56 protein-coding genes and 1 tRNA gene (1 of these 57 cut by a window edge) are annotated in these 56,387 nt (G+C 49.3%); 38 read left to right on the top strand and 19 right to left on the bottom strand.

What is annotated here, in order from left to right; all coding sequences use genetic code 11:
• From DXA87_RS06535 to DXA87_RS06510, 6 genes are all read right to left on the bottom strand, one after another.
• On the bottom strand, positions 1–532 hold the 5' portion of the coding sequence (locus tag DXA87_RS06535) for a V-type ATP synthase subunit E (RefSeq protein WP_348982210.1). It extends 122 nt beyond the left edge of the window; the window shows 532 of its 654 coding nt (coding positions 1–532); it begins with the start codon at positions 530–532; its stop codon lies beyond the left edge, outside the window.
• A gap of 1 nt (position 533) precedes the next feature.
• Entirely contained in the window at positions 534–842 is a 309-nt protein-coding gene (locus DXA87_RS06530) for a V-type ATP synthase subunit F (RefSeq protein ID WP_117470998.1), read from the bottom strand.
• Between the two features lie 45 nt (positions 843–887).
• Complete coding sequence (locus DXA87_RS06525; RefSeq protein WP_015552854.1) at positions 888–1,319, bottom strand: ATP synthase subunit C; 432 nt, start codon at positions 1,317–1,319, stop codon at positions 888–890.
• 180 nt (positions 1,320–1,499) lie between these two features.
• Entirely contained in the window at positions 1,500–3,428 is a 1,929-nt protein-coding gene (locus DXA87_RS06520; RefSeq protein ID WP_117470997.1) for a V-type ATPase 116kDa subunit family protein, read from the bottom strand.
• Between the two features lie 17 nt (positions 3,429–3,445).
• The gene (locus tag DXA87_RS06515; RefSeq protein WP_117470996.1) at positions 3,446–4,501 is read right to left on the bottom strand and encodes a V-type ATPase subunit; all 1,056 of its coding nucleotides are present in this window, start codon (positions 4,499–4,501) and stop codon (positions 3,446–3,448) included.
• A 3-nt stretch (positions 4,502–4,504) separates the two neighbouring features.
• Positions 4,505–4,816 carry an ATPase gene (locus tag DXA87_RS06510; protein ID WP_117483838.1) on the bottom strand — a complete coding sequence of 104 codons (312 nt, stop codon included), beginning with the start codon at positions 4,814–4,816 and terminating at the stop codon, positions 4,505–4,507.
• A 274-nt stretch (positions 4,817–5,090) separates the two neighbouring features.
• Between DXA87_RS06510 and DXA87_RS06505 the strand changes: the two genes are divergently transcribed.
• Positions 5,091–6,005 carry a LysR family transcriptional regulator gene (locus DXA87_RS06505; protein ID WP_117470994.1) on the top strand — a complete coding sequence of 305 codons (915 nt, stop codon included), beginning with the start codon at positions 5,091–5,093 and terminating at the stop codon, positions 6,003–6,005.
• 116 nt (positions 6,006–6,121) lie between these two features.
• Here DXA87_RS06505 and DXA87_RS06500 read toward each other — a convergent pair whose 3' ends face one another.
• On the bottom strand, positions 6,122–6,931 hold the full coding sequence (locus DXA87_RS06500; protein WP_015552858.1) for an SH3 domain-containing protein: 810 nt from the start codon (positions 6,929–6,931) through the stop codon (positions 6,122–6,124).
• A gap of 333 nt (positions 6,932–7,264) precedes the next feature.
• On the opposite strand from DXA87_RS06500, the gene trmB reads away from it, so the two are divergent.
• From trmB to DXA87_RS06480, 5 genes are all read left to right on the top strand, one after another.
• On the top strand, positions 7,265–7,909 hold the full coding sequence (trmB, locus tag DXA87_RS06495) for a tRNA (guanosine(46)-N7)-methyltransferase TrmB (RefSeq protein WP_117470993.1): 645 nt from the start codon (positions 7,265–7,267) through the stop codon (positions 7,907–7,909).
• 47 nt (positions 7,910–7,956) lie between these two features.
• Positions 7,957–8,094 (top strand): hypothetical protein, encoded by a 138-nt coding sequence (locus tag DXA87_RS18125; protein WP_165859928.1) that lies wholly within the window; start codon positions 7,957–7,959, stop codon positions 8,092–8,094.
• Positions 8,095–8,191: 97 nt separating this feature from the next.
• Entirely contained in the window at positions 8,192–8,509 is a 318-nt protein-coding gene (gene trxA / locus DXA87_RS06490; RefSeq protein WP_117470992.1) for a thioredoxin, read from the top strand.
• Between the two features lie 193 nt (positions 8,510–8,702).
• A tRNA-Lys gene (locus tag DXA87_RS06485) sits at positions 8,703–8,775 on the top strand.
• Between the two features lie 259 nt (positions 8,776–9,034).
• Positions 9,035–10,003 carry a P1 family peptidase gene (locus DXA87_RS06480; RefSeq protein WP_117471182.1) on the top strand — a complete coding sequence of 323 codons (969 nt, stop codon included), beginning with the start codon at positions 9,035–9,037 and terminating at the stop codon, positions 10,001–10,003.
• Between the two features lie 66 nt (positions 10,004–10,069).
• Here DXA87_RS06480 and DXA87_RS06475 read toward each other — a convergent pair whose 3' ends face one another.
• Both DXA87_RS06475 and DXA87_RS06470 read right to left on the bottom strand, forming a co-directional pair.
• On the bottom strand, positions 10,070–11,245 hold the full coding sequence (locus DXA87_RS06475; RefSeq protein ID WP_117503606.1) for an amidohydrolase: 1,176 nt from the start codon (positions 11,243–11,245) through the stop codon (positions 10,070–10,072).
• Positions 11,246–11,305: 60 nt separating this feature from the next.
• A complete protein-coding gene (locus tag DXA87_RS06470; protein ID WP_158553035.1) occupies positions 11,306–12,520 on the bottom strand; it encodes a metallophosphoesterase in 1,215 nt (404 codons plus the stop codon).
• Positions 12,521–12,641: 121 nt separating this feature from the next.
• Between DXA87_RS06470 and DXA87_RS06465 the strand changes: the two genes are divergently transcribed.
• On the top strand, positions 12,642–12,896 hold the full coding sequence (locus DXA87_RS06465; RefSeq protein WP_117503604.1) for a hypothetical protein: 255 nt from the start codon (positions 12,642–12,644) through the stop codon (positions 12,894–12,896).
• Positions 12,897–13,066: 170 nt separating this feature from the next.
• Here the strand turns inward: DXA87_RS06465 and larE are convergent, their stop codons facing one another.
• Entirely contained in the window at positions 13,067–13,897 is an 831-nt protein-coding gene (gene larE, locus DXA87_RS06460) for an ATP-dependent sacrificial sulfur transferase LarE (RefSeq protein WP_117471185.1), read from the bottom strand.
• A 333-nt stretch (positions 13,898–14,230) separates the two neighbouring features.
• Between larE and DXA87_RS06455 the strand changes: the two genes are divergently transcribed.
• The 3 genes from DXA87_RS06455 to DXA87_RS06445 are packed head-to-tail and all read left to right on the top strand — an operon-like array spanning position 14,231 to position 17,931.
• A complete protein-coding gene (locus tag DXA87_RS06455) occupies positions 14,231–15,397 on the top strand; it encodes a M20 family metallopeptidase (RefSeq protein WP_117471186.1) in 1,167 nt (388 codons plus the stop codon).
• Positions 15,398–15,402: 5 nt separating this feature from the next.
• Positions 15,403–16,758 carry an MATE family efflux transporter gene (locus DXA87_RS06450; protein WP_117503617.1) on the top strand — a complete coding sequence of 452 codons (1,356 nt, stop codon included), beginning with the start codon at positions 15,403–15,405 and terminating at the stop codon, positions 16,756–16,758.
• A 48-nt stretch (positions 16,759–16,806) separates the two neighbouring features.
• Positions 16,807–17,931, top strand: a complete 1,125-nt coding sequence (locus DXA87_RS06445; protein WP_117471187.1) for a M20 family metallopeptidase — start codon at positions 16,807–16,809, stop codon at positions 17,929–17,931.
• 79 nt (positions 17,932–18,010) lie between these two features.
• Here DXA87_RS06445 and DXA87_RS06440 read toward each other — a convergent pair whose 3' ends face one another.
• Positions 18,011–20,305 (bottom strand): HAMP domain-containing sensor histidine kinase, encoded by a 2,295-nt coding sequence (locus tag DXA87_RS06440; protein ID WP_117503603.1) that lies wholly within the window; start codon positions 20,303–20,305, stop codon positions 18,011–18,013.
• Between the two features lie 11 nt (positions 20,306–20,316).
• Entirely contained in the window at positions 20,317–21,012 is a 696-nt protein-coding gene (locus DXA87_RS06435; RefSeq protein WP_015552872.1) for a response regulator transcription factor, read from the bottom strand.
• Between the two features lie 675 nt (positions 21,013–21,687).
• On the opposite strand from DXA87_RS06435, the gene DXA87_RS06430 reads away from it, so the two are divergent.
• The 6 genes from DXA87_RS06430 (at position 21,688) to DXA87_RS06405 (ending at position 28,039) form a co-directional block, all read left to right on the top strand.
• Positions 21,688–22,257 carry a glycerol-3-phosphate responsive antiterminator gene (locus tag DXA87_RS06430; protein WP_117503602.1) on the top strand — a complete coding sequence of 190 codons (570 nt, stop codon included), beginning with the start codon at positions 21,688–21,690 and terminating at the stop codon, positions 22,255–22,257.
• Between the two features lie 88 nt (positions 22,258–22,345).
• Positions 22,346–23,842: a glycerol kinase GlpK gene (gene glpK, locus DXA87_RS06425; protein ID WP_117503601.1), complete on the top strand. Its 1,497-nt coding sequence runs from the start codon at positions 22,346–22,348 to the stop codon at positions 23,840–23,842.
• Positions 23,843–24,030: 188 nt separating this feature from the next.
• A complete protein-coding gene (locus DXA87_RS06420; protein WP_117503600.1) occupies positions 24,031–24,744 on the top strand; it encodes an MIP/aquaporin family protein in 714 nt (237 codons plus the stop codon).
• Positions 24,745–24,953: 209 nt separating this feature from the next.
• The gene (locus tag DXA87_RS06415) at positions 24,954–26,390 is read left to right on the top strand and encodes an NAD(P)/FAD-dependent oxidoreductase (RefSeq protein WP_117503599.1); all 1,437 of its coding nucleotides are present in this window, start codon (positions 24,954–24,956) and stop codon (positions 26,388–26,390) included.
• A 17-nt stretch (positions 26,391–26,407) separates the two neighbouring features.
• On the top strand, positions 26,408–27,676 hold the full coding sequence (locus DXA87_RS06410; RefSeq protein ID WP_117503598.1) for an FAD-dependent oxidoreductase: 1,269 nt from the start codon (positions 26,408–26,410) through the stop codon (positions 27,674–27,676).
• A 3-nt stretch (positions 27,677–27,679) separates the two neighbouring features.
• Entirely contained in the window at positions 27,680–28,039 is a 360-nt protein-coding gene (locus DXA87_RS06405; protein WP_117503597.1) for a DUF1667 domain-containing protein, read from the top strand.
• Positions 28,040–28,284: 245 nt separating this feature from the next.
• Here DXA87_RS06405 and glgB read toward each other — a convergent pair whose 3' ends face one another.
• The 4 genes from glgB to DXA87_RS06385 all read right to left on the bottom strand — a co-directional run bounded on the left by glgB (position 28,285) and on the right by DXA87_RS06385 (position 32,314).
• On the bottom strand, positions 28,285–30,222 hold the full coding sequence (gene glgB / locus DXA87_RS06400; RefSeq protein WP_117503596.1) for a 1,4-alpha-glucan branching protein GlgB: 1,938 nt from the start codon (positions 30,220–30,222) through the stop codon (positions 28,285–28,287).
• A 3-nt stretch (positions 30,223–30,225) separates the two neighbouring features.
• Complete coding sequence (locus DXA87_RS06395) at positions 30,226–31,563, bottom strand: alpha-amylase family glycosyl hydrolase (RefSeq protein ID WP_117503595.1); 1,338 nt, start codon at positions 31,561–31,563, stop codon at positions 30,226–30,228.
• A 5-nt stretch (positions 31,564–31,568) separates the two neighbouring features.
• A complete protein-coding gene (locus DXA87_RS06390; RefSeq protein WP_117471201.1) occupies positions 31,569–31,799 on the bottom strand; it encodes a YaaL family protein in 231 nt (76 codons plus the stop codon).
• 179 nt (positions 31,800–31,978) lie between these two features.
• The gene (locus DXA87_RS06385) at positions 31,979–32,314 is read right to left on the bottom strand and encodes a metalloregulator ArsR/SmtB family transcription factor (RefSeq protein ID WP_015552883.1); all 336 of its coding nucleotides are present in this window, start codon (positions 32,312–32,314) and stop codon (positions 31,979–31,981) included.
• 563 nt (positions 32,315–32,877) lie between these two features.
• On the opposite strand from DXA87_RS06385, the gene DXA87_RS06380 reads away from it, so the two are divergent.
• The 15 genes from DXA87_RS06380 to DXA87_RS06310 all read left to right on the top strand — a co-directional run bounded on the left by DXA87_RS06380 (position 32,878) and on the right by DXA87_RS06310 (position 45,870).
• Positions 32,878–33,261: a hypothetical protein gene (locus DXA87_RS06380; protein WP_117503594.1), complete on the top strand. Its 384-nt coding sequence runs from the start codon at positions 32,878–32,880 to the stop codon at positions 33,259–33,261.
• A gap of 94 nt (positions 33,262–33,355) precedes the next feature.
• Entirely contained in the window at positions 33,356–34,372 is a 1,017-nt protein-coding gene (locus tag DXA87_RS06375) for a ParA family protein (protein ID WP_015552884.1), read from the top strand.
• A gap of 50 nt (positions 34,373–34,422) precedes the next feature.
• Entirely contained in the window at positions 34,423–35,598 is a 1,176-nt protein-coding gene (locus DXA87_RS06370) for a CpaF family protein (RefSeq protein WP_117471202.1), read from the top strand.
• Positions 35,579–36,325 (top strand): type II secretion system F family protein, encoded by a 747-nt coding sequence (locus DXA87_RS06365; protein WP_021904050.1) that lies wholly within the window; start codon positions 35,579–35,581, stop codon positions 36,323–36,325. The genes DXA87_RS06370 and DXA87_RS06365 overlap by 20 nt, the downstream gene beginning before the upstream one ends.
• A complete protein-coding gene (locus DXA87_RS06360; protein WP_117503593.1) occupies positions 36,322–37,548 on the top strand; it encodes an immunoglobulin-like domain-containing protein in 1,227 nt (408 codons plus the stop codon). The genes DXA87_RS06365 and DXA87_RS06360 overlap by 4 nt, the downstream gene beginning before the upstream one ends.
• A gap of 95 nt (positions 37,549–37,643) precedes the next feature.
• On the top strand, positions 37,644–37,811 hold the full coding sequence (locus DXA87_RS06355) for a Flp1 family type IVb pilin (protein WP_015552887.1): 168 nt from the start codon (positions 37,644–37,646) through the stop codon (positions 37,809–37,811).
• The gene (locus tag DXA87_RS06350) at positions 37,812–39,668 is read left to right on the top strand and encodes a DUF5702 domain-containing protein (protein ID WP_117503592.1); all 1,857 of its coding nucleotides are present in this window, start codon (positions 37,812–37,814) and stop codon (positions 39,666–39,668) included. It abuts the gene before it with no gap.
• A gap of 214 nt (positions 39,669–39,882) precedes the next feature.
• Complete coding sequence (locus tag DXA87_RS06345; RefSeq protein ID WP_158553034.1) at positions 39,883–40,728, top strand: pilus assembly protein; 846 nt, start codon at positions 39,883–39,885, stop codon at positions 40,726–40,728.
• Positions 40,725–41,156: an A24 family peptidase gene (locus DXA87_RS06340; protein WP_015552890.1), complete on the top strand. Its 432-nt coding sequence runs from the start codon at positions 40,725–40,727 to the stop codon at positions 41,154–41,156. Before DXA87_RS06345 ends, DXA87_RS06340 begins: the two co-directional genes overlap by 4 nt.
• The gene (locus DXA87_RS06335) at positions 41,153–41,566 is read left to right on the top strand and encodes a hypothetical protein (RefSeq protein WP_117503590.1); all 414 of its coding nucleotides are present in this window, start codon (positions 41,153–41,155) and stop codon (positions 41,564–41,566) included. The genes DXA87_RS06340 and DXA87_RS06335 overlap by 4 nt, the downstream gene beginning before the upstream one ends.
• Complete coding sequence (locus DXA87_RS06330; protein ID WP_117471045.1) at positions 41,566–43,029, top strand: DUF6382 domain-containing protein; 1,464 nt, start codon at positions 41,566–41,568, stop codon at positions 43,027–43,029. The genes DXA87_RS06335 and DXA87_RS06330 overlap by 1 nt, the downstream gene beginning before the upstream one ends.
• 112 nt (positions 43,030–43,141) lie before the next feature.
• Complete coding sequence (locus DXA87_RS06325; RefSeq protein ID WP_117471044.1) at positions 43,142–44,242, top strand: hypothetical protein; 1,101 nt, start codon at positions 43,142–43,144, stop codon at positions 44,240–44,242.
• Positions 44,243–44,264: 22 nt separating this feature from the next.
• The gene (locus tag DXA87_RS06320) at positions 44,265–44,885 is read left to right on the top strand and encodes a rhomboid family intramembrane serine protease (RefSeq protein ID WP_117503589.1); all 621 of its coding nucleotides are present in this window, start codon (positions 44,265–44,267) and stop codon (positions 44,883–44,885) included.
• Positions 44,882–45,298, top strand: a complete 417-nt coding sequence (locus DXA87_RS06315; RefSeq protein ID WP_015552896.1) for an HIT family protein — start codon at positions 44,882–44,884, stop codon at positions 45,296–45,298. Before DXA87_RS06320 ends, DXA87_RS06315 begins: the two co-directional genes overlap by 4 nt.
• 26 nt (positions 45,299–45,324) lie before the next feature.
• Entirely contained in the window at positions 45,325–45,870 is a 546-nt protein-coding gene (locus DXA87_RS06310) for an RNA polymerase sigma factor (RefSeq protein ID WP_117472544.1), read from the top strand.
• Here DXA87_RS06310 and DXA87_RS06305 read toward each other — a convergent pair.
• Positions 45,861–46,931 carry an undecaprenyldiphospho-muramoylpentapeptide beta-N-acetylglucosaminyltransferase gene (locus DXA87_RS06305; RefSeq protein ID WP_117503588.1) on the bottom strand — a complete coding sequence of 357 codons (1,071 nt, stop codon included), beginning with the start codon at positions 46,929–46,931 and terminating at the stop codon, positions 45,861–45,863. The genes DXA87_RS06310 and DXA87_RS06305 overlap by 10 nt on opposite strands.
• A 114-nt stretch (positions 46,932–47,045) precedes the next feature.
• Between DXA87_RS06305 and DXA87_RS06300 the strand changes: the two genes are divergently transcribed.
• Together DXA87_RS06300 and DXA87_RS06295 are read left to right on the top strand one after the other, a co-directional pair.
• Positions 47,046–47,927 carry a hypothetical protein gene (locus DXA87_RS06300; protein ID WP_117503587.1) on the top strand — a complete coding sequence of 294 codons (882 nt, stop codon included), beginning with the start codon at positions 47,046–47,048 and terminating at the stop codon, positions 47,925–47,927.
• A gap of 67 nt (positions 47,928–47,994) precedes the next feature.
• Positions 47,995–48,525, top strand: coding sequence for a DUF6147 family protein (locus DXA87_RS06295; protein WP_117503586.1), 531 nt, complete (start codon positions 47,995–47,997; stop codon positions 48,523–48,525).
• 206 nt (positions 48,526–48,731) lie between these two features.
• On the opposite strand, the gene DXA87_RS06290 is transcribed toward DXA87_RS06295, so the two are convergent.
• Positions 48,732–48,980: a TIGR03905 family TSCPD domain-containing protein gene (locus DXA87_RS06290; protein ID WP_015552901.1), complete on the bottom strand. Its 249-nt coding sequence runs from the start codon at positions 48,978–48,980 to the stop codon at positions 48,732–48,734.
• A gap of 457 nt (positions 48,981–49,437) precedes the next feature.
• Here DXA87_RS06290 and DXA87_RS06285 point away from each other — a divergent pair, with 457 nt between their 5' ends.
• The 3 genes from DXA87_RS06285 to DXA87_RS06275 all read left to right on the top strand — a co-directional run bounded on the left by DXA87_RS06285 (position 49,438) and on the right by DXA87_RS06275 (position 53,057).
• Entirely contained in the window at positions 49,438–50,130 is a 693-nt protein-coding gene (locus DXA87_RS06285) for a 5'-methylthioadenosine/adenosylhomocysteine nucleosidase (RefSeq protein ID WP_117503585.1), read from the top strand.
• Between the two features lie 212 nt (positions 50,131–50,342).
• Positions 50,343–51,473, top strand: coding sequence for a hypothetical protein (locus DXA87_RS06280; protein WP_117503584.1), 1,131 nt, complete (start codon positions 50,343–50,345; stop codon positions 51,471–51,473).
• Between the two features lie 234 nt (positions 51,474–51,707).
• Positions 51,708–53,057 carry a glucose-6-phosphate isomerase gene (locus DXA87_RS06275; RefSeq protein WP_117503583.1) on the top strand — a complete coding sequence of 450 codons (1,350 nt, stop codon included), beginning with the start codon at positions 51,708–51,710 and terminating at the stop codon, positions 53,055–53,057.
• Between the two features lie 472 nt (positions 53,058–53,529).
• On the opposite strand, the gene DXA87_RS06270 is transcribed toward DXA87_RS06275, so the two are convergent.
• Positions 53,530–53,796 carry a hypothetical protein gene (locus tag DXA87_RS06270; protein WP_015552905.1) on the bottom strand — a complete coding sequence of 89 codons (267 nt, stop codon included), beginning with the start codon at positions 53,794–53,796 and terminating at the stop codon, positions 53,530–53,532.
• A 185-nt stretch (positions 53,797–53,981) separates the two neighbouring features.
• On the opposite strand from DXA87_RS06270, the gene DXA87_RS06265 reads away from it, so the two are divergent.
• Together DXA87_RS06265 and DXA87_RS18120 are read left to right on the top strand one after the other, a co-directional pair.
• Positions 53,982–55,082 (top strand): hypothetical protein, encoded by a 1,101-nt coding sequence (locus DXA87_RS06265; RefSeq protein WP_117503582.1) that lies wholly within the window; start codon positions 53,982–53,984, stop codon positions 55,080–55,082.
• 266 nt (positions 55,083–55,348) lie between these two features.
• The gene (locus DXA87_RS18120; RefSeq protein WP_199537907.1) at positions 55,349–56,338 is read left to right on the top strand and encodes a M15 family metallopeptidase; all 990 of its coding nucleotides are present in this window, start codon (positions 55,349–55,351) and stop codon (positions 56,336–56,338) included.
• Positions 56,339–56,387: the final 49 nt, after the last annotated feature.

Below are 56,387 nucleotides of genomic sequence, written 5' to 3'. Positions count from 1 at the left end.
CGCGGATGTCGCAGTCGGTCCTTAAGGATAAAAGATTCTGCTTTTCCCTGTCGGACGGGTCGATATAGATATGGATCTCACTGGATCCTGCAAATGCTTTTTCTTTTTTGATCTGCGCCTCTAAGAGTGTGTCATATTTCGGGGTCTCCATGAACCGCGCCAGTTTGTCGCGAAGCTCAGAGAAGACTTTTCCGCGGAGTTCCTCATCTTTTCTGCTGTAGGAACGGCGGATCTCGATCTGGCCTAAGGACAGGTTTTTGTTGGTCTCCCGTGCGATCCGCTCTTTTTCGGCAGCGATCTGCAATGCTGCCTGCTTTCTGGCGTTTTCTTTATGCTCATTCAGGATCTTTTCCTCATAAGCGGTATAATCAGAGACTGCCTGCTCGTATTTCTTTAATGCGTCGCCTGTGCAGATGTCTTCAAAATGCTGTAATTTTTCTTCGGTTGTCAAAGCAGCCACCTCCTTGATTCCAATATCGATCTGCAGCGGTTCCGGATCGCTGTCGCCTGCGGACGGAACCGCTGTGTGCATACTATAACTTTAGTCCGATCGCGTCATTTACATATGCCGTGATGAAATCGGGCCGCCGTCCTGTTCCGTGGCGGTCCGGGATTTCGATGAGAAGCGGCTTTTTATGTTCTGTGCGTACCGTCTTAACCAGCTCCGGATACTTCTTTCCGAGAGCTTCGGTGAGCAGGATGATCCCGATATTTTTGTCTTTTAACACTTCGTTCAACGCCTTTTCCAGCGTTCCTTTTTCATTTGCGATCACACCGTCCACGCCCGCCAGCCGCATGCCGGTCAGCGTGTCGGTATTATCGCTGATCAAATACATTCTCATAGCCGGTCTCCATTCCTGGTAATAGTTCAGCCATGTTGTCAGGCATTAAAGTTTACCGATGATCATGAAGGAGATGATAAGTCCGTACAGGCAGACACCTTCGGCAAGACCTACGAAGATAAGAGATTTACCAAGAATGGAGGAATCCTCACTGATAGCGCCAAGTGCTGCGGATGCTGCCGCGGAAACGGCAACGCCGCCGCCGATACAGGAAAGTCCGGTGGAAAGAGCAGCTGCGATGTAGCCCATACCGGTGGAGATGCCGCCAGCTGCAGCTGTGGACTCGGCTGCGAATGCAGTGCCGCCAAAGAGTACGCAGACGGCGAAGAGCATGGTTCCGAAGAACATTACGGTGTTGGCTGCGAGGGCTGTTTTATAGCGTCCTTTTGTCTTTTCACCTGCGGCGAAAGCTCCGAAGGGGACAGCAATGCTGAAAATAAGTGCAACGGTTAAAAGAAGTTTTACTGCGATTGTCATGACGATGACCTCCTAAAATCTGTATTTTACCATTTATTGTAACGATTCAGTGCCTTCATAGTTACACGCAAAAATCCATTCCAGATCAGCTTCGCTGATGGGATTTTTGCCTTCCAGCCTATGTTTTATTACGGTCAGCGCAGCAAGTGCGCAGACCTACTGAACAGTTACCATTTATTCTTATTTCTCGTAGAACGGTTTAAATTCCCGGCCGCTTCCTTTATAGAACCGGCTGAACAGCTCGTAGTACTCGAGACGGAGTACCTGGATCCCGACGATCAGGCCCTCCATGCCGCACACGAACAGGTTTCCGAGAACAATGACCGGTATGGACGGTGCTCCGGTTTCTGCGCCTGCGAGCATTAAAACAACCTGCATCATGGCTGCATGGCTGACGGCGAAGGCGCCCACACGGACGAAGGAAAGCGTGTTGGAGAAGTAGCTTAAGAGTACTTCAAACAGCTCGAAAAATCCCTGTGTGATGAACATTCCCACGCCACCGGAGATCTTCTCAGATTTCTTTTCCAGAACTGCTGTGAGCGGTTCCTTAAAGAACATCACGAGAAGCGGCAGGACGAACATGATGATCAGGACCGCTGCAGCCGGAAGTGTATGTCCGCTCATGAACATTACGATGGTGGCTGCAAGACTGAAATAAAAGACGAAGCCTGCGAGACCGTTTGTATCGAACCAGGTCTTTTCGGTGTCATGGTTCTTAAAGCTCGTAATCATGTTTAAGATCATCGTAAAGAGGATGACTCCCATGCCGAGAGCAATGGCAACGACGAACACGGTGTTCAGACGACCCACAAACGGAAGATCCGTCATGGCTTCGGTCGGCTTTAACCACAGCGCCGGAATCACATCTTCAAATCCGAAGACGCTTCCGAAGAGGCATCCGAAGATCGTTGAGAAGAATCCGCAGCAGGAGATAATGGCTGCCAGATCGATCTTTTTGAACTTATAGAGCAGGAAACCGCCGATCAGAAGGACAAGGCCCTGTCCGGCATCTCCGAACATGAAGCCGAAGAAGATGGAGTAGGTGATGGCGATCAGAAGCGTCGGATCAAACTCGTCGTAGGACGGAAGTCCGTACATCTTTACGAACATCTCAAACGGCCGCAGCAGCGGAATGTTTTTTAACTTGGTGGGCGGAATGCTGGTCACGTGCTCTTTGCTGTCCTCTAAGACGAAGAATGTGTCCGCGTCCTTTGCGAGGTCCCTGTGGAGAGCTTCCGCGTCCTCTTTTGTCATCCAGCCGCAGAGAATGTAGAACGGATGATCCTTATCATGAGTGCATGCCGCATACTTTCTCACATTGAAGTTTGCTTCATAGGATTTCAGCACCTGGCTGGCATCCCGGAGACTGGTCTGTCTCGTCAGCAGGTACCCGGAATCTTTTGCGTCCAGGGCCTGTTCCTTTGCTTTCAGATTTGCAAGCTCGTTTTCCAGACGTTCGACCTCGGTCTTCGGGGTTCCGGCGTACTCATCCGGGAGATAGATCCTCTCGAACTGCAGGGACGAGAAGACGGTGTCGATCCGGTCGGAGGTGATATCCGGTGTGAAGTAGAGCAAAGAAATATAGTGGTCTGATTCGTGGCATTTGAACAGGATCGTCTCATCCGAGCGGTCGGCGAATGCCTGAAGCTGCGGGAAGCTTTCTTTTCTGATACGTCCGAACCGGTACTTGATGTGCTTCAGCTTCAGAATTGCCGGAATATCGAAGTCCAGTTCCACATACAGGCGTACCTGCTCCAACAGGGAAGAGACTTCTTTTTCTTTTGCCTTTAAGGACTCCCGCTCCTCATCGGAGGCGGCGAGCTCCGTATCCATGTCATTTACAAGTGTGATGGCGTTCTCCACAGGCATTGTTCCGGTGGAAATCTCCTGCTGTTTTGCGCCGGGACAGGAAGCGAGAAGTTTCTGCGCTTTCTGAAGCGGTTCCCGGTATGGATTGGTTCCGGGATATGGTTCTAATTTTGATGCGGATCTTAATTCGGTCAGCGCGTTTTCCAGCTGGATCTCATAGTGGGAGAGATACTGGTTGACCATTCGGTCCAGATCGTTCTTTGGCCCGGAGATGCTGACGAATTTCATTTTTTCGATCACAGAGCATACCCCCTTTTCTAACTTTCTGCCAGGCAGGTGAGAATTTCTGAACTGCCAAGGCTGTAACGGATCCCCTCAACGGTGGTGATGATTTTTCTGATCTCTTCTTCCTTAAAATAGAAGTAGCTGTTTAACGCAGCCGCGGAATACGGATCATTCCGTCCGGATTTGCTGTACACAGCATCCAGAAGCGCCCGGAACAGGGAATGCAGTTCCGGATTCTCCTGCTGTTCGCCGGATGCCCGAAAGATCCGGTTTCCGTAGCGGGTCCCCTTTAGGATCCGGTCAAATTCCTCTATAGACGGCGCTTCGGCAAGCTCCCTTGCCTGGGACTTTTTTAAACGGTGCCATACGGGGATCAGAAGCTCCATAATGGCATCGGCAGATAATTTGTAGTGGCGTTTCGCTCTTGCGAGCCATTCAATATTTAAAAGATCGATCTTTTCACCGGCACAGTCGGCGATGGCCTCCCGGTCGTCTTTTGAAAGCTGGTCTTTTAAACTTTTCCAGAAACGGATGAAGTACAGGATGTCCAGAGCAGATTCGAACTCAGACAGGGAAGTGATGCCCTGATCCCTTAAGTCCTTTAACGGACCATAATAAGGGGTGTTCTGAATGCTGTCCAGATATTCGTCCAGATCTTTTGAATCAGTCAGGGCGGTGAAATCCAGGTGGGAGTGCTTTCGGAAGAAGGGCTCAAAGCTCTTAAAGTTCAAATCTGAGCGTTTTCCGGAAACCGCGTCCCTCAGACACCGTTTCATGACATCGATCTCGAAATGGAGAAAGTAGAGATCCAGAAATTTTCTCTGGGTTCCGTTTGCGAATCGGAACAGCCTTGAGAAATCACCATAGAGGGAGTGCCACAAAAGCTCTTCGATCTTACTTCTGTGGAGTTCCTCATTTTCGACACCGGAAAAAACATCCCTGTAGGCGGGAGAACTTTTCAGGTATTCGACCGCAGCCGGTACATTCTCCATTCCCGCGAGGACCGAGAACTCATCATCCGTGAGGAAATGCCCGCGCATCGCGGCAAGCTTGGCAGCGATCGCACTGTAAGTGATGAGACTTCCCATAGATCACACCTCGGTCATAGAACGGAAGAGGGAGTCCACATACCAGGAATGCTTTTCTTCGTAATGCTGTTCCAGGCGGGCGATCTGGTCACCGGCGGCGGTTTTCTGCCTGTCAAGCTCCGCGGCGGCTTCTGCCTCCATTTTCTGGCGCATGGACTGGATCTCCAGTTCGGTTTCATGATTCAGCTCCTTGTCAAACTGTTTCGTCTTTGCCTCATATTCTGCTGCAAGAGTTTTTTTCTTGTCAGCAGCGCCGTCTAAGATCGCGACAGTCTTTTCTTCAATCTGGGAGAGCTGATTGATGATATTGTTCATTGATTTGTCTCCTTTCTGAGAAGGATTTTCCCTCATCCGGGGGGATGGGGCCAGAAACCTCGGAGTTTTCTGCGGTAAAATTCAAGTCAGGTTTTCCTGGGTGTCTGACCCCGGTAACATTATAATATAGCTTGAAAATCAGGAATTTCAAATATATAATAATTATGCTGTTATAACATGAATGTTATAATAATCGGAAAATGCTATAAATGAACAAAAAATTAGCACAAAATTAACATGATCGTTAAGGCGCGAAAGAAAAAGGGGGAATGATATGGAAATCCAGCAGTTTCGGTATTTTTTGGCGGCAGCGCGGTATGAAAATCTGACAAAAGCGGCAGAAGATCTGCATATCGCCCAGCCGGCATTGTCCCAGTCCATCAAGCGTCTGGAGACGGAGCTCGGCGTAAGCCTTTTTGACCGGAAAAATCACCGGATCGAGCTCAACGAACAGGGGAAACTCCTGAAAAAACGCCTGATCCCGATTCTGGAATCCATCGATAATCTAAAGGATGAGCTCTGGGAGTCGGTTTATTCATCGGAGCGCACGATCTATTTAAATTTCCTGTCCGCGTCGAACCTCATTACGAACAGTATTATTTCCTATCGGGCCCTGAAACCGGATGTCCAGTTTCAGGTATCCCAGCTTGAGATGACGGAGAGCTGTGATATCCATATCGAATCAAGGATCGCTATATCTGTGACGCCTCCGCATCCGCAGGAACTTCCAGATGGCGTGGTAAGACGGGAATATCTGAGGGAGGAGATTTTTCTGGCAGTACCGCCGGATTCAAAGTTTGCGAAACATAAGACCGTCGATCTGCGGGAAGTGAAGGAAGAAAATTTCATCCGTCTCGGAAACGGCTGGCAGCTCCGCGGGATCTGCGATGATTTCTGCCGGAGAGCGGGGATCCGCCCTCAGGCGGTGTTTGAGAGCAACAGTCCGGAGTCGGTGCGCAACCTGATCGCGGCAGGGCTTGGAATCGGCTTCTGGCCGGAAAAAGCCTGGGGTGGAAAGCCGGGGCATGGTGTTGTCCTGATCCCGATCCGTTACCCGAACTGCAGGCGTGACCTGGTGGTCACGGTGTTTGAGCAGGCAGGAAATAAGCCGGTGGTGGATGAGTTTGTGAATTATTTCTGTAAGTATTTTGAGAAAGACCCGTCGGGGATGGGAGATGTGACGGTGTAAGAATGTAGTATAAATGAAAAAAGAACTCTGAAGTCAGCAATAGGGCGGGATCCATCGGAATCCCGCCCTAAATATTGGCTTTAGAGCTTTTTTGAATTTGATATTCCAATAAGTTATTACTCCGCTGTTAGAAATTCCTTCGCGACATAGGCTTCCTGTCCGTTGTACTTGATGACGGCCCAGGTATCGTCGTGGTCGCGGAGATATTCAACGGATGCGCCCGGGTCCAGTTTTCCGATGCGGTCCGCGTCGGTGGACGGTTCTTTGCGGACGTTCAAGGTCGTTGTTGTCTTGTAGGAGGAGCCGGAAGCTGTGCTCTCCGGTTCAGTCTCCGGGGCTGTGGTCTCTGCTGTTTCCGTTGTGATCACTGGTGCGGAGGTCTCCTCTGTAGCCGGTTTCTTCGGCGTGAGGACACGGATCAGGACGATCAGGATGATCACGAGGACGATCGGAACCACAAATTTTAAAAGATCAGCCGGCTGCATGCCGCTTCCGGACTGCCGGGAACCGGCGCTGCGGTTTCTGGACTGCTGGGGACGGCTACCGGCCGGGCGTCTTCCGCGGGGGGCTTTCCCGTTGTCTGCAAAGGAGTAGATCTCCTGGGACAGCACGTGGTAGGCCTGGTTTGCATTGTAGGCACCGTTATCGCCGTTTTTTGCGGCTTTTGTGCCGATGTCGTAGATCTGTAAGTAGTGCTCGGCGGTGGATTTTGAGATCCAGCCGTTGTTGTAGAGCTCGTGGATCATAGAGTCCATGGAGCCTTCCATGATCCCCGCCTGTTCACATTGGAGCTTAACCATGTATTCCACGGTCTGTTTTGCTTTGATCATGGACTGGTTGTATTGTTTTTGTCCCATGAGACGCTCGGTCTCCTGAACATTCTGACGGATCTTATCCCATCCGTTAGGAATGTCGTTTCTTGCCATATAAATCCCTCCGTTTTATGTATTTTAACGGCGCGTGAAGGTGAAAATCCGGTGCCGGTGAAGGTGCCGGATACTCACAGATGCCGTTTCCTTCTATGTAATGCTGTGCGCCTGATGAAACGATCACAGACACGAAAAGAGCGATTTTGTCAGCCATTATCTTTATTATACTGGAACAGTGGGAAAATTGCACGAAAAATTTTTGGACAATTTAAGAATTTTCTGTTTCCAAAAGATATATTGAAAGAAAAATTCTGCGCGTCACTGTTACCTTGCAAAATAAGGCTTTCAATGATAAAATGAGACACAAGCAATATCAGGAGGAAATACATTATGAGATTACGCCATATCAAAGGCGCGGAAGAAGAGATTGCTGAGAGCCCATATGTGGTCCAGGATCCGCAGTCACTGAAGGGAAGGTGGCATGAATTTTTTGGAAACGATAATCCGATCCGCATTGAGGTCGGAATGGGAAAAGGAAAATTCATCATGGAGCTTGCCCAGATGAACCCGGATATCAATTACGTGGGAATCGAGCGTTACTCCAGCGTTCTGCTTCGCGGACTTCAGAAGCGCGCGGAGCTGGAGCTTTCTAATATTTATTTTATGAGGATCGATGCCTTAGAGCTTACGGAGGTGTTCGCGGATAATGAGGTGGAGCGGATCTACTTAAATTTCTCGGATCCGTGGCCGAAGGACCGCCATGCGAAGCGCCGCCTGACATCAGACCGTTTCCTTGCCGTGTATGATAAGATTTTACAGCCGGACGGAATTATCGAGTTTAAGACCGACAATCAGGACCTGTTCCGCTATTCTTTAGAATCCATTCCGGAGGCAGGCTGGCAGGTGACATCCCATACATTTGATCTTCACCACAGCGATATGGCCGAGGGAAATGTTATGACAGAGTACGAGACGAAGTTCTCCGCGGAGGGCAAGCCGATCTGTAAGCTGACCGCCCGCCGTGATAAGTCATAAATATCTGCATATAATAGACGTGAAATGACGGAAAGGCCGTGTGCCGGATGAGTATGTGGGCATGCGTAAAGCGGTGGCTCTCACAGGCAACCTGCGACAAGATGGAACTGAATCGGAAAATTATCCGGATCAGGAAATGTTTTGACGAGGCAAATGATGTTGTCTGCGGCAGAAAGAAAAAATAAGCGCGGCAGAGAGGTTTTCTGTGACCGCCGGAGCGGTAAGCGAATGCGGTGGAAAAGCTTTGAATGCAGCAGGATATTAATGGAAGGAGAAAATAATATGGAAACAGTATTTACAAGCGCAAATTTTGATGCTGATGTTCTGGGCTCAGAGATCCCGGTAGTTGTGGATTTCTTTGCGACATGGTGCGGCCCGTGCCGTATGATGGCTCCGGTGATCGAAGAGCTCGCTGAGGAGTACGACGGAAAAGTAAAGATCGGCAAACTCGATGTAGACGAGAACAGTGATATTGCTGCCCGCTACGGAGTTATGTCTATCCCGACGATCATTCTTTTCAAGGATGGAGAAATTTTTTCCAAGAGCGTTGGACTTCAGGATAAAGAAGTTCTGGAAAATGCGATCAAAGAGATGTTGTAAGAAACAGGGACAAAAAAGCCGGCAAACCCGCATGTTTGCTGGCTTTTTTAATCGTTTCATTTGTACCTGTTTTTTGAAAAACAAAAAAATTAAAAAAAATTCAAAAAAGGTGTTGACTTTTTTCTTGGTTTATCCTATAATACAAAACGTGCCACGGATGAGGCAAACAAAACAAAGAAAAACAACAAACCAAGCACCTTTAGCTCAGCTGGTAGAGCAGTAGACTCTTAATCTATTTGTCCAGGGTTCGAATCCCTGAAGGTGCACGAAAAAAGCACTGTTTTAGCGGATGATAAGCCGCCGGGACGGTGTTTTTTGTTACACTGATATCGAATCATTCAATAATCATATCATTCGTTCAAATATTTGTTATTCATTATATATTCCCGATTTTATGATTTTAATTTAATTTTAAAATGTGATATACTATATAAATAGAAAAAGTGTATGAAAAATTTACCAACAGGATCCTCATTTAGGGGATCCTGTTTCGGAATCACAGGTAATTAAAGGGAGATTAAAAGGATGAAAGAAATCAAAATCACAGAGATCGAAAACATCAGGATCGGCAGCGCAGAGAATAAAGAAGCGGGGACCGGGTGTACGGTTATTATCTGCGAGCGGGGCGCAGCAGCCGGGCTGGATGTCCGCGGGGGCGGTCCGGCATCCAGGGAATCAGAGCTTTTAAAGCCTATGGCGGCAGCTGACGTGATCCAGGCAGTTTTACTCAGCGGCGGAAGTGCGTTCGGTCTGGACGCGGCTGGGGGCGTTATGGAGTATCTGGAAGAACGTGGGATCGGCTTTGATGTGGGAATCACGAAGGTACCGCTTGTATGCGAGTCCTGCCTGTTTGACCTGATGGTCGGGGATTTTAAGACGAGACCGGATAAGGCCATGGGATACGCGGCATGCGAGGGCGCGGAGAAGAATAATTATCAGGATGGAAACTTCGGCGCTGGAACAGGCGCGTCCGTCGGAAAGCTGGGGGACAAGTCTCTCTGCATGAAGGGCGGAATCGGAAGCTATGCGGTGCAGATTGGGGATCTGAAGGTCGGCGCAATCGTTGCGGTGAATGCGAGAGGCGATATCTATGACTGGAAGGACGGAAAGAAGGTCGCCGGTCTTTTAAATGCGGACAGGAAGACATTTGCGGACACAGAAGAAGCCGTTTATAAGAGCTATGAAGTGATCAAGAACAAGTTCACCGGCGCGACAGAGAATACGACCATCGGTGCGGTGATTACGAACGCGGCATTCCCGAAGAGCAGCCTCTGCAAGATCGCCGGGATGGCCCACGACGGCTATGCGCGGGCGATCCGTCCTGTTCATACCTCTTCCGACGGAGACAGCATCTACGCTCTGTCTGTGGGCGATGTGAAGGCAGATCAGGATATGGTCGGAACCCTCGGTGCCCAGGTTATGGCGGAGGCGATCCTGAGGGCTGTGAGGAGCGCGGAGTCGGCCTACGGACTTGTTGGAGCGAAGGATTTGTAAAAATAGTGAAAAAGAGCGGCTGCCCGGCAAAGCTTTGCCGATATGACAGCCGCTTTTTCTATACGGTTACATCTGTCCTGTCACGCGCAGGTACAGACCAAGCTCCATCTCAAGCGCCTCTGAAATTCCGCGCTCATCTAATTGGAAATGGCAGTTATGGTGCGGGGAAGAGGTAATCGGGCGTTCGGGATCAGCCATTCCGATCTGGAAGTAGGCACCCGGCTTCTCAAGAAGATAGTAGGCAAAATCCTCACCGCCAAGGGCATCCGGGCGTTCGTAGACGGTATATCCGAGGTCTCTTGTGACACTGCGGACCGTTTCGATCTCCTCCGGCACGTTGATGGCTGCCGGATAGCCCAGAGTCGTGGTCACATCGCAGGTGAGGCCGAATCCGGCGCAGATCCCCCTGCTGATGGAGTGGATGGAGTCAAAGACTTTGTCGATCAGGTCATTGTTTAAAGTGCGGACATTGCCGCCGAGAGTCACGGTATCCGTGATGATATTCGGATACTGGCCGCCATTTATATAGGAAACCGTAAGAACACCGCCTTCCAGCGGATTCTTTTTTTCAGCCAGGATCTGGTTTAAAGCAGATCCGACCATGCAGGCCACGGGGACCGGATTCAGGGCATTCTGCGGATAACCGCCATGACCGCCCTTTCCATGGATCTTCACTTCATAAATACCGATCGCTGCGGAATACGCCCGGGGAGTCACGGCGATGGTGCCGAGCGGAAACGCGGAAGCACAGTGGAAACCATAGATGAGATCGACATCCTTCATGGCACCTTCCTCGCAGAGCGCCTTAGCGCCTCCCGGGAGCTTTTCCTCGGCTGCCTGAAAGATCAGCTTCACAGTTCCACGGACAAGCTCCGGATGGGCTGTGAGGACCTTTGCGAAGGTTAAAAGGACTGCGGTATGGATATCGTGTCCACAGGCATGCATAACGCCGGGAACCTCGGACTTAAATGGGAGATCATTTTCTTCCTCCACCGGGAGCGCGTCGATGTCCGCGCGGAACGCGATGCATGGACCGGTTTTTTCGCCTTTTATGACAGCGACCGTGCTGGTTCCGGAGATCCCTTCCATCAGTGGGACGCCCAGGGCATTCAGGGTGCTGCGGATGTAATCGGCAGTGCCTGTCTCCTGAAAGGAGAGCTCCGGGTGTCGATGCAGGTAACGGCGTGTTTCAATCAGTTCTTTTTCATAGGGGCTTGTGATGGACTTGACAAATTCTTTCATATAAAACCTCCGTTTTTCTCGTTTATACTATTTATAGGAACAACTTATTGGAACAACAGCTTATTGGTCTGTGGCTGGATCAAACGACACATTTGCGATCACGACTTCATTGTTAGTCCCGACCCGCATCGCCGGTCCCCAGACACCGGCACCGGAGGTGACAATAGACGTCATAGCCCCCTTTTTCAGGACTCCGCAGGCGTTTTCCCAGAGAAAATGGACCACAAGGTTTGCCGGAAACATCTGACCGTCATGGGTGTGGCCGGAGAGGTCCAGATCGACACCGGCATCGGAGGCTTCTGACAATTCTCCCGGCTGGTGATCCATGACGATGATGGGAAGTGAGGGATCGAGAGGTTCGGTGATCTCAGCAAAGGTTTTCCGCGGGAGCTGTTCTTTTTTTGCCATATCCTTATCCCGGCGGCCGACAAGATAGAATGCATTATTGATGCAGACGGTCTCGTCCTCCAGCATCGTGATACCGGCGTGGTGCAGAAATTCCGTAAACCGCCCGTCCCGGACGATCGTTTCCTTCTGTGGAAATGTGAATCCGGCGAGGATCTTCTCGCTTACGTCATGGTTGCCCCAGCAGGCGTATGTGCCGTACCGGCTCTTGATATCGGATAGAATGTCAGCCACCTCATCCGGGTCCTTGATCGCGTTGTAATCATTGTCGAAGAGATCTCCGGCAATGCAGACGAGATCGACATTTTGGGAGTTAATGGTGTCTACGATCTTTCTTACATGGGACTTCGTGGAGTTGTATCCAAGGTGAAGATCCGCGATCAGGGCGATCTTAAGTCCCGGAAGAGAAGAACTCTTTTCGATGACGACCGGATCCTGCCGCACATAGACCCGTCTTGCATGCAGGACACCGTAAATGCTGACCATAAGGATCAGGCCAATGGCAAAGCCGCCAAAGATCACGAGATTTTTCGGCATGGTATGCAGCATGGCCGGGTACCGGTATTTCATAAAGAAGGAATGGCCGGTGACACGGCGGATCACGTCGAAGGTGATGATAAAAAGCAGGATATATTCCAGAGTGCCGAGCCAGTAGTTGCTGATCACCCGGAGAAAATGGTGAAGTGGTTCTTTTGTGATCAGAAATCCGGTCAGCGGGCTGACGGCAAAAAATAGATAGAGGACTGTGACAGGGATCCTGAAAAACAGTGAATGAAGCGCCGGGGAGCAGGAATCCGCCCAGGCGTAGAGCCATAAAAGAATGTATGCCTGAAATAACAGGTAGACCGGAGATAAAAATACAGCTAACATGAGATACTCCTGATGCTTCGTGGACAGGAATGGTGTATAATGATTCCTGTACGGTGGTTTATGGTGTAAGTATAGCGAACACTTTAACAATTTGCAATGGAAAAGAAGAAAAGAGGTTGTTATGATCGAGCTGACAGGAATGATCTCCATTCCATATTTAAAGAAGACAACATTTACCGGAAGTGAAAAGGGAACGAATTTTATGATCCGGAAGATCAGCGGAGAGGAAGGCGAGCCGGATAAGATCCAGGCGATCACCTGGCCGGGGCCGTTTATTTTTTCTGTGACGGAAGATGAAAAAAAGACGTATCAGGAATTTGAGTTCAGCGAGGACGGGATCAAAGCGGCAGTAGCCTGGCTGAATGAGGTGACATAGAGAGGAATCCTGTATACAAAAAGGCCCGGAAGTTTTCGGGGTGAAAATATTTTAAGAACGAGTATGACCGGTGAAGTTAAGCCGGTTATACTCGTTCCCTGTTTTATAGACTTTAGCCGATCTGCGTATACAGAGCATTAGATCTGATGTACAGATGTGGGAGACGTTCCCTACATCGACGGTGTTCTCGCCACAAGATCCAGTGTCACATCCGTAAATCTCTGCTTTAAGAGCGCGCAGATCTCCTTCCGCTGCTCCATAAGCTTCGGGATCATGTCCTCGGTGAGCTGGAGTTTTGCGCACCACGGCGCATCGGCCTTTGGGTCTGCGGCAGCGGGATCCGGGTACACGCGGACGCGGAAATCGCGGAATCCAAGGTCGGAGAGGGATTTCTCCGCCCATTCCACATCCCTTAATACAGAAGCTTCGATGGAAATTCCCGACGGAACTCTCGTCGCAAGACAGGCGTAGGCGGGCTTGTTCCATGTAAATAATCCGGCATTTCGGGAATATTCCCGGAGTGCCGTTTTTGTTATTCCGGAAAGGCGCAGCGGGGACAGTACCTTCATTTCTTTTAAAGCGCGCATGCCCGGGCGGTCACCGGCGTCATCGGAGGCGTTCGTTCCGTCCATGATCTCGGTAAAGCCGTCCTCCTTTGCGGCTTTCAGGATTCCGCCGAATACCTGATTCTTGCAGTAGTAGCAGCGGTCTTTCGGATTGCTCTTTACGACTTTATCCGTCAGCACATCAAAGGGCAGGACCGTCATGTCCGCGTGTAATGATTCAGCGAGAAGCTTCGCGTCATCTAACTCAAATTGCGGCTGGAACGGAGTGGAGACATAGTAAGCATGTACATTTGCTCCGCAGGCCTTTGCGGCATAGAGAAGATAAGAGGAATCCGTTCCGCCGGAAAAAGCAAGAGCGATGGTAGAATGCTCCGCAAAAAATTCCCGGAGTGCGGCCGGAACGCAGTCTATGGAAACGTTGATCGTGTTGTTCATAAGGAATTCTCCGTCCTTTCATATTCTCAAGTTGAACGTCCGTGAGACTTGCCGCGTGATTCTGGTCAGAGAAGCTGACATATTTCTATCAAAATCACTGCGCATCCTCGCGGAGCGTTTATCTTAGCAGTCTCGTACGGGTGGTCATATCTTCATAGCAAATTGGTAGGTTTAATTCACTCATTATAATTCGCAGAGACGTAGAAGTCAAGCTTGTAACCGGGAAGGCGTTACCGTCAGGCGGAATTCCCGATTTTTATAGATTTTCAGTATTTTCATTTCAGTATGTTTGTTATATCATAGATGAATAAAATGGCAAGGAGGATGCAGGCTATGGAAGACAGAGGACTAATCGTGAAGACATCCGCGTATATAGACCGTCACAGGGACGAGATGCTGTCGCTATGGGAAAAGATCGTTTCTATCGAAAGCGGAACCCCGGATAAAGAGGGCGTTGACCGGGTAGGTGCGGTCTTAAAGGATGAACTGGAAAGTGCCGGAGTGGAGACAGCTGTGATCCCGATGGAACGTTTCGGAAACCTCCTGGCAGGTGTATGGAATAAAGAGGCAGCAGGCCAGCCCATCGTCCTGATCGGACACATGGACACGGTATTTGCGAAAGGCACGTTAGAGAAAAATCCGTTCCGCATCGATGAGAACGGAAATGCCCACGGACCGGGAGTTCTGGATATGAAGGCGGGACTTGTGATCGTTGTCTACGTTTTAAAGGCGCTCCATGAGTACGGATATGGGAAACGCCCGATCCGCGTTGTCTTTGCGGGAGATGAGGAGAACGGACACCGTCAGACAAATGCGGAGTCAGAGATCCGGAAACTCTGCGCGGGATGCGCGGCGGCATTCAACTTTGAGACGGGATTTATCGATGACGGACTCGTTGTTGGAAGAAAAGGTTCCTGCCGTGTGACACTCACCGTTCACGGAGTCGCGGCCCACGCTGGAAATGATCCGCAGCGCGGAAGAAACGCGATTTTGGAGATGGCGCATAAGATCATCGAGATCCAGAAGCTTCATGACTTTGAACATGGACTTTTTGTGAATGTAGGTGTGATTCAGGGCGGAACGGTTGCAAACGCAGTGGCTGCGTCCTGTGAGGTTGGAATCGACATCCGCTACGACAGCTTTGAACGCCTTGAGGAAACACTTCAGGCGATCAAAAAGATTGCGGAGACGAGAACTGTCCCGGATACGACGGCAGATGTGACCTGGACGAAGCCGAGCACGGTAATGCCGGTATCGGAGAAAAATCTGGAACTTTTCCGCCATGTCCAGAAGACGGCAGACATGATCGGTTACGGAAAGCTGCAGACAAAGAAAGTTGGCGGCTGGTCCGATTCCTGCCTGGCTGCGGCGGAAGGCGTTCCGGTAGTTTGCGCCATGGGCGTCAAGGGCGCGAACAATCATTCAATGGAGGAGTATGCGGTAGCTGAGACACTGTTTTCCAGAGCGAAACTGGCGTTGGCTTCCATCATTACGTTTTGACAGACATGAAAGAGACAAGAAAAAAATATGACATGCTGACGGACAATCCGGGAAAATCCCTGCTTTTCTTCGTGCTTCCGATGATACTCGGAAATCTTTTTCAGCAGTTTTACAACATCACGGACTCAGTAGTGGTAGGAAAATTCGTCGGGGAACAGGCGTTAGCGGCGGTTGGCGCATCCTATGCGATCACGAACGTCTTTATTGCCATCGCCATCGGCGGCGGAATCGGAAGCTCCGTGGTGATCTCCCAGTTTCTGGGAGCGGGAAAACTCGCGAAGATGAAGACGGCAGTCTACACAACGATGTTCAATTTCCTTGGGATTGCGGCGTTTCTGGCAGCAGTGGGGCTCCTGTTCAACAATCGGATCCTGAATCTCGTCAACGTACCGGAGGATATTTTCTCGGATGCGGCGCTGTATCTGGCGATCTACTTTCTCGGACTGCCGTTTCTGTTCATGTATAACGTTCAGGCATCGATCTTCAACGCACTGGGAGATTCAAAGAAGCCGCTGTACCTTTTGATCTTTTCTTCCCTGTTAAACATCGTGCTGGACATGATCCTCGTGATCATTTTCAAGCAGGGCGTCCGTGGCGTTGCGTTGGCGACATTGATCGCACAGGGAATCTCGGCGGTGATCTCGTTCCTGCTTCTGATGCGGAAGCTAAAGGGGTATCCTGCCGAGGAACCGGTGCGTCTCTACAGCGGAGAAATGGCGGTCTCCATGGTGAAGATCGCCGTTCCGTCCACACTGCAGCAGTCCATCGTCCATATCGGAATCCTGCTGGTCCAGTCTGTGATCAACAGCTTCGGCTCCACGGCGATCGCCGGATACTCCGCGGGCATGCGGATCGAGTCCTTAAGCATCGTGCCGATGCTCGCCATGGGAAATGCCATGTCAACCTTCACAGCCCAGAATATGGGGGCCGGAAAGATCGACCGGGTGAAGGAAGGTTACCGGATGTGCTATGTGATCGTCCTGACGGCGGGTACGGTGCTCTGCGTGATGTACCAGCTGGCAGGAGGCGCATTCGTGTCCCTGTTCCTTGACAGCGGCAGCAGTGAGGCGTATTCGGTGGGACTCAGTTATGTGAAGTTCTTATCGTTTTTCTACTCATTTATCGGCCTCAAGGCATCCACGGACGGTCTGCTCCGCGGCGCAGGTGATGTGACGGCATTTACGGTGGCAAACCTCGTGAATCTCGCGATCCGTGTCAGCGTGACGAACCTGTTTGCACCGATTTATGGAATCCAGGTAGCATGGATGGCGGTTCCCCTTGGCTGGGCTGCGAATTATGTGATCTCGTTTGGATGGTATCTGACAGGAAAATGGAAGAAGGTCCGCGTGATAAAGAAGTAAGATATAGATAGGTATACAGTATCAATTACAGAAGAAAGGACAGAAATCATGGAACAGAAAATACTTGCTTACTTAAAAGAACATGAGACGGAGATCTTTGAGGACTTAAAATCTCTGGTCCTGACAGAGGCCAGCACTTCAGATATTGAGGCTCTGGCAAAGGTGCGGGAAAAGCTGGTCATGCTGATCAAGGAGCGCACAGGAGAGGACTGCTTTGTCTACGAGGCGGAGAACGGACACTGTCCGGTGCGGTTCCAGTATGGAAAGGGTACGGAGAAGATCCTGTTTATCGGTCATTATGACACCGTACATCTCATCGGTGCGCTGAAGTATTATACAGAAGGAAATGGGCTCCACGGGCCGGGTGTTTATGACATGAAAGGCGGACTTATTTCCGCGATCTGGACTGTAAAGGCATATAAGGATCTTGGGATCGATCCGGGAAAGAGGCTGGAATTCATCTTTAACGGTGACGAGGAGACCGGAAGTGCTGAGTCTACCGATATCATTTGTGAGCTTGCGAAGGACGCGAAGGCGGCGCTTGTCTGCGAGCCGTGTACAGCGAACGGAGATTTAAAGACAGGAAGAAAAGGCCTTGTCCGTTTTACCGTAAGGATTCACGGAAAGGCATCCCATGCGGGAAATGCCCATAAAGAGGGGATCAATGCCATCGAGGAGCTGGCACATGAGATCCTCGCGATCCAGAAACTGACAGATTACGAGGCTGGAACTACCGTCAATGTGGGCGTTTGCAGTGGCGGTACAAAACCGAACGTTGTCCCGGCCGAGGCAGAGATCGAGATCGACTGCCGCGTAAAGACAGCCGCCGAGGGAGACAGGGTCCGCAAGGCGATCAACGAGATCAGGACGACGGTTCCGGGAACCACAAGGGAAGTCATCGAACGTGACAGCAAGATGCCGATGGAGGAGACGGAGGCGAACATGGCGCTCTTCGAGAAGGCGAAGATCTGCGGCGAGAAGGTCGGGCTTAAGTTTTCCCATCAGTTTGTGGGCGGCGGCAGCGATGGAAACGAGGTATCTGCTATGGGTATCCCGACCCTTGACGGTCTCGGCGCAGCCGGTGACGGGGCCCACTCCGCAAACGAGTACATCCTGATCGACCAGTATATTCCGAGGATCGCGATGCTGGCTTCGTTTGTGCTGACGATCTGAGAGATTTCAATACATAAGATATAAACAGAGAGCGTATTGCCTAAAAAAGGTGGTACGCTCTCTGTTTATAAGAAGCTATTTAGTTTTTGATCGGAAACGTGATCTGCGCCTTAAACAGGTCGCCATCGATGATCAGCTCGAACTTTCCGCCCTGAAGAGTTGTCAGGTCTTTCGCGATGGAAAGCCCAAGTCCGCTTCCCTCGGTGGTTCGGGAGACGTCACCGCGGACGAAACGCTCGGTGAGCTCATCCGGGCTGATATTTAACGGGTTCGCGGACACATTCTTGATCGTGAACACAACGTCGGCGCCATGGTCTTCGATCGTGACGTAGACGCGGGTTCCCTCTAACGCGTACTTGAAAGCGTTATTATAGAGGTTTTCAAGGACACGCCATAGCCTTCGTCCGTCTGCCTCGATCATGATGACCTCGTTCGGAAGTGTGTTGACGATCTCCAGATGGCGGATCGCGTATTTTTCCTCAAATTCTCCAGTCGTCTGCTGGACAAGTTCCACGAAATCGATATTTGTGATCTCCAGCTTGATATTTCCGGAGCTTGCGCGGGAAGCTTCCACAAGATCCTCGGTCAGTGTCTTTAACCTCTGGGATTTCTGATCCAGAACCTCCAGATATTTCTGAACCGTCGGGTCTTCAATGTGCTGGCGCTTGATGAGATCCACATAGTTGATGATGGAGGTCAACGGTGTCTTGATATCGTGGGACACGTTCGTGATCAGGTCGGCCTTCAGGCGTTCGCTCTTTACCTGTTCGGCAAGAGCTGTCTCCAGACCGTCACTGATACGGTTCAGTCCTTCGGCGAGTTCCGCCTCCAGATTCGAGAAATCATTGACATCCACCTTGTAGCTCGTCTCCCCGGAGGCGAGTTTTTCGATGGCGGCATGGATCTTGTCCGTCTGGTCCGCATTCCGGTAGATAAAGTAGAATACCAGAAGGTTTCCGGCGATCCAGGCGATCATCACGAAGATGAACGGCATGAACTGGAAAACGGAATTTTCATGATGGAAGATCATGAATGCCCCCACGGTGATCATGAATACGTTGTATGCAAGATACAGCACAAAGCCTATTGTGATCCGGTAGCGGAACGTGCTCTCGGAGAGTGTTTCTGTAAGATCATGCAGAAAGCTGTTCTTCCAGAGTGTCTCCGCCTTGTATCTGCGGATCAGGCTGAAGAAGGTCAGGATGACGCAGAAATACAGGTATCCGAAGGCCACCAGCAGGTTCGCGCGGTCCCAGTAATCTGATGTCACTACCAGGTGCAGGAGCTTTGATGTCACCGGCGCCATGATGTGGATGCAGAGGTAGGACACGAATGCCATCAGGAGCAGCATGAAATCCGTTTTTGTCCGGTCAAACGGGTAAAGCGTGATGGTCCGGTCAGAGATCGACGCATGTCCGGACAGGAACAGAAGGAACGCGAAGGTCACGAGGGAACCGGCAAGTCCCGCGATCGTAATATAAAGTCCGTTGGAGAAATTCACGCGGGACTTATTATAGGCGGTATATGCCTGGGCATAGTCATCGTTCGCCTTATAGGATGTGTCGAGACCGATGACCACATAGTAGCTGTTGCCGTTGTACGGGTTATTTTTCGACATCAGTGCCGGGATACTCGGAAAGTTGGATTCGAAGTTCGTCCGGACCGCAAGGTCGTTGGAGTCTCCGGAATAGTAGATATATCTTCCCATGGCCATAATGTCATCGTTGGACATCTCCGGCGCGTTGGTATGGATCTCATAGATCGCATTATTTTTTGAGTAGTACGCCACGCGGAAATAGAGATTCGTAAAGTCGCTCATGAGTCTCGAGTAGATCGAGTAGTAGGAAGAGAAACGCCTTAAGATCTCATACGTCAGGTCCGGCATCGTCGAGAAAGACTGATCCGGGCTCGTTAAGTCTTCCTCAGACTGGTAGCAGCGGTAGCGGACATAGACCTGTTCCTGGTCTTCCTCGGACAGAGTCTCCGGACCACCCTTTAACGCGTAGTTGTCGGACTCGTCCATGTAGTAGCCCAGGGATTTTCCGTACTGGATAATATCGTCCAGAGTGTAGGATTTCTCACCGCCAGGTCCCGTGGTGACTTCCAGGACGACCTGGGAGTAGTCGACCTCACCGTTTACCTCGAAAATATCCTGATACTGGACATAATCGAAGATATTTGTGATATCTGCCTGGACTTTTTTGCTGAAATCCGGGGACTGTTCAAAGGTCTCCGTCTTGATCCAGTCGAGACCCCGGCCGTAGTTGCTGTTTAAATACATGAACCCGATTCCGACGAGTGTCACGCAGGCAAAGAGAAAGTGAAGGAAGCCGACGAGACGCTTGAAAAATGAGTTTGTCTTTTTTTCTGCCATCTGGACTCTCCTTACTGTTTCTCGATCTTATAGCCGACGCCCCAGACTACCTTTAAGTAGCGGGGTTCTTTCGGGTTGATCTCGATTTTCTCGCGGATATGGCGGATGTGGACGGCAACAGTGTTATCTGCACCAATTGCGTCTTCATTCCAGATTTTTTCGTAAATTTGGTCAATAGAGAAAACCTTCCCCGCGTTCTTCACGAGAAGAAGCAGGATGTTGTACTCGATGGGTGTCAGCTTGATCGGCTCTCCGTCGACGGTAACTTCCTTGTTCTCATCGTTGATCATCAGTCCGCCGCACTTGTAGACCTGGGAGCTGCCCTGCTGGTTCAAATTGCCGAGCTGGGTGTAGCGGCGGAGCTGGGATTTCACGCGGGCTACGAGCTCTAATGGGTTAAACGGCTTTGTAATGTAGTCGTCAGCACCGATGTTTAACCCTAAGATCTTATCGGTATCCTCGGATTTCGCGGAGAGGATGATGATCGGGATACTGCTGGTCTCGCGGACCTTAAGTGTGGTGCGGATCCCGTCGAGACCCGGCATCATGACATCCACGATCATTAAGTTTACTTCATTCTTCTCCAGAAGCTCCAGCGCTTCGTAGCCGTCGTAGGCCTTAATTACATTGAAACCTTCGCCGGTCAGATAAATATTGATCGCTTCTACGATCTGTTTGTCGTCATCGCAGACGAGAATGGTTGGCATAATCGATTCCTCCTCATATCAGACATAATAAAAGATGAAAAATCGTAACTGACCATGTTTCCAGTTACGAAAAAATCAAATCAAAGAAAAAATATATCATAATTCAGTATAGCATAAAAATGATGCAAAAACATAAGGAACGTTCTTAAATTTTTATGTAGATATGTAAAGGGGTGTTACAGTACACGGGTACTCTATGCCCGCGCACTGTAACAGGATTTTGCCGATGCTTCGCATTCCGAATCGGCAAAATCCGCGGCCATAACGGTATCATACGGAATTTTCAGTTCAGAAAATTCCTACCCATGAAAAGTAACAAAGGGGTTATTGTATTGTACAAAATTTTCAGCTCAGAAAAGCTTTTGATGCGACGCGGCGATTCAATATAGTGACATAGGTAAAAAAATACGAACGTAAAAATTTGTGTATAATGTTGTAATATAAAAGAATAAATAATCGCGCAAGAGGTTAAAACAATAAAAAAATATAGAAAACTTTGTGAGAATTGTACAAAATACATATTTTAACGCGAAATGGTTGATAATAATTGTGCAATGTGCTATGATTGAGTTAACTTAAAAAAGAAGCCGTGATAGGAGAGCAAAATGTAATCAGCTAACGATTAGCTGTTGCTTGGTGCGCTCCTTTTCTTTTTGAGAAATGGGGAAAAGTTTAGTGAAACATAATTTTTATCAGGCACTGGAAGAAAACCCGATCATCGCAGCGATCAAAAACATGGATGATCTGGAACTTTGCTGTTCTCTGGAAGAGATCCGAGTGGTATTCGTCCTGTTCGGCGATATCTGTACGATCCGGGCGATCGTAAAACGCCTAAAGGACGCTGGGAAGATCGCAATCGTGCATGTAGACCTGATCGTGGGCTTAAGCAGCAAGGAGATCGTGGTGGACTTCATTAAAATGTCGACAGAGGCAGACGGGATTATTAGTACAAAGGTCCCACTGATCAGAAGGGGAAATGAACTGAATTTCATAACGGTCCAGAGGTGCTTTTTACTGGATTCCATGGCGTATGAAAATTTAAGACAGCAGCAGCATCAGGTGAAGCCGGATTATATCGAAGTTCTTCCGGGGATCATGCCACAGGTCATCTCAAAGATGTGTAAGGTGTCGAAAGCGCCGATCATCGCGGGTGGACTGATTTCCGAGAAGGAATCCGTTATGAGCGCCCTCTCAGCAGGAGCGATGGCAGTTTCATCTACGAATCATGAAGTCTGGAAGCTGTGAATAGACTAATAACACAAGCTGTTTCAACGCCGGGAAAAGGGCAGTTGAGATAAAGCATGGGAAAAACTATATTGAAGGAGGAATTGGTATGGCAAAGTATGTAATGGCACTCGACGCGGGGACAACCAGCAACAGGTGTATCCTGTTCAACGAAAAAGGTGAGATGTGCAGTGTAGCGCAGAGAGAGTTTACCCAGTACTTCCCGAAGCCGGGCTGGGTAGAGCACGATGCAGACGAGATCTGGGCAAGTATGCTGGGTGTTGCCGTAGAGGCGATGAACATGATCGGTGCCACCGCAGAGGACATCGCGGCGATCGGTATTACAAACCAGCGTGAGACAACGATCATCTGGGATAAGAATACCGGAGAGCCGATCCATCACGCGATCGTCTGGCAGTGCCGCAGAACATCGGAATACTGCGACACCTTAAAAGAAAAAGGCCTGACCGACAAGTTCAGGGAGAAAACAGGCCTCGTGATCGATGCATACTTCTCAGGCACAAAGGTAAAATGGCTGCTTGACAATGTACCGGGCGCGAGAGAAAGAGCGGAGAAGGGCGAGCTGTTATTCGGTACGGTTGAGACATGGCTGATCTGGAAACTTACAAAGGGCGCGGTTCATGTCACAGACTATTCCAACGCATCCCGTACAATGCTCTTCAATATCAATACTTTGCAGTGGGATGATGAGATTTTAGCGGAACTCGATATCCCGAAGTGCATTCTCCCGGAGCCGAAGCCGTCAAGCTGCATTTACGGCGAGACAGATCCGTCTTACCTCGGCGGACCGATCCCGATCGGAGGAGCTGCTGGTGACCAGCAGTCCGCACTGTTCGGACAGACCTGCTTCAATCCTGGCGAGGCAAAGAATACATACGGAACCGGCTGCTTCATGTTGATGAACACCGGTGAGAAGCCGATTTTCTCAAAGAACGGTCTTGTTACAACAATTGCATGGGGCTTAGACGGAAAAGTCAACTACGCTCTTGAGGGCTCTATCTTCGTTGCAGGCGCTGCGATCCAGTGGCTCCGCGATGAGTTAAGAATTATCGATTCCGCACCGGATTCCGAGTACATGGCAAAGAAAGTAAAGGATACGAACGGCTGCTATGTTGTACCGGCATTCACAGGTCTCGGAGCTCCGCACTGGGATCAGTATGCGCGCGGAACGATCGTAGGAATCACCCGTGGTGTCAATAAGTACCACATTATCCGCGCGACTCTGGAATCTCTCGCATATCAGGTAAACGATGTTCTGGAAGCGATGAAGGCAGATTCCGGTATCGAGCTTGCGGCTCTTAAGGTTGACGGCGGCGCAAGTGCCAACGACTTCTTAATGCAGACACAGGCCGATATCATCAACGCGCCGGTGAACCGTCCGCAGTGCGTAGAGACGACAGCTATGGGTGCCGCTTATCTTGCAGGTCTCGCGGTTGGTTACTGGAGCAGCAAGGAAGACGTTATCAAGAACTGGGCGATCGATAAGACCTTTGAGCCGAAGATCGAGGCTGCTGAGAGAGAGAAACGTATCCGTGGCTGGAACAAGGCTGTGAAATACGCTTACGGCTGGGCAAAAGAAGATTAAACCAGATATTAAATGAGGAAAAAGTTTCGGGTAAGACGTGCGGCTTGTAAAGAATGGACTTGAATGGGAATCATCATCCGAAGTTACAGGAACAAATCAGAAAGTTTTGAAAAAGCAGAAAACTATCTCCGGCTTTTGAGGGGAACGAAAGCCGGAGGTGCCTAAAACAACAAAAAGGGGGATTTTTTATGCTGCCTTATATTGCAGAGTTTCTTGGAACCATGATGCTTATCATCCTCGGTGATGGTGTTGTTGCAAACGTAAACCTCAACAAGTCCGGAATGAAAGGTGCAGGAGCTGTCCAGATCACACTGGCATGGGGCCTTGCAGTTCTGGTGCCGGCATTTATCTTCGGAGAAGCTTCCGGCGCGTCCTTCAACCCGGCGCTCACGATCGCATTGGCAGTAGAGGGAAGCTTCGCATGGTCCATGGTGCCCGGATATGTGATCGCACAGCTGGCAGGCGCGTTTGTCGGCGCATCGATCGTTTATCTGCTCTTCAAGGGACAGTTTGATGCGACAGAAGATCCGGCAACAAAGCTTGGCGTATTCTGTACAGGACCGTCGATCCCGAACACTGGATTAAACATTTTAAGCGAAGCAGTCGGTACATTTATCCTCGTTTTCGCGATCAAAGGTATCGGCAATGTAACAGGACTTTCCACAGGTGTTGATAAACTCTTCGTATTCGGAATCATCGTTTCCGTAGGTATGTCCCTCGGCGGACTTACCGGTTACGCGATCAACCCGGCAAGAGACTTAGGACCTCGTCTTGCACATGCAGTCCTTCCGATCAAGGGCAAAGGCGATTCCAACTTCTCTTACGGTCTTGTAGTTCCGATCGTTGGACCGATCATCGGCGCGATCGTGGCGGTTCTCCTTTATGGAGCGATTCCGTGGTAGGATAAAAACAGAGGGCTGTGCCCGGTGCAGTACAGCTTAATAATCAGATAATTGTGGCATGAGATGAGAGAGCCTGACAGGATAACCGCATAAGGGTATGCGTTTACTTGGCGGGCTCTTTTCTCTTAAGGACGGACACCGCCGGATTCCCAAGTGGGATATGGCGGAAATCTTCTAAAAGAGACAGGATGTAAAGGAGTGAATGGTAAATGTATGATGTGATCATAATCGGAGCAGGAGTAGCCGGGGCAGCATCTGCGAGAGAATTGTCGCGCTATCAGGCAAAAATCTGCGTGCTGGAGAAAGAGGAGGATGTCTGCTGCGGTACTTCCAAGGCAAACAGCGCTATTGTCCACGCGGGCTATGACGCGGCAGAAGGCTCCCTGATGGCAAAACTCAATGTACGCGGAAATGAAATGATGGAACAACTGTCGAAGGACCTGGATTTTCCGTTTAAGAGAAATGGTTCACTGGTAGTCTGCCTGCATGAAGACGAGATGCCGGGGCTTGAAGCTCTTTATAAACGAGGAATCGCAAACGGAGTTCCGGGTCTCAGGATCTTAAACCGGGAAGAACTCCGGGCAATGGAGCCGAATATTTCCAATGAGGCATGCGCAGCTCTTTATGCGCCCACGGGCGGAATCGTATGTCCGTTTAACTTAAATATCGCCATGGCGGAGAATGCCAACGCGAACGGCGTGGAATTCCATTTTGATACGGAGGTCACCGACTTAAGACCGGTGGAAGACGGCTGGGAGATCCGGACAAGCAAGGGCACGTATAAGACGCGGTATGTCGTGAACGCGGCGGGTGTCTACGCAGACAAATTCCACAACATGGTGAGCGAAAAGAAGATCCACATCACCCCAAGACGTGGAGATTACTGTCTGCTCGATAAAACTGCCGGAAACCACGTGAGCCATACGGTATTCGCGCTTCCCGGGAAATACGGAAAAGGCGTTCTCGTGACACCGACGATCCACGGAAATCTATTAGTGGGACCGACAGCGATCGATATCGAGAATAAAGAGGGAACGAACACGACGAGAGAGGGCTTAAATGAGGTTATCACAAAGGCAGAGATGAATGTGAAGAACATTCCGATGCGCCAGGTGATCACTTCCTTCGCAGGACTCCGTGCCCATGAGGACGGACATGAATTCCTGATCGGTGAGCTGGAGGACGCGAAAGGCTTTATCGACTGTGCAGGAATCGAGTCTCCGGGCCTGACAAGCTCCCCTGCGATCGGCGAGATGGTGGCGGATATCCTGAAAGAGAAGATGGATCTCAAGGAAAAAGAGAACTTCATCGCGACGAGAAAAGGTGTTCTGAATCCGAATACTTTAAGTAAGGAAGAACGAATCCAGTTAATTAAGGAAAAACCAGAGTACGGAAATATTATCTGCCGATGCGAGATGATTACAGAAGGCGAGATCATCGATGCGATCCGAAGACCTTTAGGCGCAAAATCCTTAGACGGAGTAAAACGCAGAACGAGAGCCGGAATGGGGCGTTGCCAGGCAGGATTCTGTTCCCCGAGAACTATGGAGATCCTTGCGAGAGAATGCCATAAGAGCATGTTTGAGATCACAAAATCCGGTGGAAACTCGCAGATCGTCAAGGGAATCAATAAGGATTCGTTATAAAAGGGAGGTGTCAGAGCATGAAATCGTATGATATTGTGATCATCGGAGGCGGACCGGCGGGTCTTGCCGCTGCAGTTTCCGCGAAAAAAAACGGAATCGAGAATATTCTGATCCTGGAACGTGACAGGGAGTTGGGCGGAATCTTAAACCAGTGCATTCATAACGGCTTTGGACTCCACACCTTCAAGGAAGAACTTACGGGTCCGGAGTACGCGGGACGGTTTATTAAACAGGCAGAAGAATTAAATATCGAGTATAAACTGAACACTATGGTTATGGATATCAGTGAGCAGAAGATCGTGACGGCCATGAACCGGGAAGAAGGTCTCTTCGAGATCCGGGCGAAGGCAGTGATCCTCGCAATGGGATGCAGAGAGCGGTCGAGAGGAGCTTTAAATATTCCCGGATACCGCCCGGCGGGAATTTTCTCCGCGGGAACGGCTCAGAGGCTTGTAAACATTGAGGGATATATGCCGGGACGCGAAGTTGTGATCTTAGGTTCCGGAGATATCGGACTCATCATGGCGAGACGAATGACGCTTGAGGGCGCGAAGGTTAAAGTCGTTGCGGAGCTGATGCCGTATTCCGGCGGATTAAAGAGAAATATCGTCCAGTGTCTCGATGATTATGGAATTCCGCTAAAGTTGAGCCATACGGTGGTGGACATCAAGGGAAAAGAGAGGTTGGAAGGAATTACACTGGCTCAGGTAGACGGAAAAGGAAAGCCGATTCCCGGAACGGAAGAGGAATACAGCTGTGATACGCTGCTTCTCTCCGTCGGACTGATCCCGGAGAATGAGATCTCCCGTGGAATGGGTGTGGACATGAATCCGGTAACATCCGGACCGAAGGTCAATGAAAGTCTTGAGACGAATATTGAGGGAGTTTTCGCCTGCGGAAATGTGCTTCATGTCCATGATCTCGTGGATTTTGTATCTGAGGAGGCGGCGATTGCCGGAAAGAATGCGGCGGCCTATGTGAAACAGGGCGAGAACCGTCCGTCCGGCGGACATGAGATCGTCTTAAAGCCGATCGAAGGTGTGCGCTACACAGTTCCTGGAACCATCGATCCGGCGAGAATGGACGAGGAGCTGACCGTCCGCTTCCGTGTCGGCGGTGTTTATAAGAACTGCTATGTGAGTGCGTATTTCGGTGACGAGCGTGTGATCCACAGAAAACGTCCGGTCGTGGCACCGGGGGAGATGGAGGAACTGAAATTCAAAAAGGCAGATTTTTTGAAATATCCGGATCTTGAGACGATCACGGTCAAAATCGAGGAGGCATAGACGATGGAGGAAAGAAGATTAACATGTATCGGCTGTCCGATGGGCTGTCCTCTTGTCGTAACGATGGACGGCGGTGAGGTCGTAAGCGTGACGGGAAATACCTGTAAGCGCGGCGAGATCTATGGACGGAAAGAAGTGACAAACCCGACGAGGATCGTGACTTCCACAGTCCGGGTATCCGGCGGAAGTATCGACATGGTGTCGGTGAAGACGAAAGAAGATATCCCGAAGGGAAAGATCTTTGACTGTGTGAAAGCGTTAAAGACAGTCGAGGTTGCTGCTCCGGTGCATATCGGGGATGTGATCATGAAGGACGTTGCCGGAACGGGAGTTGATGTTGTGGCGACGAAGAATGTGGTGTAAGAGAAAATAAAGGTCAGTAAATGCAAGAAATATAGGTGATGATTAGGGTGCTGTCCGCTTACCGTTTCTGAGTAGAATGGGAGGCGGGCAGTGCCTTTTTATTAGGAAAATTGCAACAAAGCTACATGCGTCAAAATTTCCTGAAATATGTATCTGGGTGTGCTGCTTGTGAAAATCAGAACATCCGTCCTGAATCTGTTTTTAGTGGATCCAGGACGGATGTGTTCCTTGCAAAATATATATTTTTAGTTGAACTTAAAGATTGCAGTCCCGTACGCCGGCAGCGGATACGCAAAGGAGTATGGCTGGCCATCGCACTCGCTCTTCTTGGAGCGGGCGGAGAACGCATGCTCGCCGCGCTTGTAGAGCCCATGCTCGGAATCCAGGATCAGGGAGTAGGTTCCGGACTTCGGAACGCCTACCCGGTAATCGTCGCGTGCAACCGGTGTAAAGTTAATGACGAATAAGAGATTCTTCTTGCCCGTCTCATCACGGCGGATAAAACTGAAGATGCTGCGGTCACCATCGTTGGCGTTGATCCACTGGAAACCGTTCCAGTCGGAATCCAGCTGCCACAGTGCCGGATATTTCTGGTATACATGCAGCAGGTCGCTGTAATATTTCTGCAGGTCTTTGTGAAGCGGCTCGTCGGCGAGATACCAGTCGAGGGAAACCTTCTCATCCCACTCATGATACTGACCGAAATCCTGGCCCATAAACAGGAGCTTCTTTCCCGGATGCCCCATCATGAAGGTGTATCCTGCTTTCAGATTCGCAAACTTGTCACCATTTAAGCCCGGCATCTTGTTGATCATGGAACACTTCAGGTGAACGACCTCGTCGTGGGACAGCGTCAGGATATAATTCTCACTGGTGGCGTAGGTGATGCCGAATGTCATCTTATTGTGGTTGAATTTTCTGAAATATGGATCCAGTTTCATGTACTCCAGGAAATCATGCATCCAGCCCATGTTCCACTTGAAGGTGAAGCCGAGACCTCCCTCTTCCGGCGGTTTTGTGACACCCGGCCATGCGGTGGACTCCTCAGCGATCATCATGGCACCGGTGAGATGTCCGGTGAGGACACTGTTCAAATGGCGGAAGAACTCGATGGCTTCGAGGTTCTTGTTCTCGCCGTACTTATTCGGAACCCAGTTTCCATCGCTGCGGCCGTAATCCAGGTACAGCATGGATGCGACGGCATCTACGCGGAGACCGTCAACATGGAAGTTCTCTACCCAGTAGAGGGCGTTAGCGATCAAGAAGTTTTTGACCTCATTTTTGCTGTAATCGAAGACCTTTGTGCCCCAGTCCGGGTGCTCGCCCTTTCGCGGATCTGCGTATTCATAGAGCGGCTGACCGTCGAAGTCGGCAAGTCCGTGGGCATCCTTCGGGAAGTGGGCCGGAACCCAGTCAAGGATGACACCGATCCCTTTTTTGTGGAGGTAGTTCACAAAGTACATGAACTCTTTTGGAGTGCCGTAACGGGAAGTCGGCGCGTAGTAGCCGGTAACCTGATAGCCCCAGGAACCGTCGTATGGATGTTCCGCAATTCCCATGAGTTCTACGTGGGTGTAGCCCATCTTCTTTACATAATCAGCCAGCTCGTGGGCAGCTTCCATATATGTATAGTAACCTTCCTTCTGTGGACGGTCTTTCTTGCGCCAGGAACCGAGATGGACCTCGTAGATTGCCATTGGGGATTTCACAGGATCAGCTTTTTTTCTTGTCTCCATCCAGGCTGCGTCATCCCATTTGAAGCCGTTAATGTCTTCTGTGATAGAAGCGGTTCCCGGACGGAATTCCGCATGGACCGCATACGGGTCAGCCTTGAACAGGATCATTCCCTCCTGTGTGGTGATCGCGAATTTATAGAGTTCTCCGAGACCGACGCCGGGAATAAACGCCTCGTAGATTCCGGAGTCAGCTAACGGGGACATCGGCGCGGCGTCCGGATCCCAGCCGTTGAAATCGCCCACAACGCTGACGGCCTTTGCGTGGGGAGCCCAGACGGCAAAGTACATTCCGGCTTTCCCCTTATAAGTCTTTGGATGTGCACCGAGTTTTTCAAAGATTTTATAATGGGTCCCCTGTCCGAAGAGATAGCGGTCCAGTTCGGTGATGAAACCGAGACCGATCTCCTTTGTTTTTGCGGGAGCCGTAGTTTTCTTTGTTCTTGTCATCACTTAAACCTCCTGAAGTTTAAAGATCGCGCCGCCGTTTGCCGGGAGCGTGACGGAAAGTCTGCCGTTTTCGAGGGAGAATGGGATCTCTCCGGGCAGCAGGGATACAACATCTGAGGCTGCGCATGGCAGCGGGATCGAGATGGATGCCGGCTGTTCATCATTATTGACAGCGGAGATCACGGTTCCATGTTCCCCGGACCGACTGAAAGCATACTGGCGGTTCGTGAGGAGAAGTTCCTTGTAGGAGCCGTTGTGAAACGCGTCATTTTCTGTGTGGATTTTTCCGAGTGCCGCGATGTGGGACGCGAGCTCCGGAGCTTTTCCATGCATGTCAGACAGGTTGAGTGCCGGGCGAAGGACTTCATCGGATGTTCTGGAGCGCTTTCCTTCAATTCCCCACTCACTTCCATAATAGACAGAAGGAATTCCGGGGAGAGTGAAGAGAAGCTGGTACACCGGAAACAGGTTTGCCAGGTTGTTTAATTTACTTGCGATCCGGTCCTCGTCGTGGTTGTCCACAAAGGTGTAAAGCGATCTTCCCACAGCCTCCAGACGTCGCACATTGTGGGCAATCTCAAAGTAGTTGTGGTCATTGTGACCGGAGTAGAGCGCCTTGTGAAGCTCATAGTTTGTCACGGAATGCAGCATTTCCGGGTTCACCCAGCGGTTATATTCGCCGTGGATCACCTCGCCCATGAGCCAGAAATCAGGTTTCATGGCGGAGGTCTTTTCCCGGAGCTCTTTCATGAATCCGAAATCCAGGACGTTCGCGCAGTCCAGGCGGATCCCGTCGATATTGAAGTTGTCGACCCAGAATTGGATCGAGTCGAACAGATACTGGCGGACCTCCGGGTTCCAGAGATTTAAGCAGGGGAGCTCGAAATGTCCCTGCCAGGCCTCGTAGCCGAATGGGTCACCCAAAGGGCTTCCCCAGCCGAAGTTTACGCCGCGGTACCAGTCCTTATACGGGGAAGCTTCCCGCTTTTCGCGGATATCCTGGAAAGCGAAAAACTCACGTCCGGTATGGTTGAAGACGCCGTCCACTACAACGCGGATTCCGTTTTCATGGCAGCGGCGCACAAAACGGGCAAAATCTTCGTTGGAACCAAGTCTGCGGTCCACGAGACGGAAATCTTTTGTATCGTAGCCGTGGGTGCAGGACTCAAAGAGCGGTCCGATGTAGATCGCGGAGCCATTTAAGTCGCTGATATGCGGGATCCAGGACTCAAGCTCCGTGAGCCGGTGGGCGGTCTCTGTGAGCGTGTTTGTTTTTTCTGCCCCCAAAAGTCCAAGGGGATAAATATGGTAAAAGACAGCCTGTTCGTACCAGGTATGCATGGTTATCAGACCTCCTGAAGCTCCCGTTTTTTCAGGCGGCGGAGAAGAAACTGATACCGGAGCTGCGCGGCGTTCAGCTCATAGATATAGCAGTCGACTAAGGTCGGGTCAACGACCTGTTCGAACTGGTTCTGGGCGGATAAGATCGCCGTTTTGCTGAGCTCGATCTGGCGCTTCAGTTCATTTGTTTCCCGGCGGTAAGCCTGTTTGGAAGCATTTTTTTTCGAAAAAAACATAAATATCATACCCCAATTCCTTTACGGATAGTGCCAACAGCAGTCTGTTTCAGGCGGCCGAAGGCTGTTTTGCCGAATTTTGTTCACAGATAGGCTTTGCCGGATCGCGGCGCGTCTGTCTGTGGAGAAAACCAGAAGTTTCTGTAATTGGTAGTATGAGGATCATTCACCCGGAATATTCAGGATTCCGGATATTTTTCAAGCTCTTCTTTCAGACGACCGAGCTTGTCGATGGCGCTTTTGTTTGTGAGATAATAATAATTGCACACGCCTTTTCTTAAAACATCGATCAGGCCGGTATCTTTTAAAATCTTTAAATGGTGAGAAACAGCTGGACGGGAGAGACTTGTCCGGTCCGTGATCTCGTTGACATTTAAGCCGGGGATCCGTCCTTCACCAGTGGTCTGTGTCTCAAAGAGACACTGCAGGATCGTCAGTCTTGTTCGGTCACCGAGCGCAATAAATAAAGGAATGCACTCTTCAAAGATATCGCCCAGAAGATTTTCTGAGATCATGAATTCTCTCCTTTCCGGAATGTTTTGGTTTAAAAATTTAAACTTAATTGCATTTTACCATTTTTCCTGAATTGCGTCAATGAATTGTTCAACATTTCTGGAAAATGATGGGCGACATAATATTTTTTGGTAAAATTTGACGAAAAATGGCACCTTGATTTTACGAAACTGAAATTGACTTTTGGCCAAAATTCAGAGATAATAGGGGCACATTCAGAAATGAGTTCTTCATTTCTAGATAGCAGATGTATGACCGGCAGCTTCGCCGGATGCCCGGATTCAGGGCATGAAATCCGTTTAACGTATTGATTTTTGAATTGCAGTAACTGGGAAAAGGCTCTTTTTTGATCCTTTCGGGAGAATTCTGTTCTCCGGGGAAGGTGATTGGAAAAGATGGCTGTGTGGGAGGTGATCTTATCGTGGTATTGTTTGCAGTTTTGCTGTCCGCAGCGGTGACAGACTGAAAGAAAGGAAAGATCTTTCACATTCAGATCATAGCAGGGATCGCGGCTGGAATAGTCCTTGCTTTTGTAGAAAGCAACAAGTCGTCGGGGGCGCAGCCTTTGGTGACTCTGGCGTTTATCAAGGTTGGATCATTTATCCTGCGGTTTGTGGGGACATGCGCGGTCTTTTACCCGTTTTTCCTGTGCCGGACCATCGGCGCGGGGGATATCAAGCTTATGGGAGTAGTCACTGGATTTCTGGGAGTCTGGGATGGCATGCTTGTAATTGGTCTTGGAATGGTCTTTGCTGCCGCAGCGGCGTCTTACCGGATGATCAAGCAGGGAACTGTCTGGTTCCGCCTGGAGCGGGCCGCCAGATTTGCGGTGGAGACGGGAATGAAAGGGCGGCTTACGGAATATCCGGGGTATTTTGAAAAAGAAAGTCTTTTACGGCTGGGGCCGTATCTGTTTGCGGGGTACTGTCTGTTTTTACTGATCCAGTAAAGAGACGGGAACGCATATCTTACAGGACTGCTTAGCGGTCTGATTGAACGTATGCCGGAGTCTGATTCCGGCGGGGGAAAGGAAATGAGAAGACATGAAAAAGCTGATAGCGGTTTATGACGCGGATACCAGGTATGCGGAACGGTTGTCTGATTATGTAAACCGAAAGGAAAAGGGAGTTTTTACCGCTCAGGCCTTTACTTCAAAGGAAAAGCTGGCGGAGTACGCGAAAAAGCATGAGATCGACGTTCTGCTCTCGGGGGAACGGACGGATTCCGGGGATATTTCCGGAATCCCGTCGGCCCAGAAGATCTATATGTCTGAGGAGACAGAGAAGCAGATGGATTCTGGAAAGGAGATCTATAAGTTCCAATCCGGGGACGATATTATCCGGGAGGTGATGGCTGCCTACAGTGAGATTCCGGGGATCAGGCCCAATACTGCTGGAGCTATGGGGCAGTCCAGGCGGATCATCGGAGTCTACTCGCCCATCGGAAGATGCGGGAAGACATGCCTGGCGTTAGCAATCGGACAGATCCTTGCTAAGGAGGAGAAGGTCCTGTTTGTGACACTGGATACCTTTACGGGGTTTACAGGACTCTTAAATGAGCGGTGGAAACGTGATCTTTCTGACCTCATCTACTACTATAAACAGGATCGTTTTCATGTGATCCGGCTGAATTCTATCGTCTATTATCTGGGGGACATGGCGTGGATCCCGCCGATCCGCATTCCACAGGACTATACGCAGCTGTCGGTGCAGGAGATGGCGGATCTTTTGGAACGGATCCTGCAGGAAGGAAATTATACGACGCTGGTTCTCGATGTGGGGGATTACGGGCGGGATGCGCTGCCGTTACTGGAAAAATGCCAGGTGATCTACACGCCGATCCGGGAGGACCCGTTTTCTGCAGAAAAAATGCGGGAGTTTGAGGAATACCTGGAGGCAGTGGGAAACGGCGCGGTCATGGAAAAGATCCAGAAGATCCATGTGCCGATGGTGACCGGCGGGAGAAGAATGGAGCATTTTCCCCAGGAACTTCTGTGGGGGGATATGGGTGATTTTGTGAGGAGTCTGCTGAAAGGACAGAGGAACTTATGGGACAGCTGAAACAGATGCTGCGGGCGCAGATCCTGGCAGAGATGACATATGACCGGCAGATGTCGGACGAGGAGATCGCGGAGCTTATCGATCGGAGGATGGATGTCTGTATGGAGGAACAGCCGGAGGAATTCCCGCAGACACTTGGGGAGCGCCTAAAGCTTCACCGGGAACTCTTTGATTCGTTCAGACGTCTGGATATCCTGCAGGAGCTGGTGGACGATCCGAGGGTGACGGAGATCATGGTGAACGGGCCGGACCAGGTATTCGTAGAGACAGGGGGAAAGATCGGGCGGTGGGAAAAGTCTTTCGAATCCAGGGAGCAGTTGGAAGATCTGATCCAGCAGATCGTCAGCAGTGTGAACCGTATCGTCAACACGTCGATGCCGCTGGCGGACGCCAGGCTTTCAGACGGATCCCGAGTTCATGTGGTGTTGGAGCCGATAGCGTTAAACGGTCCGATTTTGACGATCCGGAAATTCCCAGAGCCAATGACGATGGAACGCCTTTTGGATTATGGAAGTATTTCCCCGGAAGCCGCGGACCTCTTAAAAACACTTGTAGCTGCGCGGTACAACATTTTCGTCAGCGGCGGAACCGGAGCGGGAAAAACGACCTTTTTGAATGCACTCTCAGAGTTTATCCCGCCCGGTGAGCGCGTGATCACGATCGAGGACGCAGCGGAGCTGCAGTTAAACCACATCGAAAACCTGGTGCGGATGGAGACGAGGGAAGCCAATGCGGAAGGTGCCGGGGCTATTGGGATCGGGGAGCTGATCCGGGCGGCCCTTCGTATGCGGCCGGACAGGTTGATTATCGGTGAAGTGCGTGGAAAAGAGGCGCTGGACCTTTTACAGAGCCTCAACACAGGACATGACGGCGGCTTTTCCAGCGGACATGCCAACAGTGTGAAGGATATGCTGTCCAGGCTTGAGACTATGGTGCTGATGGCAGCTGATCTGCCGCTGGCGGCGATCCGGAGCCAGATCGCGTCGGCGGTGGACATTATGGTCCATGTGTCAAGAATGCGGGACAAGACGAGAAAAGTAACGGCGATCGAGGAGGTGGACAGATTTGAAAACGGCGAGATCATCCTCAATCCCCTGTTTACCTTCCGTGAAGCGGAAAAAGCAGGAGACGGTTTCGGAAATACAGGGAAAGTGGAAGGAAGTCTTGAGCAGATCGGAACGCTTAAGCACCGGGAAAAACTCAGACTTGCAGGGTATCGAGTATGAGACGTATACGCTGAGCCGAAGGGAGTGGGTGCTTTACGGGGCAGAAGGAATTCTTTTGGCAGCGGTGCTGGACTATGTGTTTTACCGGAGTTTCCTTTTGATTTTGCTTATTTTTCCGGCGGGGATCCTGTTTCCGCTGGCCTTAAAGAAAAAGCTGAAGCAGAGGCGGATGGAAAAACTGCGGGGAGAGTTTAAGGACGCGATCCTCGCAGTGGCATCAGGGCTGAATGCGGGGTATTCGGTGGAGAATGCGTTTGCGGTGAGCTTAAAGGAGATGGAGGAGATCCACGGGAGCGATTCCATGATCGCGAAGGAGATCCGGCTGATCCTGCGAAAGGTCCGGATGAATCTGACATTTGAGGATGCTTTGGGGGACTTTGCGGCGAGAAGCGGCCTGGACGATGTGAAAAATTTTGCGGACGTGTTTCTTGCGGCGAGAAAAAGCGGCGGAGAACTGATGCGGATCATCACCAGGACCGCAGAGATCATCGGGGAAAAGATCCGGATCCAGGAGGAGATCCTGACGGCAACGGCATCAAAACGCATGGAGCAAAGGATCATGAGTGGGATTCCCGTCTTGATCGTAATCTACATTGAGCTGACGTCACCGGGGTTCTTTGGGATTCTGTATACAACGCTGATCGGACGGATGCTGATGACGGTCTGCCTTGCAGTCTATCTCGCTTCATGCTGGCTGGCTGATTATTTCCTGGAGATCGAAGTATGAGAGAAAAAACGCGAAGAGGCAGGTTGAACGAGTACGGAAACGAGTATGGAAAGTATGCGGCATGTGTGCTCTCTGGTTTTGTGCTTTACGGGTTATCGGAGGCGGTAGGAGAAATAGGGGATCCTGTCCGTGACGGGGTTCTCGCCCGAAATGAGTATGGCGGCGGGGATCGGCAGTATGAGCTTCTGGTGGAAGGCCTGGAAAACGGGGAGGAACAGGTGAAAGTCACGGTTCCTGAGAGGAAAATGTCAGACGCGGAGGTTCAGAAAGAACTTCCGGGGATCATGGAGTACCTGAAGGGGGAGATATTAGGGGGAAATTCGTCTCTTTCGAAGGTACAGAGTGACCTGAACCTTACCAGGACCCTCGTAAAGTATGGACTTTCTGTTGAATGGGAGTCCGGGGACCCCGAGACCGTGAGCGATATGGGACTGATCGGATCTGAGATGCCTGAGAGCGGGAAAACGGTGACTCTGCGGGCAGGACTTACGAACGGATCTTCGGTTACCTGGGTGGAGATTCCTGTGACGGTGTTTCCAGAGACCGAGATGTTGGGAGAAACATTTTCCGCGTTTTTGGGGAAGCTTGCGGAGAAAGATCTGGAGACAGGACAGGTGGTGCTTCCAGAAACTTTTGACGGGAGAACTCTCCATTATCGGTCGGCAGATGGATGCGGAAACGGCGGACTGATCTTTCTGGGGATCGCTGCGGCGCTATGTCTGTTCCTGAAGGAAAAGAGTGACGCAAAGGAAGCGAAAAAGCAGTGGGAAGACCGGATGATCCTGGACTATCCGGAGCTGCTGTCGGACTTTGTGGTTCTGACCGGGGCCGGTTATCCGGTCCGCCAGGCATGGAAAAAGCAGGTCGTGGATGCAGAGAGCAAAAATACGGTGCTTATCCATCCGGTATATCGGGAGATGAGGACTGCCTTGAACCAGATGGAGACAGGGACACCTGAGATCCGGGCATACGGGGAGTTTGGACGGCGGATCGGTCTGGGATGCTATATAAAATTTGCGTCCCTGCTCGGAAACAGTGTGAGTACGGGAGGAAAAGATCTGAGGCGGCTTCTCGAGGAGGAGATGGAGACGGCATTCCGTCAGAGAAAAGAACTTGCGCTCCGAAAAGGCGAGGAGGCGTCCACAAAGCTTCTGATCCCGATGTTTCTCATGCTGGGAGTTGTGATGGTCATGGTGGTGGCACCGGCATTTTTGTCACTGTAGAGACTGAAAAAAGGATCCTTTATGTTTTAGCCGCACGGCGGAAAATGCCTGCGGCAGGAATGAGAAGATCCAGAAGGGATATGGGAGGTGTATGTATGCAGTTGAAGAGATTTCTTATGGAAGAAGATGGCGTTGGAGTTATTGAGGTGGTTCTGATCCTCGTAGTGCTCATTGGGCTTGTCATTGTGTTTAAGACCCAGATCAACAAGCTTTTGACGGCAATCTTTACGGAGATCAACAAACAGGCGAAAGAGGTATATTAGATGAAGTACCGGGGAGAGATTACGGTTTTTCTGAGTCTGACGCTGATATGTGTGCTGTCGCTTGTCCTGGGACTTGTGGAATCGGCGAGAACGGCGGGAGCGAGACTGTATCTTCGGATGGCATCGGATTCGGCGGTGTCATCGGTGATGAGTTACTATAACCGAAATTTATGGGATCGCTATCAGCTCCTATTTCTGGAATATGAATCGGAGGCGGCGATCAAGGAGACCTTCGGCCGCTATCTCGATTTCTATCTGGAACAGGCAAATATGTATCCGGCAAGACGGAAAAACGTAACACTCTCCGGAATGTCCCGTATGGTGGATGAGAATGGGAGATGGCTTGAGGAGGAGATCGCTGCCTATATGAAGTACCGTCTCCCGGAGCTTGCAGTGTCCGGAAGCGGGGTTTTGAAGGAAGCGGAGCAGGTAAAGAAAGCGGGAGACTTCCATACTCTGTATGATTCCTGCTGCGGATCCGGGCGTTCGGTGCGCAGGCTGGAAAAGGCGGGGCAGGCGGTTGAAAAGTCACTGAAGACGATAGAAGAAACTCGGGAAAAGCTTTGCGATGCGGCAGATGAAGAGAGAGCGGCTGCATTTAAGAGGCATGCGGCTGTTTTAAAGCGGGAACTAAAAGGATTTCCGGGTCTGGTGAAACAGTTTCAGAAGGAACTGGAGCGCCTGGAAACAGAGAACAAAAAAATGGATTCCGGACAGTTGGAAGACGAGACAGCGTCCGGGACATTGGGACAGGAAATATCAACATGTAATGAGGTGGTCAAAAGCGCAAAGGAGCGGCTTGATGGATATCTGCAGAATGAAACGCAAACCGAGCGGAACCTGGAGCTTCTGGAGGAGGCATGCGGGCTTCTCGATATGGAATCGGATGCGGAGGATGAAGAGGAGGAAGAAACAGAATGGGAGCAGATCAGTCAGTGCGTGGAGGAGATGGAGAACTTGGAGTCAGTGGATTCTGGGCCGAAGGATAAGAAGAAAGCGGCTGCATTGGACCGCCTGGAGGAGCTTTTTGACAAAGAACTGCTGGATATTCTTCTTCCTGCCGGAACGGCGATCTCGCAGAACGCTGTTTCCTTAAAAGGAATTCCGTCCGCGTCGAAATATCAGAATGATACGGAAAGCTCAGATACAGAGGGAACCGGGCTTTTGGAGGCGGCATCGAGACAGATGGCTGTAAATGCATATGTTCCGCTGTATTTCTCTTCATTCTTAAAAGAAAATGAATCAGAACCATCGGCATTGCGATATGAGATGGAATATCTTCTTGCAGGAAAAAAATCGGACCGGGAAAACTTAAAGGATGCTGTGAACCAGGTACTTACACTCAGAGGAGCAATGAACTTACTGTTTTTGCTGAATTCTCCGGATAAAAAGGCGGAGGCGGATGTCCTGGCGGCAGCAGTGGCGGTGGGAATCGTACCAGCGCAGATGGCGTTGTCTTTTTTTATCCTGACGCTGTGGGCGTTCGGGGAGGCAGTGCTGGATGTAAAAATGCTGTTGGCGGGCGGAAAGATACCGTTCTGGAAGACAGAAGGAACCTGGAAGACCTGTCTTTCCGGGCTGTTGGATCAGTCGTTTTTGAAGGAGACAGGGGAATGCTCCGGGGATGGAAGAACATATACGGAGTATTTAAGCTGCTTGATCTTTCTCATGGATCGGAAAACAAGAAATTTCCGGATGATGGATCTGATCCAGTGGAATATCCGGACGGAACAGGCGGATTTCTCAGTGGCGAACTGCGCATACCAGATTGAGATCGAGGCGGAGGTTTTGCAGAAGCATATGTTTTTTCAGAAAGAGGAATATAAGGGAACTGTGTATGTGGCGGGATCGTATTAATGCTGTGGAAACAGCCCCCATCATCTGACTGTAAGAAAACATAATCTGGAAGACAAAAATCCCATCGGCGCAGCCGATCTGGAATAGATTCCTGATTGTAACTATGAAGGTACTGAGTAGTTACATTTAATTTAGATAAAGGAGGTGTATGGCTGTGCTCTTCTTTGCCAGTTTTGATGAAATGAATAAGCAATGCCATTCTTATAGGAAAAATATGTCTCTCCAAGTACATGATCCCCTGCTGGCAAGGAGAGCGCATCCATGCACCTCCTCACTCCCGGCCTCCATGGCAGTGGAAGCTGCGCTTGTCCTTCCACTCGCCCTGTTTTTCTTTCTGGCACTTCTCCAACCAGTTATCTGGCTTGACAGGCAGAGAAAGGTTCAGACTGCCATGGAGCGGATTGGCGAGGAGATCAGTCAATATGGGATTTTGGCGGAGTCGGTGGAAACCGGAGACAGTGAGTTGCCGGCATTCTGTACGGACGTTGCGGCAGCTCTTTGGATCCGGGGAAAAGCCGGGCAGTACGCGGATCATGTGACGGTGAAAAAGGCGGATGTATACGGAGAGAACGGTGAGATCGAGTTTGCGGTGGAGTATCAGGAGGAGATTCCATTTTTTGAGACAGTTTTGGGAAAACAGACGGAGACTGTGGCTGTGAAACGGAGGTCCTGGATCGGAATTCCCGGGAAATTAAAGGGAGACGGGACTTCTCAAGATGGTGATGGGGATGAGCAGACGGAGATGGTCTATGTAGGGGCCGGAATAGGGAGATATCACCTGTTCCGGGACTGCCATTATATTTCGAATGAGTACATGACTGTCACAAGATCTGAGGCAGAAAACGGCAAGGTTCCCGGAGAAAAGCGAACGCCCTGTGCCGTCTGCGGGAAAAAGGGAGATGGATCGGAGACCGTCTATATCACGACGGCAGGCGAGCACTATCACTGCAATAAAAATTGCAGGTCTATGATATCCTATGTGCGGGAAGTACCGAAGGATGAGGCGGAACATCTGGGATTGTGCTCATACTGTGTGAGGAAAAAGGGGGAGACAGAATGAATCTGTTTTTTGTTTTTTTAGGAACCGCAGCCTGGCAGGATCTCAGAACGAGAAGCATCAGCCTGGAGGTACTGGCGGGCGGAGCGGCAGTAGGGATCATAACCTGCATATGGAAGGAACGGCTTCCGGGGGAGATCGTTCTGGCGATGATTCCTGGAATTACGCTTTTGCTGATTGGAATGTTGACAAGGGGGCTCCTGGGTGAGGGCGACGGGTGGTTTTTTATTGTATCCGGATTTTTCCTTGGGTGGCAGGAGTGTGTGATGTTATTGATCTCCGGGCAGATTTTCTGCGGAATATTTGGGCTTGCGATAATGGTCGGCGCACAGATCGGAACTGGAAGGGAAAATATCCGAAAACTGCGGCTGCCGTTTTTGCCGTTTCTTTTACCTGCGTCACTGTGGATGGTGCTTATGAGGATGATATGAGAAAGACGACTTGCATAAAGAAATATTACAGCGCCAGCATAACGGTAGAGGCATCCATAATTCTTTCGGTGGTCTTACTATCCCTGGCGGCATTTATCCGATATGCCTATACGGACCATGATACGGTGACTGGCAGTATGATCCTGGAGGAAACACTGGAGCGGGCCAGAAATAACGTCAATGAGAAAAAAACGATAGATTCTTTTGAGCAGGAGGGAAGCCAGATGGGGAACCCAAGGCTTTATCTGGGAGCATATGAGCTCCATCTGAATCTGGGAGCGCTGTCGGCAGAAGGTGACGCGGCGGCGGGGGACTGGAGTCTTCATATAGAGCGGGCGGATATCCACCCGGAGACTTTTCTGCGGCAGCAGGACGCCTTGAAGAAAATAAAAGACAGGATCGATGACTGATGAAAACAGAATTTAAACGAGAAATGAACCGAAATTACATGGTACTGCACCCGGAAAAAGAGATCGGGGGATCCTATGCGCTGCGGATGCTGTCGGAAAACAGGATCAACGGACTTCTGCCGTTTCAGGAAAAAAGGATCGATGGGGAGACATTCCTGTATTTTAATATCACGTCGAGACAGTCGCTAGCCAGAATGATGGAATACCGGTCATTTAAGGCAAAGGAGATCCGGCAGATCACCAGTGATCTGGTCGTCACCATGACGGCATTGGAAAGGTTCCTGATGGACGGAGACCAGCTTTGTCTGGAACCGGATATGATCTATGTGGATCCGGATGACCTGAAAGCGAATTTCTGCCTTCTTCCAGGGAGTGGCAGTCAGTTTGAGGAGAGTTTCCGGAAACTGGCACGGTATATTCTGGACCATGTGGATCACACAGACGGAGACGCGGTAGTTCTGGCATTCGCTCTGTTTCGGGCAGGAGAAAAGGAAAATCTGGGGATCCGGGATCTGGAAAAATGTCTGCGGGCGGGAGAAAGAGACGGGAAAGAAGATATTTTCGGGGAAAACACTGGAAAGGAAAAGTTATATGAAGCAGAGAGAAAAATGGTCAGGGAATATGGGACAGGGGCAGCAGGAGAGCTGCCGCGACATCAGGGAGAAAAGCAAAATGGATCAGAAGGAAAGTACAGATATTCTGAGATCAAGAAAACGGATCTTTCAGGCGAGACAGAAGAACTGGCAGAGGAGAAAGGGCTGAAGCACGGGAAAAACTTGTTTTCAGTGCTGTTTGCGGTTTTGATGGCAGCTGTTCCGGTGGCAGTTTACTTTATCGTCGGAATCGATCGGATTCTGGAATGGAAATGGGGAATCCTTGCGGCGGAAGGTGTGCTGATGGCCGGCGTGATATTCTTTCGTGTGAAAAAAGATGAAGAAGAGACCGGGGAAACAGAAGAGGACTGGGAAGTTGAGTTCCGGGAAGAAGAGGACAGGGAGCGCGGAGGAATGCCGGACAAAATTGAATACCGGAGAGATATGGCGGAAGTGTGGGGAGATGCAGAAAATAATGAGAATGGCATTTATACTGATCCTAATGACTTAAGAACTGATGTAAGACAAAGAGAATCTGATGAAATGCAGACAGTGCTTCTTACGGGAAGACAGATATACCCGGCGACAAGACGTCTCGTCCCGGAAAATGGGGGCGAGGACGTCCTGGTCCGATATTTCCCGTTTATTATTGGAAAGAACCGGGAAATATCGGATTTCTGCCTGAATCTGCCTCAGATCAGCCGGATCCACGCGAAAATTGAAGAAGATAAGGACGGATATATGATCACGGATCTCAATTCAACGAATGGAACCAGTGTAAATGGGCGGTTCCTGGAGACAAATGAGAGTATTCATATAGAACCAGGGGAAATGCTCTCTTTTGCGGATCAGAGATACCGTTTTTTGTAGGATCTCCTGGGTAAAAGTTCCGTTAAAGAGAAAGTAAAAATACAAAACAGGGGTGGTGTTTTTCGGACATTTGGTCTATGATATATCCATCAATGATGAAAGGAGGGGTATTATGGCTTTTCAGATGCCAGAATATCATCAGCCCGATTTTTCAAAGGAACAGTTTATCAAGGCCCCTGACGCGAAATGGGAAATCGTGGAGATCGATGGGGTTGCCCCAGAATACTTTCACAGCACATCTATGTTCCCGGAATATTTTAAGATCCAGGGCAAGTGGGTGTTAGCGGAAGAGAGCCGCATGGATTCCAGCGTTGTGATCTGCCCGGACGGACATTTGGAGGTAGTCGAAAACAGAAATCTCAAAAAAGGTGACAAGGTTATTCTTGGACGGAGCGAAGCCTGCGAGGAGGGAATTTATGTCCACAGTACAGGATTCCAGACAGAAGCGGACGCGCTTGCGGATAAATTTGTGTTCCGCCAGGGACGAAGCAGGGAGACCTCCTATGCGAGAGACTATGACCGCCTGATGGACCTTCTTCGCTATGAAAAAGAACATGGGAAGATCGTCTGGGTCATGGGACCGGCGTTTTCCTTCGACTATGACGCGAGAAACGCAATGCAGTCCCTGATCGATAACGGATATGCCCACGGTCTGATGGCAGGAAACGCGCTCGCGACCCACGACCTGGAGGGCGCGCTGCTGCATACGGCACTAGGACAGGATATCTACACGCAGGTATCCCAGCCGAATGGCCATTACAACCACCTGGATGTACTAAATAAGGTCCGCAGAAGCGGTTCCATTCCGAAATTTATCGAGGATAATCACATTGACAATGGTATTATCTATGGATGCGTGAAGAATCATGTTCCGTTTGTTCTGACCGGTTCGATCCGCGATGACGGTCCAATGCCGGAAGTCATCGGAGACGCGTATAAAGGACAGAGCGCCATGCGCGATATGGTGCGGGATGCCACCTGTGTGATCTGCTTAGCTACAATGCTTCACACGATTGCCACGGGCAATATGACTCCGTCATTCCGCGTTATGAAGGACGGAACGATCCGCCCGGTATATCTCTATACTGTTGATGCGGACGAGTTTGTGGTAAACAAGCTGATGGACCGCGGAAGCCTCTCCGCAACGACTATCGTGACGAATGTCCAGGACTTTATCACGATCATCGCAAAAGGACTTGGGGTCATGAAATAACAGAGTAGAAAGGATGAGACCCATGGGAAGCCGATATGGAAAGAAGGCTTATGTAAATGGACTTCTGATCGCTCTGAATGTGCTGTTTTTCCTGTATCTGGAGATCACCGGTTCCTCGGAGGACGCGTATTTCATGTATACAAAGGGCGCGATGTTTGCACCTGCAGTCCTGGAGGACGGTGAGTATTACCGGCTTTTGACAGCGATGTTTATGCATTTTGGAATCCGGCATATTATGAACAATATGCTGGTCCTGTTTGTGATCGGGGACAACCTGGAACGGGCACTGGGACATGTGAAGTACCTGATATTTTACCTGCTCTGCGGAATTGGCTCGAACTGGGTGTCTATGATGGCGCACACAGCTGATACAATGACAGTATCAGCCGGGGCATCCGGCGCAATTTTTGGAGTGGTCGGCGGCCTGCTTTATGTGGTCACGGCCAACAGAGGGCAGTTGGAAGATCTGAATACAAGACAACTTGTGATCATGATCTTTTTCTCCCTGTATTTAGGATATACAAGCACCGGTGTGGACAATATCGCACACCTGTCTGGCCTTGTAATAGGCTTTGTGCTTGCTATAATTTTATATCATAGGCCTGCCAGAGACTGGTGGGCGGACGGAGGTATCAAAAGATGAAAGACTGTAACTGTATTTTCTGTAAGATCGCGAATGGTGAGATTCCTTCCTCAACTGTATATGAGGATGAAGATTTCCGTGTAATTCTGGACCTTGGTCCGGCTGCGAAAGGTCACGCCCTGATCCTTCCGAAAGAACACTTTAAGGACGTTACCGAGCTGGATCCGAAGATTGCTGCAAAAGTACTTCCGTTAGGAGCGAAACTCGGAACCGCAATGAAGAAATCCCTGGGCTGCGCAGGCTTCAACCTGGTACAGAATAACGGTGAAGCAGCAGGACAGACGGTATTCCATTTCCATGTACATGTGATCCCGCGCTATGAGGGCGGTCCGGTGATCGCTGGATGGGAACCGGGAAAAGAAGATCCGGAGGTTCTTGCTGAGACAGCAGAAAAGATTAAAGATGCACTGTAATCAGAGAGATTTTTAAAGGAGAATTTATGCCGCAGGACAAAGATGAACTGCTGCAAGTACTGATTACGAAATATGCTCAAATGTATATGAAGCTGGCTTATGCGATCGGAGTGCCATATGATGATGTGGAAGACATTGTCATGGAAGCATTCTGGTCGTTCTACCGGGCGGATTATGGCGGGAAGCTAGAGAGTGAAAAAGCTATAAAAGTGATGCTGGCGCGTATTGTCGAGAATAAATGTATCGACTATTTTAGAAAAGAGAAGCGAAGCATCAAGCCGAATGAGGACGAAGATGTGAGTGAACTGGAGTATGTCGCAGATCTTTCCACATACGATCCGCTGCAATCCGTAATTAGCAGAGAAAGCTGCGGTCAGATCTTCGAGGTCCTGGATGGTTTAAGGGAATCGTGGAAGGATGTCACGGTGATGTATTTCATCCAGGGATTTACGACTGAAGAAATTTGTGAGCGTCTTGAAATCACGAACGACATGTGTCGTTCGCGAATTTCAAGAGCAAGAAAATACTTAAGAGAAAACCTGAAAAGTCGTATGGACCGCGGTCATTTGTGATCAGCACAATCGTTGATCAATTTCATGATCGTATCAATTGCATTATTTAAATGGCTCTTTTCCATACTATCAATGAATGTCCGGCGGTTCTCGTAGGTATCGTGAATCGCGTCAAAAAGAGTGGCGTCAGTCACTTTCTCCTCTTCCAGAACCGTGGAATACCCCTGTTTTGCAAAAGAATTGGCATTCAGGATCTGATCTCCACGGCTGGCCGCTGCGGAGAGCGGAATCAGGACATTCGGCTTCCTGAGTGCAAGAATTTCACAGATGGAATTTGCACCTGCCCTGGAGACAATCAGATCAGCTGCCGCAAATAAGTGCTTCAGCGGACTGTCAACATATTCATACTGAACGTAACCGGGAGTTCCGATCAGGGACTCATCCAGGTTCCCTTTTCCACAGATATGGATCACCTGGAATTGTTCTAAGAGCTTTGGAAGAATACTGCGGACCGCGCCGTTTACTTTTACGGAGCCCAGACTTCCACCGATTACAAGAATAATCGGTTTTGCCGCAGAGAGGTTTGTGTACTGCAGACCGGCAAGACGGTCACCTTGAAGGAGTTCTGCACGGATCGGGGATCCTGTGAGGACTGCCTTTCCTTCCGGAAGATACTTTAAGGTCTCCGGGAAGTTGCAGCATACCCATTTTGCAGACGGAATGCAGAGTTTATTTGCCAGACCTGGAGTCATATCGGACTCGTGGATGATCGTCGGAACGTGGTAATGCTTTGCAGCGAGGACAACAGGAACCGCAACAAAGCCGCCCTTAGAGAAGAGAACATCCGGTTTGTATTTTTTCATCAACTTTAAGGCCTCTGCGTAACCTTTTAATACGCGGAATGGGTCGGTAAAGTTCTTTAAATCGAAATATCGGCGCAGTTTTCCGGAAGAGATTCCGTCGTAAGGAATACCTGCGTTTTCAATCAGTTTGCGTTCCATACCATTGTAGGAACCAATGTATCGAATATCATATCCGGCTGCCTTGAGAGACGGAATCAGGGCAAGGTTCGGAGTAACGTGACCGGCTGTACCACCGCCGGTGAGAAGAATGGTTTTCATAAAAATTGCCTCCATGGAGCAAGAATTTCACAGCTGCTGACTATTTAATAGTAACGGCTGAAAGAGAAATGTCAACCCCTAATAGATACAAAGGAAGAAGCGAGGTGCTGAATCATGGCAGACACGGAGAATCGTGAGGATCAGAAAATAAGCGAATGTCTTCGGGAAGCGTTTGGCTATTCGGATGATCAGCTGTTAAAACAGCTGGATCAGGCAAACGAGACTTTCAAAGATGTAAACTTCACTGGCGCCGAAGATCGACTCATGAAACGTTTCCTGGCACGAAAAGCCGAACTTGAAAAGGAAACCGCCTCCCAGACACCGACTCTGGTTCCACAGAACGAATCAGCCAACATTCAAATTGCAGAAGAGCTTCCAAAGAAGACGGTAACAGTAATCTCTGAAGCGGAAGAGAAAAAGAAGAATGAGAAGAAAGTGATACGATTCGGAAAGAAGAAGGTCCTTGCCACTGCGGCGTTGGTGGCAGTGATTGCAGGGATGCTTGGGGGGACGGCGATTGGGAAGAAGAGTTATTTCTTTAGACAAACGGGTAAGCCTACAAAAATTTTCTTGGATAATGACAAGAATAATTTCAATGAATCGCAATTAGAAAAAGTATATGATGCGGTAAAAAAACAATTGGATATTCCATTTTTGGAACTTGGATATTGTCCTGAAGAAATGCTATACGATTCATTTGAAATATATAAGGATGGGCTTGATATTCAATTTTTGTATCGGGATAATGCGATTTATCTCATTCAACGAAAAAAGGAAAACAGTTCATCAGCAGGGACAGGATCTGATAGGGCAATATCTCGAGAACTTACAAATAAATGGATGAATAAAAAAATAGAATATTCAGTAAATAATTTAGAAAATGGGGAACAAGAATGTGAGGCAATGATTATTTTCAATAATAATTACTATTATATTCATGGCTGCATACCTGAGACAGAATTTAAAGAAATTCTAGAATATTTATATTTTTATTAAAAAAGTGGTCACATCTCTCATTTATTTACGTTTATATATATAAAACAAATAAAGGAGAGATGGATTTATGAAAACTCTAAAAAGAACACTTGGCAGTATTTTAATTTGTCTGTTTATGATGGCTAATATAGCTTATGCAATGCCAGCCATAACAGAGGAAAGAATACCTGAGAATATTGAAGAAAGTGTATTATTACAGAATAACGAAACGACAGCAATAGCTAGTATCAATAATAGTACACGAGGTATTATGTTATCAGCTGGCTTAATTGAAATAACTAATCAAAAAGATGGAACTTTGCATATTTCAGTAGATACCTATGCTCATAAAGTTGTAGATGTAATATATCAGACGGTTTTTTTGGAAGTTTGGGATGAGAAAGCTGAAAGCTGGTCAAAGGTTGACCACTGGGATTTTGAAAAAAGTAAAGCTGAAGATCCTGAGTTAACCTCTTATCATGTGGGATTTACAGTGACAGGGTGTGAACTTAATCGTTATTATCGCGCCCGTGCAATGCATCTTGTTGAGTGGGGCGACGAGGCGGAAGCTAAAGTTACCCAGACAAACGGTGTTCTTCTCACCGACCATGAAGTTTAATTTTTAGTATATTATTTCGGCCGAATAATATAGATACAAACTGATAAAGGGAGATGGTTGATGGGAAGACACCGTAGATAAAACCGGTCGAGGCCGGTGAGAATAATGATTCGACAATTTATGAACTGAATAAAAGAAATAGCCCCGCGCACAACAAACCTCTTGCGGGGCTATTTTTACGTCTGGAAATGACTCACTTTTGATGTTTAAGCCTGCTGCTCCTTATACTGCTTTAAAGCTCTTGCAAGCTGGTCTGGACATGAGGTTGGGCGGCCGTTGCAGCTTACGCCTTCGACTCTCTTGATGACATCGTCGATATCCATGCCTTCAACGAGAAGGCCGATACCTTTTAAGTTTCCATTGCAGCCGCCAACGAAGCTTACATTTTTGAGTTTGTTGTTCTCTACATCAAAATGGATTTCTCTGGAGCAGGTGCCCTGTGTCTTGTATACCATATAAAAACCTCCGTTTGTAAAAAATATGACCTTGCGGCCAATTTGAAAGTATCCTTATTATACTCACAGCAGAGAATCATTGTCAAGAGAAGCGCGGAAAGAGCTGAGAATAGGCGATAAAGCAAGATTTCCAGACGGAAAAAATAAGTTTACAGGTTACAGACGAAGCAAATATCGGAATTATTAAAAACGAGCCAGCTTAGTTCGAGGTGAGTAGAAGAGCGAGCGAACTTAGTGACTTGGTCATTTTGGAGATCGACGGATGAGTTGAGGATTTTATCGGCGGATGAGCTAAGGATTTTATTTGACCTTCCGCTTTGTATCCCGTATAATGAGAACGATAAAGACGGTAAGAACGCGTCTGAAACTCAGACAGAATCTATGTTTAAGAGCAGCAGATGAACTGCTGCTTTCGAGATCAGACTAAAATCATATGATACAACACGGAGGAATTCAAATGCTTGGTATTATCGGAGCAATGGAAGTGGAAGTCGAGAAGCTTCGCGCGAAAATGACAGAGACAGAGATGAAGACAGTGGCAGGAATGAATTTCTGCAAGGGAAAACTGGAGGGAAAGGACGTTGTCATCGTTCGTTCCGGTATCGGTAAGGTAAACGCCGGTATCTGCAGCCAGATCCTTGTGGATCTTTATCAGGTGGATGGAATCGTAAATACAGGAATCGCAGGTTCCTTAAGAAATGAGATCAATATCGGTGACCTCGTTCTCTCTACTGTTGCAGTACAGCACGATGTGGACGCAGGCGGATTCGGATATCCGGCAGGTGAGATTCCCCAGCTTGGCGTGAAGGAATTCCCGGCGGATGAGCGACTTTTAGCTCTCGCGGAAGAGGCATGCAGAGAGGCAAACCCGGATATCAGCACTTTCAAGGGACGCGTTGCCAGCGGTGACCAGTTTATCGACAGCAAGGAGAAAAAGAACTGGATCCATGACACCTTCGACGCGTACTGCACAGAGATGGAAGGCGCAGCAGTCGCTCAGGCCGCATACTTAAACAAGGTTCCGTACCTGATCGTCCGTGCGATCTCCGACAAGGCAGATGACAGCGCCCATATGGATTACAGCGAGTTTGAGGCAAAGGCTGTTGAGCATTCCGTGAACCTGATGCTTGCACTTGTAAAGAGAATCTAAAAAGAGAAGACTCAAAAAGTTTTCTGGAGCAAGAAAGCTGCGAGAACTACTTTCTACGAGAATATTTTACCTCCACTATCACCTTAAAACGCGATTCCTGTCCCCATTTGACGAACGATTCTTCCGTTCTCAACCTTCTCAAAAACATTCTAGCCCGGTATAATTAGTGGCATCATCTGGAATTGATCTGGACGAAGAAAGGGGAACTGATTATGCTGGAATTTTTACAGACAGGGAGAATGCTCTATGTCCTGGCAGCGATCTGTGCGCTCGGGACACTCAGCACACTCGTAACAGGCAGCCTCTACAAAAGATTGATCAAGGAAACCGGAAACATGGCTCTCACGAAGGATAAAAATTTAAAGGCGCTGAAACAGCGCATGGAAAATGTGTTCCTTATTAACCACGGGATCCGAAATGTGAACGCGTACATAGAAAAACAGCTCTACGGATTCCGCTTCCTGCATATGAGCCTTGACGGGTGGGATAACCTGTCGGTGCAGGCGATGATCCTCTGCTTTATGGCAGGCGGAGCGGCGGCGTTCGGTGCTTACTGGTATCGGTGTGACAACTATTATATTGTGCTCTACGGGGCAGCGGGCGTTTTTGGCGGATTGTTCCTCGCATTTGTAGACAACGGGATCGGTGCCGGGACAAAACGGAAACAGCTTGCGGATCATTTAGTTGATTATGTGGAAAACTCTCCGCATTTTTATAAAAGTGTGGATAACAGCGCCTATGCCGGGCAGGAGCGGAAAAAGGCGGCGGGCTCTTCCGATATCGTAGATTTTTCAGGCACCAGCGGCATTGGATATGGAAGAAACCAGGAAAATGTGAGAAAAGAAAAGCTCAACAGCCGCTTTTCTGTCCTTGGAAAAAAGAAGGACGCACAGGCTGCTGGCGGGAACGGGGAAACGGATCATGTGGAAAAAGGGAGTCTCGCCAGGACCAGGGACACCGGGAGAATGTCACGGCTGGACGGAAAAGGACCTGCGTTCCAGGAAAATGAGGACGACCAGGCCGTAAATGAGAACAGCGCAGGCAGTTCATCGAAAAAAATGGCGGGAAAGGCCGATTATAATAGAGGCACAGTTCAAAATATCCGGGATATCGGACAGGACAATTCAGGAACAGGCGGAAAAGTACCGACAAGTGAGACGGAGCTTGCCCAGAGTATCAATCATCTGAGCGAGAGCCTGAAGCAGATCGCCGCGAGCAGGGAGCAACCGGAGGAGATGCTGAAAGATTCGGACAGGCTGGATCTGATACGGAATTCAATCCCGCCGGCGGAGCTGGACATGCTGAAGACGCTGTTTAATACATTGCAGAGTGGCGGGGTATAAAATCAGCAAGGTAGTCCATATTTTAACAATACAAGGCAGACGGTGAAACAGAACGGCAAACAAATCGAAAAATCAGGAGCACGGCGCAGTGCTTAAAACCTGGGGGAGGAAAGCGGATGATGAGTGAAGATGTAGTGCCGATAAAATTGCTTCCGTCCATTGTCAAGGGTTTCACGAAGTGGTATAATAACGAACGGAGATTGTGAATCTCACACAAGAAAAGGAGACAGGGTTATGGGTAAAGAAATCGTATTTGATTATTCCAAGACAGCCGGATTTATCAGCGAAGAGGAAATGAAAAACATGAAGAGCACCGTTATGGGCGCGAAAGATGTCCTGACAGCAAAATCCGGTGCAGGCAATGACTATCTTGGATGGATCGACCTCCCGGTTGATTATGATAAAGAAGAGTTTGCAAGGATCAAGAAAGCGGCAGAAAAGATTCAGGGAGATTCCGATGTGCTTCTCGTGATCGGTATCGGCGGATCTTACCTCGGAGCCCGCGCTGCGATCGAGTTTTTATCCCACAGCTTCTACAATGTGCTGCCGAAGGGAAAGAGAAAAACTCCTGAGATCTATTTCGTAGGAAACAGCATCAGCAGCAAATATATCCATGATCTTCAGGATGTACTGGAAGGAAAAGATTTCTCCATTAATATTATATCTAAGTCCGGCACAACCACAGAGCCGGCGATCGCTTTCCGCGTATTCAAGGAAATGCTGATCGGCAAGTATGGCAAGGAAGAGGCCAACAAGAGAATTTATGCGACCACAGACAAGGCAAAGGGAGCTTTAAAGAATCTGGCAAACGAAGAGGGATACGAGAGCTTCGTTGTTCCGGATGACGTTGGAGGACGTTTTTCCGTGCTCACAGCCGTAGGTCTTTTACCGATCGCAGTCAGCGGAGCAGATATCGACGCCCTGATGACAGGTGCAGCGGACGCAAGAAAGGTCGCTCTTGAGACAGAGTATGAGAAGAACCCGGCACTTTTATATGCCGCGGTCCGCAACATCCTGTTAAGAAAAGGAAAACAGGTGGAGATCGTAGCAAACTACGAGCCGAGCCTTCATTATGTATCTGAGTGGTGGAAACAGCTCTTCGGTGAGAGCGAAGGAAAAGACCAGAGAGGTATTTTCCCGGCAGCCGTTGATCTCACAACAGACCTTCACTCCATGGGGCAGTTTATCCAGGACGGCGCACGTATCATGTTCGAGACCGTTCTGAACGTGGAAGAATCTCCGGCGGAGATCGTCCTTCAGAAAGAGGATGTCGACACAGATGGTATGAACTATCTGGCAGGAAAGACGGTTGATTTTGTAAACAAGAGCGCCATGAACGGAACGATCCTCGCGCACACAGACGGCAGCGTGCCGAATCTTATGGTGAAGATCCCGGCGCAGGATGCTTACAGCCTTGGCCAGCTGTTCTACTTCTTCGAGTTTGCCTGCGGCGTCAGCGGCTACATCCTTGGTGTCAACCCGTTTAACCAGCCGGGTGTTGAGAGCTACAAGAAGAACATGTTCGCCCTGCTTGGAAAACCGGGCTATGAGGAGGCAAGAGAGGCGCTTCTCAAGAGATTATAAGTTATAAGGACGAATATTTTATGCGGCTTGTGAGGCGAAGTATGCAGATGGCAGAAAGAGAAAAAACATTCGCAAAAAGTCAGCCGTAGATAGAGATGAAAATAAAAATCAGCCCGATATCCAGGTGTTCTCCAGACAGGAAATACACGATAGGATGTTGGGCTGATTTTTATCTCAGTCGAGAAGACTCCCACCATTTCAGGTGGTGAGTCATAACAAATTAGTCTCAGTGGGAGTTAGGTCTCCGACTGAGAGAAACGCTCCGCGAGGATGCGCAGTGATTCTGTAAAGAATATGTCAGCTTGCGCTGACCAGAATCACGCGCCAAGTCTCACGGACGTTCGACTTGAATTTGATTGTTCTCCGTCGGCAAGACACTGCCTGCGGAGATCCATCAGGTGATTACCATATTTCCCGGAAGGTTATCCTGCTTTCGTTCCGGTTTTTGCCTGCACGGTGCATGAACCGGAGCTTACTCCTCGATCACCTGAAATTCCAGATAATCAAAATCGATCGATTCAATAAAACTGTCCTTCGTAAACCGCGTCTTATCATGCAGCTGAAAGTCGCGGATATTCGAGTCGAGCCAGATTGGCTGGCTTAAGTCAAATTCATGGCAGATCTCATCCAGTGCCTGAAATACCATGGCGGTTCTTGACATGGAATAGTCGTTATTGCAGGAAACCATATCTCGCACAAGATGGTTATCTTTCCATATTTTTCCCCAGATCCGGAACATAAAAACGTCCTCCATTCGATTGCTTTCACGATCATGATTTGAAAAACAGTATAACGGATTTTTTCCAGAAAGTAAAGGCACAACATTTTGCCCAAAATGCCTTGTATCGTCAGAAAAATTGTAGTAATCTATATCTATATGGACATTTTGATGACATACTTGAACCAGAGCCAGGAGGACAAAAGATGGGACAGCCAATTACAGATTATGCTGCTTTTTTTGCCAGCGCAGGACAGGCAGTACAGGAACTGGAAGCTCTGAATACAGAAGTGGAGCAGCTCGAAGCGGACGAGAAAAAGTTAGAGAGTTCCCTTAAGGGAAAACAGCGTTCTGTTACAGAAACCATCAGTCAGACGGTGAAGCAGCGGAAAGAAGAGATCACAAAAAGCTATGACGCGGAACTCGGAAAGGCCCAGGAGCGGCTTAAAAAAGTAAAAGCGAAGCGTGAAAAAGCAAAAAACCAGGGCGTCAAGGAACGGATCGAGGAGGACACCCGGGGACTTGTGCGGGAAAATAAAGAACTGGCGGATCAGATCAAGACCTTATTTAAGGCCAACCATGTTCCGGGCTTCTGCCGGGGAAATTATTACTACGCACTTTACTTTACGAGGACATTTAAGGATTTTCTGGCACTTCTTGTGACGATCCTGATCTGTTTTCTTGCGATTCCCTGCGGCACGTATTTTCTGATCCCGGAGAGACGGACCATGTATCTCGTTGGAATTTATGTGGCGGCGATCCTTATTTTCGGCGGAATCTATGTGACGGTGGGAAATATGACCAAGGTGCGCTACATGGACGTGTTGAAAGAGGGACTTGGCATCCGTGCGAAGATCCGTGCAAATAAAAAAGAGATGAAAGTGATCGCGAAGACGATCCGCCGGGACAAGAACGAGACGATCTACAATCTCCAGAAATTCGATGACGAGATTGCCCAGCTCGATCAGGATGTGGCTGAGATCAACCGGAAAAAGAAAGAAGCGCTGACGACCTTCGATACCGTGACGCGGACGATCATCTCCGACGAGATCACGGCAAACAATAAAGAAGAGATCGGCCGGATGGAGGATGATCTTGCTTCTTTGTCGGAAAAACTCCGCAGTACGCGTACAGCGGCGAAGGAGAAATCGCTGTTTATTACGGATAACTACGAGGTATATATAGGAAAAGGCTATATGACTTCTGAGAAGCTGCAGGCGCTGGCGGATATCGTGAGAAGCGGAGCAGCGTCCAATATAAGTGACGCGATTGCTGTTTATAAGAGCCAGGAAGAGACGGCAAAGTAAAAAACGCTCAGCAAGTCCGACGAAAATACCGATTCGTATAAAAAACGAATGGAAAAGAAAAAGATAACTGTTCAGTAGGTCTGCACGCTTGCTGTGCTGACCGCAAGAAAACATAAGCTGGAAGGAAAAAATCCCATCGGCGCAGCTGATCCGGAATGGATTTTTGCTTGTAACTATAAAGGTACTGGATAGTTGGAGAAAAAGTATATTTTAAAGTGGTGCGAAAAAGACAGGAAGAACGGCATCACAGGGGAGGAAAACAAAAGATGAGAAAGATTGGAATGAAGATTGCGGTTGCTGCCGCGGTATTCTGCATGGCAATGCCATTTGCCTCATTTGCGGGAACATGGAAATCCGACGCGAACGGAATGTGGTACCAGTTTGATGACGGTTCCTATCCGAAGGGAAGATGGGCATGGATCGATACGGACAATGATGGAATGGCAGAGAGCTTCTATTTTGATGAAAACGGCTATGTCCTGAGAAATACGACAACACCGGACGGCTATCAGGTAAACAGGATCGGTGCCTGGGTCGTTGGCGGCGAGGTAAAGCAGAAAGCCGGTGGGGAGACGAAGAACAGCAGCTCTGGAACTTCCGGAAACAGTAGCGGTGGTTCCAACAGTAACAGCAATTCGAATAATTCCGGTTATTGGAATTATGGCTATAATTATGATCCGGACTGGTATCTGAAAGCTGATTACTTGAGCGAAATAGATAAGGCAGCTTATCACTATTCTTCAAAATATTATAATTGGGATGCTTACAATCCGGATGAAATAGCAAAAGTGAGAGAACAGGTTGACCGAATCGCGGCCAATCCGTGTGATGCGACCGCATCCGCTGAGATGGCCAGTGTGGAGATTCCGGTATGGAGACTGAGAAATGGCCAGAAGGTTGCCGGAACAGCGCATGTGCAGGTGTTAAGCTCCATCGCGAATGATGTAAAGGAGATCTTTACAGAGATCTATAATGGACCGGAGCAGTTCCCGATCGAGAGTGTCGGCGGATACAACTGGAGAAGCAACGGACTTGGAAGCAACCATAGTTCTGGAACTGCCATTGATATCAATCCTGACGCAAACCCGCAGATCGATGTAGACGGTACAACAGTTCTCGTCGGAAATAAATGGGAGCCGGGCGTGAATCCGTATTCCATTGGACGTGACAGTGATGTTGTGAAGGCATTTGGAAAACATGGATGGAACTGGGGAGCCGGATTCAGCAGAGCGGATATGATGCACTTTGATTACTAAGCAAAATAGAGATTTGATGAGAGACTGGGTATTTGAGGGTACCTGGTCT

It is taken from the genome of Desulfotomaculum sp. OF05-3 (genome assembly GCF_003435535.1).
Lineage (GTDB): Bacteria > Bacillota > Clostridia > Lachnospirales > Lachnospiraceae > Pilosibacter > Pilosibacter fragilis.
This window is presented reverse-complemented; position numbering and strand designations above follow the sequence as displayed.

What these genes read in the sequence shown, in the direction of transcription:
- DXA87_RS06530 (WP_117470998.1), bottom strand. Translation starts at nt 842, where the DNA reads ATGAGAATGTATTTGATCAGCGATAATACCGACACGCTGACCGGCATG.
- DXA87_RS06525 (WP_015552854.1), bottom strand. Translation starts at nt 1,319, where the DNA reads ATGACAATCGCAGTAAAACTTCTTTTAACCGTTGCACTTATTTTCAGC.
- DXA87_RS06515 (WP_117470996.1), bottom strand. Translation starts at nt 4,501, where the DNA reads ATGGGAAGTCTCATCACTTACAGTGCGATCGCTGCCAAGCTTGCCGCG.
- DXA87_RS06510 (WP_117483838.1), bottom strand. Translation starts at nt 4,816, where the DNA reads ATGAACAATATCATCAATCAGCTCTCCCAGATTGAAGAAAAGACTGTC.
- DXA87_RS06505 (WP_117470994.1), top strand. Translation starts at nt 5,091, where the DNA reads ATGGAAATCCAGCAGTTTCGGTATTTTTTGGCGGCAGCGCGGTATGAA.
- DXA87_RS06500 (WP_015552858.1), bottom strand. Translation starts at nt 6,931, where the DNA reads ATGGCAAGAAACGACATTCCTAACGGATGGGATAAGATCCGTCAGAAT.
- trmB (WP_117470993.1), top strand. Translation starts at nt 7,265, where the DNA reads ATGAGATTACGCCATATCAAAGGCGCGGAAGAAGAGATTGCTGAGAGC.
- DXA87_RS18125 (WP_165859928.1), top strand. Translation starts at nt 7,957, where the DNA reads ATGAGTATGTGGGCATGCGTAAAGCGGTGGCTCTCACAGGCAACCTGC.
- trxA (WP_117470992.1), top strand. Translation starts at nt 8,192, where the DNA reads ATGGAAACAGTATTTACAAGCGCAAATTTTGATGCTGATGTTCTGGGC.
- DXA87_RS06480 (WP_117471182.1), top strand. Translation starts at nt 9,035, where the DNA reads ATGAAAGAAATCAAAATCACAGAGATCGAAAACATCAGGATCGGCAGC.
- DXA87_RS06475 (WP_117503606.1), bottom strand. Translation starts at nt 11,245, where the DNA reads ATGAAAGAATTTGTCAAGTCCATCACAAGCCCCTATGAAAAAGAACTG.
- DXA87_RS06470 (WP_158553035.1), bottom strand. Translation starts at nt 12,520, where the DNA reads ATGTTAGCTGTATTTTTATCTCCGGTCTACCTGTTATTTCAGGCATAC.
- DXA87_RS06465 (WP_117503604.1), top strand. Translation starts at nt 12,642, where the DNA reads ATGATCGAGCTGACAGGAATGATCTCCATTCCATATTTAAAGAAGACA.
- larE (WP_117471185.1), bottom strand. Translation starts at nt 13,897, where the DNA reads ATGAACAACACGATCAACGTTTCCATAGACTGCGTTCCGGCCGCACTC.
- DXA87_RS06455 (WP_117471186.1), top strand. Translation starts at nt 14,231, where the DNA reads ATGGAAGACAGAGGACTAATCGTGAAGACATCCGCGTATATAGACCGT.
- DXA87_RS06450 (WP_117503617.1), top strand. Translation starts at nt 15,403, where the DNA reads ATGAAAGAGACAAGAAAAAAATATGACATGCTGACGGACAATCCGGGA.
- DXA87_RS06445 (WP_117471187.1), top strand. Translation starts at nt 16,807, where the DNA reads ATGGAACAGAAAATACTTGCTTACTTAAAAGAACATGAGACGGAGATC.
- DXA87_RS06440 (WP_117503603.1), bottom strand. Translation starts at nt 20,305, where the DNA reads ATGGCAGAAAAAAAGACAAACTCATTTTTCAAGCGTCTCGTCGGCTTC.
- DXA87_RS06435 (WP_015552872.1), bottom strand. Translation starts at nt 21,012, where the DNA reads ATGCCAACCATTCTCGTCTGCGATGACGACAAACAGATCGTAGAAGCG.
- glpK (WP_117503601.1), top strand. Translation starts at nt 22,346, where the DNA reads ATGGCAAAGTATGTAATGGCACTCGACGCGGGGACAACCAGCAACAGG.
- DXA87_RS06420 (WP_117503600.1), top strand. Translation starts at nt 24,031, where the DNA reads ATGCTGCCTTATATTGCAGAGTTTCTTGGAACCATGATGCTTATCATC.
- DXA87_RS06415 (WP_117503599.1), top strand. Translation starts at nt 24,954, where the DNA reads ATGTATGATGTGATCATAATCGGAGCAGGAGTAGCCGGGGCAGCATCT.
- DXA87_RS06410 (WP_117503598.1), top strand. Translation starts at nt 26,408, where the DNA reads ATGAAATCGTATGATATTGTGATCATCGGAGGCGGACCGGCGGGTCTT.
- DXA87_RS06405 (WP_117503597.1), top strand. Translation starts at nt 27,680, where the DNA reads ATGGAGGAAAGAAGATTAACATGTATCGGCTGTCCGATGGGCTGTCCT.
- glgB (WP_117503596.1), bottom strand. Translation starts at nt 30,222, where the DNA reads ATGACAAGAACAAAGAAAACTACGGCTCCCGCAAAAACAAAGGAGATC.
- DXA87_RS06395 (WP_117503595.1), bottom strand. Translation starts at nt 31,563, where the DNA reads ATGCATACCTGGTACGAACAGGCTGTCTTTTACCATATTTATCCCCTT.
- DXA87_RS06390 (WP_117471201.1), bottom strand. Translation starts at nt 31,799, where the DNA reads ATGTTTTTTTCGAAAAAAAATGCTTCCAAACAGGCTTACCGCCGGGAA.
- DXA87_RS06385 (WP_015552883.1), bottom strand. Translation starts at nt 32,314, where the DNA reads ATGATCTCAGAAAATCTTCTGGGCGATATCTTTGAAGAGTGCATTCCT.
- DXA87_RS06375 (WP_015552884.1), top strand. Translation starts at nt 33,356, where the DNA reads ATGAAAAAGCTGATAGCGGTTTATGACGCGGATACCAGGTATGCGGAA.
- DXA87_RS06370 (WP_117471202.1), top strand. Translation starts at nt 34,423, where the DNA reads ATGTCGGACGAGGAGATCGCGGAGCTTATCGATCGGAGGATGGATGTC.
- DXA87_RS06360 (WP_117503593.1), top strand. Translation starts at nt 36,322, where the DNA reads ATGAGAGAAAAAACGCGAAGAGGCAGGTTGAACGAGTACGGAAACGAG.
- DXA87_RS06355 (WP_015552887.1), top strand. Translation starts at nt 37,644, where the DNA reads ATGCAGTTGAAGAGATTTCTTATGGAAGAAGATGGCGTTGGAGTTATT.
- DXA87_RS06350 (WP_117503592.1), top strand. Translation starts at nt 37,812, where the DNA reads ATGAAGTACCGGGGAGAGATTACGGTTTTTCTGAGTCTGACGCTGATA.
- DXA87_RS06345 (WP_158553034.1), top strand. Translation starts at nt 39,883, where the DNA reads ATGTCTCTCCAAGTACATGATCCCCTGCTGGCAAGGAGAGCGCATCCA.
- DXA87_RS06340 (WP_015552890.1), top strand. Translation starts at nt 40,725, where the DNA reads ATGAATCTGTTTTTTGTTTTTTTAGGAACCGCAGCCTGGCAGGATCTC.
- DXA87_RS06335 (WP_117503590.1), top strand. Translation starts at nt 41,153, where the DNA reads ATGAGAAAGACGACTTGCATAAAGAAATATTACAGCGCCAGCATAACG.
- DXA87_RS06330 (WP_117471045.1), top strand. Translation starts at nt 41,566, where the DNA reads ATGAAAACAGAATTTAAACGAGAAATGAACCGAAATTACATGGTACTG.
- DXA87_RS06325 (WP_117471044.1), top strand. Translation starts at nt 43,142, where the DNA reads ATGGCTTTTCAGATGCCAGAATATCATCAGCCCGATTTTTCAAAGGAA.
- DXA87_RS06320 (WP_117503589.1), top strand. Translation starts at nt 44,265, where the DNA reads ATGGGAAGCCGATATGGAAAGAAGGCTTATGTAAATGGACTTCTGATC.
- DXA87_RS06315 (WP_015552896.1), top strand. Translation starts at nt 44,882, where the DNA reads ATGAAAGACTGTAACTGTATTTTCTGTAAGATCGCGAATGGTGAGATT.
- DXA87_RS06310 (WP_117472544.1), top strand. Translation starts at nt 45,325, where the DNA reads ATGCCGCAGGACAAAGATGAACTGCTGCAAGTACTGATTACGAAATAT.
- DXA87_RS06305 (WP_117503588.1), bottom strand. Translation starts at nt 46,931, where the DNA reads ATGAAAACCATTCTTCTCACCGGCGGTGGTACAGCCGGTCACGTTACT.
- DXA87_RS06300 (WP_117503587.1), top strand. Translation starts at nt 47,046, where the DNA reads ATGGCAGACACGGAGAATCGTGAGGATCAGAAAATAAGCGAATGTCTT.
- DXA87_RS06295 (WP_117503586.1), top strand. Translation starts at nt 47,995, where the DNA reads ATGAAAACTCTAAAAAGAACACTTGGCAGTATTTTAATTTGTCTGTTT.
- DXA87_RS06290 (WP_015552901.1), bottom strand. Translation starts at nt 48,980, where the DNA reads ATGGTATACAAGACACAGGGCACCTGCTCCAGAGAAATCCATTTTGAT.
- DXA87_RS06285 (WP_117503585.1), top strand. Translation starts at nt 49,438, where the DNA reads ATGCTTGGTATTATCGGAGCAATGGAAGTGGAAGTCGAGAAGCTTCGC.
- DXA87_RS06280 (WP_117503584.1), top strand. Translation starts at nt 50,343, where the DNA reads ATGCTGGAATTTTTACAGACAGGGAGAATGCTCTATGTCCTGGCAGCG.
- DXA87_RS06275 (WP_117503583.1), top strand. Translation starts at nt 51,708, where the DNA reads ATGGGTAAAGAAATCGTATTTGATTATTCCAAGACAGCCGGATTTATC.
- DXA87_RS06270 (WP_015552905.1), bottom strand. Translation starts at nt 53,796, where the DNA reads ATGTTCCGGATCTGGGGAAAAATATGGAAAGATAACCATCTTGTGCGA.
- DXA87_RS06265 (WP_117503582.1), top strand. Translation starts at nt 53,982, where the DNA reads ATGGGACAGCCAATTACAGATTATGCTGCTTTTTTTGCCAGCGCAGGA.
- DXA87_RS18120 (WP_199537907.1), top strand. Translation starts at nt 55,349, where the DNA reads ATGAGAAAGATTGGAATGAAGATTGCGGTTGCTGCCGCGGTATTCTGC.